We start from the raw sequence: 53,347 nt of genomic DNA on the forward strand, positions 1-53,347 counted from the left end.
CGGCACGTTCTCAGCCCCGGTGACCTTGTAGTCGATGCCCAGGATCACCCGGGTCAGGAACACCGCGCAGCGGCACCAGTACACGTTGATGAACCGGTAGCGCTTGGGGAACGGCAGGAACGGCGCAACGAAGAAGCTCAGCGAGCACCACAGCAGCGAACTGGTGCCCAACAGCAGGTAAAAAAGAGCGATTCTGATCGCCTGCAGGATCGACATAGTGGCATGTACCGTCGCGGGGGGCGCCCGCCCTTGGGAAAAAGTGCGCCAAAGGGCGCACTAACGAATAAGTTCTCCGGCGATAGCCGCCAGGTCATCGAAAATCAATGTATTTTCCGGGACACCTTTCTCCAGGGTCCTCTCACCCTTGCCGGTTTTCACCAACACGGGTTGTGCACCGACGGCCAGGGCGGCCTCCAGGTCACCTTTACTATCGCCGACAAACCACACACCCGCCAGGCTGGCCTGGTAGTGCGCGGCAATCGCCAGCAGCATGCCGGGCTTGGGCTTGCGGCAGTCGCAGCCGTCGTCCGGGCCATGCGGGCAATGCACGATGTAGCCGACTTCACCGCCCTGCTCGGCGACCAGCACGCGCAGGCGCGCGTGCATGGCTTCGAGGGTTTCCAGTGGGTAGTAGCCACGGGCGATGCCGGACTGGTTGGTGGCCACCGCCACCGTCCAGCCCGCCTTGCTCAACTGCGCGATGGCCTCGATCGAGCCAGGAATGGGCAGCCATTCGTCCAGCGACTTGATGTAGGCGTCGGAGTCGTAGTTGATCACCCCGTCTCGATCGAGAATCAGCAGTTTCAAGGCTTACCCCAGCAGCGAGATGTCGGCCACGCCCAGGAACAGGCCGCGCAGGCGGCTGAGCAGGGCATAACGGTTGGCGCGCACCTTGGCGTCCTCGGCGTTGACCATCACCGCCTCGAAGAAGGCGTCGACCGGGTCGCGCAGGGCGGCCAGGCGGGCCAGCGACTCGCTGTACTGACGCGCGGCGGCCATCGGCTGCACGGCCTGGTCGGCCTGCTGGATCGCCGAGTACAAGGAGAACTCGTTGGCGTTGTCGAAGTACTTCGGCTCGACCTGCTCGGCGATGGCGCCTTCGGCCTTGCCCAGCAGGTTCGACACACGCTTGTTCACCGCGGCCAGGGCCTCGGCTTCCGGCAGCTTGCGGAAGGCCTGCACGGCCTGCACGCGCTGGTCGAAGTCCAGGGCCGAGGATGGTTTCAGGGCACGCACCGACAGGTAGGTGGCGACGTCCACGCCTTCGTCTTCGTAACGCGCGCGCAGGCGGTCGAAGACGAACTCCAGCACCTGGTCGGCCAGGCCTGCGGCCTTGACCTTGGCGCCGTACTGCTTGACGGCGAACTCGACCGCGGCGGTCAGGTCCAGGTCCAGCTGCTTCTCGATCAGGATGCGCAGCACGCCCAGGGCGGCACGGCGCAGGGCGTACGGGTCCTTGCTGCCGGTGGGCAGCATGCCGATGCCGAAGATGCCGACCAGGGTGTCGAGCTTGTCGGCCACGGCCACGGCGGCACCGGTCAGGGTTTCCGGCAGTTCGGCACCGGCGCCGCGCGGCATGTACTGCTCGTTCAGCGCCAGGGCGACGTCCTGCGGCTCGCCGTCGTTGATTGCGTAGTAGTAGCCGGCGATGCCTTGCATCTCAGGGAACTCGCCGACCATCTCGGTGGCCAGGTCGCACTTCGACAGCAGGCCTGCACGGCCCGCCCGCTCGGCGTTGCCGCCGATGTGCGGGGCGATGAACGAGGCCAGTTTGGAGACGCGCTCGGCCTTGTCGTAGACGGTGCCCAGCTGGGCCTGGAAGACCACGTTCTTCAGGCGCTCGTTGAAGGTCTCGAGCGGCTGCTTCTTGTCTTGCTTGAAGAAGAACTCGGCGTCGGTCAGGCGCGGGCGCACGACCTTCTCGTTGCCCTGCACGATCTGCTTCGGGTCGCGGCTCTCGACGTTGGCCACGGTGATGAAGCGCGGCAGCAGCTTGCCTTCGCTGTCCAGCAGGCAGAAGTACTTCTGGTTGTCCTGCATGGTGGTGATCAGCGCTTCCTGCGGCACGTCGAGGAAACGCTCCTCGAACGAGCACACCAGCGGCACCGGCCACTCGACCAGCGCGGTCACTTCGTCCAGCAGCGCCGGCGGCACGATGGCCGAGCCTTCCTGCTGCATGGCCAGTTCCGCGGTACGCTTGGCGATCAGCTCGCGGCGCTCGGCGAAGTCGGCCAGCACGTAGGCCTTGCGCAGGTCTTCGACGTAGTTGGCCGGGGTGGTGATCAGCACGTTGTCCGGGTGGTGGAAGCGGTGGCCACGGGATTCGCGGCCGGCCTTCTGCGAGAGCAGGGTGCAGTCGACGACCTGGTCGCCGAGCAGCATCACCAGCCATTGGGTCGGGCGCACGAACTCCTCACGGCTGGCCGCCCAGCGCATGCGCTTGGGGATCGGCAGGTCGTTGAGCGAGTCTTCCACAATGGTCGGCAGCAGGCTGGTCGTGGCCTTGCCCGGGATGTGCTGGGAGAAGCGCAGCTTGGCGCCGCTCTGGTCGATGTCCGACAGCTCCACGCCGCACTTCTTGGCGAAGCCCAGGGCGGCCTGGGTGGGGTTGCCGTCGGCGTCGAAGGCGGCCTGGCGGGGCGGGCCGTCGATGTTGATGCTGCGGTCCGGCTGCTGCACGTCGAGCTGGCGGATCAGCACGGCCAGGCGACGCGGCGCGGCGTACACCGACTTGCCGGTGTAGTTCAGGCCCGCGGCCTGCAGGCCTTTCTCGATGCCGGCCAGGAAGGCGTCGCCGAGGCTGGCGAGGGCTTTCGGTGGCAGCTCTTCGGTGCCCAGTTCAACCAGGAAATCTTGAGCACTCATTGTGCAGCCTCCAGCTTGGCCAGTACTTCGTCACGCAGTTCAGGGGTGGCCATCGGGAAGCCCAGGCGTGCGCGGGCTTGCAGATAGCTTTGCGCGACATCCCGGGCCAGGGTGCGCACGCGCAGGATGTAGCGCTGGCGCTCGGTCACCGAGATGGCGCGGCGGGCGTCGAGCAGGTTGAAGGTGTGGGACGCCTTCAGGACCATTTCGTAGGTCGGCAGCGGCAGGTCCAGCTTGATCAGGCGGTTGGCTTCGCTTTCGTAGAAGTCGAACAGCTCGAACAGCTTGTCGACGTTGGCGTGCTCGAAGTTGTAGGTCGACTGCTCGACCTCGTTCTGGTGGAACACGTCGCCGTAGCTGACCTTGCCGAACGGGCCGTCGGCCCAGACCAGGTCGTACACCGAATCCACACCCTGGAGGTACATGGCCAGGCGCTCCAGGCCGTAGGTGATTTCACCGGTGACCGGGTAGCACTCGATGCCGCCGACCTGCTGGAAGTAGGTGAACTGGGTCACCTCCATGCCGTTGAGCCAGATTTCCCAGCCCAGGCCCCAGGCGCCGAGGGTCGGCGATTCCCAGTTGTCTTCGACGAAGCGGATGTCGTGGACCAGCGGATCCAGGCCGATGGCCTTCAGCGAGCCGAGGTACAGCTCCTGGAAGTTGGCCGGGTTCGGCTTGAGCACCACCTGGAACTGGTAGTAGTGCTGCAGGCGGTTGGGGTTCTCGCCATACCGCCCGTCGGCCGGGCGACGGCTGGGCTGCACGTAGGCGGCGTTCCAGGTCTCTGGGCCCACGGCGCGCAGGAAGGTGGCGGTATGGAAAGTGCCGGCGCCTACTTCCATATCGTAGGGCTGAAGCACCACACAACCTTGCTCGGCCCAGTACTGCTGCAGGGCGAGGATCAGGTCTTGGAAGGTACGCACGGCTGGCGTAGGCTGGCTCACGAAATTCACCTGTATCTGGGGATGCGGATGTAAAGAGCGGGAGTATAACCCGATTCGCCTCGCCCTCTACTCATTGGAGCCTTATGCCACGCTGCTTTTGGTGTACCGACGATCCGTTGTACCAGGCCTACCACGACCAGGAGTGGGGAACGCCACAGCGTGACCCGGCGTTGCTCTTCGAGATGCTTTTGCTCGAAGGGTTCCAGGCGGGGCTGTCGTGGATCACCGTGCTGCGCAAACGCGAGCACTACCGCAAGGTGATGTTCGGCTTCGACCCCCACCTATTGGCGCAGATGAGCGACGAACGGATCGAGGCGCTGATGCTCGACCCCGGCATCATCCGCAACCGCCTGAAGATCAATGCCGCCCGGCGCAACGCACGGGCCTGGCTGGCCCTGGACAACCCCGCCGAGTGGCTGTGGTCGTTCGTCGGCGGTGAGCCGAAGATCAATCATTTCAAGGGGCGCGAAGAGATGCAGTCGGTCACCGACGAGGCCAAGGCGATGAGCAAGGCCTTGCAGAAGAAGGGCTTCACCTTCGTCGGCCCGACCATCTGCTACGCCTTCATGCAGGCCACCGGCATGGTCATGGACCACACCACCGATTGCGATCGCTACGCCGCGCTGGCGCGCTGAGGCGTTACAATGCGCGCCTTGCAGAAATAAGGAATTCGCCTGTGGAAAAGTTCAAGGGCGCCCTGATGGTCGGGGTGCTGCGGTTGTTCGCCAAGCTGCCCTGGGGTGCCGTGCAGCGGGTCGGCGCCGGTATCGGCTGGCTGATGTGGAAGGTGCCGAACGGCTCGCGCAACGTGGTGCGCATCAACCTGGCCAAGTGCTTCCCGGAGATGGACCCGGCCGAACGTGAACAACTGGCGGGCCGCGCGCTGAAGGACATCGGCAAGTCGTTCGTGGAAAGCGCCTGCGCGTGGATCTGGCCGCCGCAGCGCTCGCTCGACCTGGTCAAGGAAGTGCACGGCCTGGAAGTGCTGGAGCAGGCCCTGGCCTCGGGCAAGGGCGTGGTCGGCATCACCAGCCACCTGGGCAACTGGGAGGTGCTCAACCACTTCTATTGCAACCAGTGCAAGCCGATCATCTTCTACCGCCCGCCGAAGCTGAAGGCGGTCGATGAGCTGCTGCGCGAGCAGCGGGTGCAGATGGGCAACCGCGTGGCGCCGTCGACCAAGGAAGGCATCCTCAGCGTGATCAAGGAAGTGCGCCGGGGCGGGCAGGTGGGCATTCCCGCCGACCCCGAGCCGGCGGAATCCGCCGGGGTGTTCGTGCCGTTCCTCGGCACCCAGGCGCTGACCAGCAAGTTCGTGCCGAACATGCTGGCGGGCGGCAAGGCGGTGGGGGTGTTCCTGCACGCCCTGCGGCTGCCGGACGGGTCGGGGTTCAAGGTGTTCCTGGAGGCGGCGCCAGAGGCGATGTACAGCACCGACGTGACCGAGTCGGCGGCGGCCATGAGCAAGGTGGTCGAGCGCTATGTGCGCGAGTACCCGAGCCAGTACATGTGGAGCATGAAGCGCTTCAAGAAGCGCCCGGCCGGCGAGCCGCGCTGGTACTGACACCCCTGGCCTGCTGAGGCCTCTGCCCCTTTAGGCGCGGGCTTGCCCCGTGCCTAAAGGGGCAGCGTTGCGCTCAGGCCTTGTTCAGCTTCTTCAGGAACACCGCCATCTCCTTCTCGGCCTGCTTGTCGCCATGCGCCTGGGCCGCCACGATGCCCTCCTCCCATGCCTTGCGCGCCGCCGCCGTGTCGCCTTGCAGCTGATACGCCTTGCCCAGCAACTTCCACGCCGCCGAATACTTCGGGTCCTGCTCCACGCAGCGCGCCAGGTGCACGGCTGCTTCGGCGCCGTTGCCTTCGTCCAGCCAGGCCTTGCCCAGGCCGAAACGCAGCAGGGCGTTATCCACACCCTTGGCCAGCATCTTTTCCAGCGACTCGCGCATGCCGTCTCTCCCTTAGAAGAAGCTCAAACCCACGTGGAACAGCTTTTCCACGTCGCGAATATGCTTTTTATCCACAACGAAGAGGATCACATGGTCCCCCGCCTCGATCACCGTGTCGTCGTGGGCGATCAGCACTTGCTCGTCGCGGATGATCGCGCCGATGGTGGTGCCCGGCGGCAGGGCGATGTCCTCGATGGCCTTGCCGATCACCTTGCTCGACTTCGAATCGCCATGCGCCACCGCCTCGATCGCCTCGGCCGCGCCACGGCGCAGGGAGTGCACGCTGACGATATCGCCACGGCGCACGTGGGCCAGCAGGGTGCCGATGGTCGCCAGCTGCGGGCTGATGGCGATGTCGATGTCGCCACCCTGCACCAGGTCGACGTAGGCGGGGTTGTTGATCAGCGTCATCACCTTGCGCGCGCCCAGGCGCTTGGCCAGCAGCGACGACATGATGTTGGCCTCGTCGTCGTTGGTCAGGGCCAGGAAGATATCGGCCTCGGCGATGTTCTCCTCGAGCATCAGGTCCTTGTCCGAGGCGCTGCCTTGCAGCACCACGGTGCTTTCCAGGGTGTCCGAAAGGTAGCGGCAGCGTGCCGGGTTCATCTCGATGATCTTCACCTGGTAGCGGCTCTCGATGGCCTCGGCCAGGCGCTCGCCGATCTGTCCGCCGCCGGCGATGACCACGCGCTTGTTGCTCTCGTCGATGCGCCGCAGCTCGCCCATCACCGCGCGGATGTCCTTCTTCGCGGCGATGAAGAACACCTCGTCGTCGGCCTCGATCACCGTGTCGCCATGCGGCTTGATCGGCCGGTCGCGGCGGAAGATCGCCGCCACGCGGGTGTCGACGTTGGGCATGTGCGCGCGGATCTGGCGCAGTTGCTGGCCCACCAGCGGGCCACCGTAGTAGGCCTTGACCGCCACCAGCTGGGCCTTGCCCTCGGCGAAGTCGATCACCTGCAGGGCACCGGGGTGTTCGATCAGGCGCTTGATGTAGTTGGTCACCACCTGCTCGGGGCTGATCAGCACGTCCACCGGGATGTGGTCGTTGTGGAACAGCTCTTCGCGGGTGAGGTACGCCGATTCGCGCACCCGGGCGATCTTGGTCGGGGTGTGGAACAGCGAATAGGCCACCTGGCAGGCGACCATGTTGGTTTCGTCGCTGTTGGTCACCGCGACCAGCATGTCGGCGTCGTCGGCGCCGGCCTGGCGCAGTACCGTCGGCAGCGAGCCCCGGCCCTGCACCGTGCGGATGTCCAGGCGGTCGCCGAGGTCGCGCAGGCGCTCGCCATCGGTGTCGACCACGGTGATGTCGTTGGCTTCGCTGGCCAGGTGCTCGGCCAGCGTGCCGCCGACCTGCCCCGCACCCAGGATGATGATCTTCATCCGCTACTCCCTACCCTTCTTGTTCTTATCCGCGCGTGGCGGCGATCTTGATCAGCTTGGCATAGTAGAACCCGTCGTGGCCGCCTTCCTGGGCCAGCAACTGGCGGCCGTGGGGCTGGCGCAGGCCGGCTTCGGTGGCCAGGTCCAGCTCACGGGCGCCCGGGGTGCGGGCGAGGAACGCGTCGATCACCTCGGTGTTCTCGGTCGGCAAACTGGAGCAGGTGGCGTAGAGCAGCATGCCGCCCACTTCCAGGGTCGGCCACAGGGCATCGAGCAGCTCGCCTTGCAGCGCGGCCAGGGCCGGGATGTCGTCGGCCTGGCGGGTCAACTTGATGTCCGGGTGGCGGCGGATCACGCCAGTGGCCGAGCATGGCGCGTCGAGCAGGATGCGCTGGAATGGCTTGCCATCCCACCAGCTGGCGGTGTCGCGGGCGTCGCAGGCGATCAATTGGGCGTCGAGCTTGAGGCGGTCGAGGTTCTCGCGCACCCGCGCCAGGCGCTTGGCTTCCAGGTCGATGGCCACCACCTCGCCCAGGCCCTGCTCGGCTTCGAGCAGGTGGCAGGTCTTGCCGCCAGGGGCGCAGCAGGCGTCGAGCACGCGTTGGCCGGGGGCCAGTTCGAGCAGGTCGGCGGCCAGTTGCGCGGCTTCGTCCTGCACGCTGACCCAGCCGTCTGCGAAGCCCGGCAGGCCGCGCACGTCGCAGGCTGCATCCAGCACGATGGCGTCGCGGCTGTAGCGGCACGGGCTGGCGCCGATGCCCGCCTCGGCCAGCAGCGCCAGGTAGGCGTCGCGGCTGTGGTGGCGGCGGTTGACCCGCAGGATCATCGGCGGGTGCGCGTTGTTGGCAGCGCAAATCGCTTCCCACTGGTCGGGCCAGAAGGCTTTCAGCGCCTTCTGCAACCAGCGTGGGTGGGCGGTGCGCACCACCGGGTCGCGCTCCATCTCGGCGAGCAGCGCCTCGCCTTCGCGCTGGGCGCGGCGCAGCACGGCGTTGAGCAGGCCCTTGGCCCAGGGCTTTTTCAGCTTGTCGGCGCAGCCGACGGTCTCGCCGAGGGCGGCGTGGGCCGGGATGCGCGTGTAGAACAGCTGGTACAGGCCGACCAGCAGCAGCGCCTGCACGTCGGCGTCGGCGGCCTTGAAGGGCTTTTGCAGCAGTTGCGCGGCTAGCAGTTCGAGGCGCGGTTGCCAGCGGGCGGTGCCGAAGGCCAGGTCCTGGACCAGGCCACGGTCGCGCTCCTCGACCTTGTCCAGTTGCGCCGGCAACGAGCTGTTCAGCGAGGCCTTGCCGCTGAGCACGGCGGCCAGGGCGCGGGCGGCGGCCAGGCGTGGGTTCATTGGCCGAGCACCTTGTGGCTTGCGAACTGCTCGCGGCGGCTGTTGAACAGGTCGCTGAAGGCCAGGGCCTTGCCGCCGGGCAGTTGCAGGCGGGTCAGGCTCAGGGCCTGGTCACCGCAGGCGACCACCAGGCCGTCCTTGCTCGCCGAGAGGATCTCGCCGGGGGCGCCATGGCCTGTGGATAACGTCGCCGCGAGCACTTTCACGCTTTCGCCGTCGAGTGTGCTGTGGCACACCGGCCAGGGGTTGAAGGCGCGGATCAGGCGCTCCAGCTCGACAGCCGGGCGGCTCCAGTCGAGGCGGGCTTCGTCCTTGTTCAGCTTGTGCGCGTAGGTGGCCAGGGCGTCGTCCTGCACCTCGCCGTGCAGGCTGCCGTCGGCCAGGCCGGCGATGGCTTGCACCACCGCGCCCGGGCCCAGTTCGGCGAGGCGGTCGTGCAGGGTGCCGCCGGTGTCGTCGGACCTGATCGGGGTGGTGACTTTGAGCAGCATCGGGCCGGTGTCCAGGCCCGCTTCCATGCGCATCACGGTCACGCCGCTCTCGGCGTCGCCCGCTTGCACGGCGCGCTGGATCGGCGCCGCGCCGCGCCAGCGCGGCAGCAGCGAGGCGTGACTGTTGATGCAGCCCAGGCGCGGGATGTCCAGCACCGCCTGCGGCAGAATCAGGCCGTAGGCGACCACCACCATCAGGTCAGGCGCGAGGGCGGCGAGCTCGGCCTGGGCTTCGGCGTTGCGCAGGGTCGGCGGCTGCAGCACGGGGATGTCGTGGGCCAGCGCCAGCTGCTTGACCGGGCTGGGCATGAGCTTCTGGCCACGGCCGGCCGGGCGGTCGGGCTGGGTGTAGACGGCCACGATCTCGTAAGGGCTGTCGAGCAGGGCCTTGAGGTGTTCGGCGGCAAACTCTGGGGTGCCTGCGAAGACGATGCGCATGGAGTTCTCGCTTCAAAAAAGAAAAAGGCTTGCCGGAGCAAGCCTTTGGAAGGTGGGGATCAGGCTTGCTGGCGGTGCTGCTTTTCCAGCTTCTTCTTGATCCGGTCGCGTTTGAGTTGGGACAGGTAGTCGACGAACAGCTTGCCGTTGAGGTGGTCGAACTCGTGCTGCACGCACACCGCCAACAGGCCTTCGGCTTCCAGCTCGTAGGGCTTGCCGTCGCGGTCCTGGGCCTTCACCCGCACGCGCAGTGGGCGGTCGACGTTCTCGTAGAAGCCGGGCACCGACAGGCAGCCTTCCTGGTACTGGCCCATGTCGTGGGTCAGCTCTTCGACGCTGGGGTTGATGAAGACCCGCGGCTCGCTGCGGTCTTCGCTCAGGTCCATCACCACGACCTGCTTGTGCACGTTGACCTGCGTGGCGGCCAGGCCAATGCCGGGCGCTTCGTACATGGTTTCGAACATGTCGTCGATCAGCTGGCGCAGGGCGTCGTCGAACTCGGTTACCGGTTTGGCGATCGTGCGCAGGCGTGGGTCGGGGAATTCGAGGATGTTCAGAATGGCCATAGGGGTCAGGCAGTCACTGTGCGTTTGGTTGAAAACTGAGCACACATAATAAAGGGTATTGGCGCATTCGGCACCTGGGATTGCTCGGCTAGGGTTTGAGGGGGTGGCCCCTCGCGGGGCGAGCCCGTTCCCACAGGTACAGCGCCGTCCTCGAGGACGCCGCCGTACCTGTAGGCGCGGGCTTGCCCCGTGATGAGGCACGAACCGCCCCTTAATGGACAGCTTGTCAAAGTATTATCAACAAAGTTATCCACAGCTTGTGCCACGTGGATGACCCCACGCCGATCAAGGATGATCCGCCATGCCTGCGCCTCTTTCCGCCCAATGCCCGCCCGCCGAACTGGAAGCGCGATTGCGTCTGCATCGCCTTCCCGAGGTCGGCCCGCAGCGCTTTCGCACCCTGATCAAGGCCTTCGCCAGCGCCTCGTCGGCCCTCGCCGCACCGGCCAGCGCCTGGCGTGCCTTGGGCTTGCCGCCGGTCAGCGCCGAGGCTCGCCGCAGCGCTGAGATACGCGATGCGGCCAGCGCCGCGATGGCCTGGCTAGAGCGCTCCGGCCAGCATTTGCTGATGTGGGACAGCCCCGGCTACCCCGCCCTGCTGGGCGAAATCGACGACCCGCCACCGCTGCTGTTCGTCGCCGGAAACCCTGGTTTGCTCGAGCGCCCGCAGTTGGCGATCGTCGGCAGCCGCCGCGCCTCGCCCCCTGCGCTCGACACCGCCGCCGCCTTCGCCCGCTGTCTTTCCCAGGCCGGTTTCACCATCACCAGCGGCCTCGCCCTGGGCATCGACGGTGCCGCTCATCGGGCCACATTGGCGGCCGGCGGGGGCACCATAGGCGTGCTGGGTACCGGGCTAGAAAAATTTTATCCACAGCGCCACCGCAACCTGGCGCAAGCGATGATCGACAGCGGTAGCGCGGTGGTTTCCGAGTTTCCATTGGATGCCGATCCGCAACCCGCCAACTTCCCCCGGCGCAACCGGATCATCAGCGGGCTGTCGCTGGGCGTGCTGGTGGTGGAGGCGAGCCTGGCCAGCGGTTCGCTGATCACCGCGCGCCTGGCGGCCGAGCAGGGGCGCGAGGTGTACGCCATTCCCGGGTCGATTCATCACCCCGGTGCGAAGGGCTGCCACCAGTTGATCCGCGAGGGTGCGTTGCTGGTGGAAAGCGTCGAGCAGATCCTCGACAGCCTGCGCGGCTGGCAGAACCTGCCGCCGGCGCTTGCGGAAACCCCCGCCCACCCCTTGCTCGCGCTGCTGGTGGTCGCGCCACAGACCACCGAAGCCCTCGCCCACAACAGCGGCCAGCCGCTGGCGCAGGTGCTGGCCAGCCTGACCGAGCTGGAGCTGGAGGGGCGCGTCAGCCGTGAAGCCGGGCGTTGGTTTGCCCGGCCGGGCTAAGTAAACTGCGCATCAGCCTTTATGCGGAGAGACAGCAATGGTGAGCAGTTGGCGTGTGCAGCAAGCCGCGCGTGAGATTCGGGCCGGTGCGGTGATCGCTTACCCGACGGAAGCGGTCTGGGGCCTGGGCTGCGACCCGTGGAACGAGGACGCGGTGTACCGCCTGCTGGCGCTGAAATCGCGGCCTGTGGATAAAGGCTTGATCCTGATCGCCGACAACATCCACCAGTTCGACTTCCTGTTCGAGGATTTCCCCCAGGACTGGATCGACCGCATGGGCGCCACCTGGCCGGGGCCGAACACCTGGCTGGTGCCGCACCAGGACCTGCTGCCCGAATGGGTGACCGGCCAGCACGACACCGTGGCGCTGCGGGTCAGCGACCACCCGCTGGTGCGCGAGCTGTGCGCGTTGGTAGGGCCGTTGATTTCCACCTCGTGCAACCCCGGCGGCCGGCCAGCGGCCAAGACCCGCTTGCGGGTGGAGCAGTATTTCCGCGGGCAGCTGGACCTGGTGCTGGGCGGGGCGTTGGGTGGGCGCAAGAACCCGAGCGTGATTCGTGACCTGGCGACCGGCGAAGTCGTGCGCCCCGGCTGAAAACGCCGCCGCCCCCCTGTAGGAGTGGCGTCGATTCAGGGTTTTCTGATGGGGTGCGAGGAATTAGGGAAATATCCTACGCACCCTGTCGACCGTCATCACCTTCTCCGTGGGAACTCGTACCTCTAGGCTCCAGAGCGTCGCCGAACAACTTGGCGATCGGGTGTGGTAACCCGGTGTTTCTGGGGCAGCGCCGCTTATGGCGGCTGTGCGCGGGAGGCTTTTGCCTGCCGGGAATGCCTCCAGTCCGGTTTACCACCCCGCGTACAGCTGCCACCCAATCGTGTGGTAACGAATGGGTGTCAGCTCCATCACTGGAGCAATCATGAACAAGATAGTCCCTGACCCACCCCTCCCCGACACCACCACCCACCCCTTCGGCCGCTGCGATGCCGGCCACCCGCCGCTGTTCACCGTAAACCCAGACATTGAAGCCCACGACGCCCTGGTGCACGTGGCGCTCTACCTGCGCTGCGCCTACGACACCGGCATGAAGGCGCTCGACTACCTGCGCGATGAAGGCCGCGGCATGTACTGGGCGAGCCTGCATTCGGTCGAGATGGCGGAAGGGTTGGTGGAGGCGATGCTCGAGGGCATCGAGTCCTCGGCATTGGCGAAAAGGCCTGTTGGCTGAACGGGCCCCATCGCGGGGCAAGCCCGCTCCTACAGGTAACCGCTGATTCTGAATTCAGCGCGGTACCTGTAGGAGCGGGCGTGCCCGCGATGGGGCCGCAGAGCGGCCCCGGCAATCAGGGCAGCAGCACCGTCGACCCCACCGTGCGCCGCGCCGACAACTCGGCCTGCGCCTTCGCTGCCTCGGCCAACGGATAGCGCTGCTGGATATCCACTACCAACCGCCCGCTGCCGATCATGCCGAACAGGTCGTCGGCCATCGCCTGGGTGTTCTCGGCGTTGTTGGCATACGACCCCAGCGTCGGCCGGGTGACATACAGCGAACCCTTCTGCGACAGGATCCCCAGGTTCACCCCACTCACCGCCCCCGAGGCATTGCCGAAGCTCACCATCAACCCGCGCGGCTTCAGGCAGTCCAGCGAGGTCAGCCAGGTGTCGGCGCCGACACCGTCGTACACCACCGGGCACTTCTGCCCGTCGGTCAGCTCCAGCACGCGCTTGGCCACGTCCTCGTGGCTGTAGTCGATGGTCGCCCACGCGCCCAGGGCCTTGGCGCGCTCAGCCTTCTCGGCGGAACTGACCGTGCCGATCAGCTTGGCGCCCAGCGCCTTGGCCCATTGGCACGCCAGCGAGCCCACGCCGCCAGCAGCGGCGTGGAACAGGATCACGTCGCCCGGCTGCACCGCGTAGGTCTGCTTGAGCAGGTACTGCACCGTCAGGCCCTTGAGCATCACCGCCGCCGCCTGCTCGAAACTGATGTCGCCGGGCAGCTTCACCAGGTTGGCTTCGGGCAGCGTGTGCACCTCGCTGTACGCGCCCAGCGGGCCACCGGCGTAGGCCACGCGGTCGCCAACCTTGAGCCGGGTGACGCCTTCGCCCACCGCCTCGACCAGCCCGGCGCCTTCGGTGCCCAGGCCCGAAGGCAGCGAGGGTGGGGCGTACAGCCCGCTGCGGAAATAGGTGTCGATGAAGTTCAGGCCGATGGCCTGGTTGCGCACGCGCACCTGCTGCGGGCCGGGCGGCGCAGGGTCGAATTCGACCAGTTGCAGGACTTCCGGGCCGCCATGCTGGCTGAACTGGATTCGCTTGGCCATCACACACTCCTGTCGTCGGGGTCGCAAAGCCTTCTATCGGACGCCTTTGCCTGATCGGCGTCAACTGCGGCGCGCGCCTGGCCGGTGGTATGCTACGCGGCGACTTTCCCCCTGCCTTTCCAGGTGATCCGATGACCAGCCGTACCGAGGCCGTGAAGGCCTACCTGCTCGACCTGCAAGACCGCATCTGCACTGCCATCGAGAACGAAGACGGCGGCGCGCGCTTCGTCGAGGATGCCTGGGTGCGCGAGGCCGGCGGCGGTGGCCGCACGCGGGTGATCGGCGCGGGCAAGGTGGTCGAGAAAGGCGGGGTCAACTTCTCCCATGTGTTCGGCGCCGGCCTGCCGCCGTCGGCCAGTGCGCACCGCCCGGAGCTCGCGGGCCGTGGCTTCGAGGCGCTGGGCGTGTCGCTGGTGATCCACCCGCACAACCCGTACGTGCCGACCTCCCACGCCAACGTGCGCTTCTTCATCGCCGAGAAGGAAGGCGAGGAAGCGGTGTGGTGGTTCGGCGGCGGCTTCGACCTGACCCCGTACTACGGCAACGAGGAAGACTGCATCCATTGGCACCGCGTCGCCGAGCAGGCCTGCGCGCCGTTCGGCGCCGACGTCTACCCGCGCTACAAAGCCTGGTGCGACCGCTACTTCCACCTCAAGCACCGCGGCGAGCCGCGCGGTATCGGCGGGTTGTTCTTCGACGACCTCAACGAGTGGGGCTTCGACACCTGCTTCGCGTTCATCCGCGCCATCGGCGACGCCTACGTCGAGGCCTACCTGCCGATCGTCCAGCGCCGCAAGCACACCCCCTACACCGCGCAGCAGCGTGAATTCCAGGAGTACCGCCGTGGGCGCTACGTGGAGTTCAACCTGGTGTACGACCGTGGCACGCTGTTCGGCCTGCAATCGGGCGGGCGCACCGAGTCGATCCTCATGTCGCTGCCGCCGCAGGTGCGCTGGGGCTACGACTGGAAGGCCGCGCCGGGCAGCGAGGAAGCGCGCCTGACCGAGTACTTCCTCACCGACCGCGATTGGCTCGGCCAGTGAGCCCTGTGGTTAACCAAGGAGCCCCCATGGACCAGTACGTCGTTTTCGGCAACCCCATCGGCCACAGCAAGTCGCCGTTGATCCACCGCCTGTTCGCCGACCAGACCGGCCAGGCCCTTGAATACAGCACCCTGCTGGCGCCGCTGGACGATTTCAGCGACTGCGCCCGGGGCTTCTTCAAGCAGGGCAGCGGCGCCAACGTCACCGTGCCGTTCAAGGAAGAGGCCTTCCGCCTGTGCGACAGCCTCACCGAACGCGCCCAGCGCGCGGGGGCGGTGAATACCTTGGTGAAACTGCCCGATGGCACGTTGCGTGGCGACAACACCGACGGCGCCGGCCTGGTGCGCGACCTGACGGTGAATGCCGGCGTCGAGCTGGCCGGCAAGCGCATTCTCATCCTCGGTGCCGGCGGCGCGGTGCGTGGCGTGCTGGCGCCGATCCTGGCGCACAAGCCGCAGTCGCTGGTGATCGCCAACCGCACGGTGGAAAAGGCCGAGCAACTGGCGCGTGAGTTCGATGCGCTGGGGCCGGTGGTGGCCAGCGGGTTTGCCTGGTTGCAGGAGCCGGTGGACGTGATCATCAACGCCACCTCGGCGAGCCTGTCGGGCGAGCTGCCGCCGATTGCCGAGAGCCTGGTCGAGGCGGGGCGCACGGTGTGCTACGACATGATGTACGGCAAGGAGCCGACGCCGTTCTGCCAGTGGGCCAGCCGCCTGGGCGCGGCGAAGGTGCTGGATGGCTTGGGGATGCTGGCTGAGCAGGCGGCCGAGGCGTTCTATGTGTGGCGTGGCGTCAGGCCTGAGACCGGGCCGGTGTTGGATGAGCTGCGGCGGCAGCTGGCGCGGGGGTAAGGTGGCGGCCTCATCGCGGGCTTGCCCCGCGATCGGGCCGCACAGCGGCCCCTGGCCCTAGTCCTCGAAGCGGATTGGGCACGACGCGGCCCCCTCCAGCTTCTGCAACTCCTCGATCACCTGCGGGCGTGCGCGCTGCAGGGTCAAACTCCCCCCGCCGCGCCTCAGCCGCCGCGCCTCGCGGTGCAGCATGTCCACCCCCGAGTAATCGATGAAGTTCACCTGCCGCGCATCGATCACCACCTGCGGCCCCTGGCAGCGTTGCAGGCGCACCTGCAGGTAATGCGCGGCGCCGAAGAAGATCGACCCACCCACCCGCAGCACGTCCGCCTCGCCTTCCCTGCTTTGTTGCACCCGTGGCCGTGAGGTGCGCTTGAGGTAGAAGAACAGCGACGCCAGCACCCCGGCGTAGATCGCCGTCTGCAATTCCAGCAACAAGGTGGCGGCGGCGGTCAGGGCCATGACCAGGAACTCCGAACGGCTGACCCGGAACAGCGCGCGGATGCCGCGATGGTCCACCAGCCCCCAGCAGATCAACAGGATGCTGCCGGCCATCGCCGGGATCGGCAGGTGCGCGATCAGCCCGGCGCCGGCCACCGCGAACGCCGCCACCCACAGCGCCGAGAACACCCCGGCCATGGGCGAGCGGGCGCCGGCATCGAAGCTCAGGCCCGAGCGGGTGAACGAGCCGGCCGACAGGTAGCCGGAAAAGAACGCGCCGATCACGTTGGAAAAGCCCTGGGCACGGATCTCCTGGTCGGCGTCGATCAACTGCTCGGAGCGCGCCGACAGCGAGCGGGCGATCGACAGGCTGGTGACCAGCCCAAGCATGCCCACCGCCACGGCGCTGGGCAGCAGGCGCAGGATCAGCTCCAGGTCCAGCAGCGGCAGCGGGCTCAGCGGCGGCAACTGGCCGCTGAAGGCCGGCACGCGCGGCACATGGCCGAAGTGAGCGGGCAGCAGCCAGGCCGCCAGCGACACCAGCAGCAGGCTGATCAACAAGCTCGGCCAGCGCGGACGCCAGAGCTTGAGCGCCACGCCGATCAGTACGGTGGCCAGGCCCAGGGCCAGTGATGCCAAGTCAACTTCGCCGGCGTGGCTGAACAGCGCCTGGACGGTCTTCAGCGCGGTGGCCTGGCTGGGCAGGTCCAGGCCCAGCAGGTTCGGCAGTTGGCCCAGGGCGATCACCACCGCCGCGCCGAGGGTGAAGCCGAGCACCACCGAATGCGACACGAAATTCACCAGCGCCCCGAAGCGCAGCAGCCCCAACAGCAGTTGGAATACCCCGGCGAGAAAGGTCAGCAGCAGTATCAGGGTGATGTAGTCGCCGCTGCCGGCCACCGCCAAGGGGCTGACGCTGGCATAGAGGACGATGGAAATGGCGGCGGTCGGGCCGCAGATCAGGTGCCAGGACGAACCCCACAGGCAGGCCACCAGCACCGGCACGATGGCGGCGTACAGGCCGTATTCGGCGGGCAGGCCGGCGATCAGGGCGTAGGCGATGGATTGCGGCAGGGCGAGGATCGCGCCGCCCAGGCCCACCAGCAGGCCCTGGCGCAGGCTGCGGCGCGATTGCCGGGGCAGCCAGGTGAGGAACGGGAGCAGGTGGGTCATGGCATGTCCTTGACGTTACTGGCCCCTTGCAGGTGCGGGGCAAGCCCGCGCCTACAAGGAGGCGCGTCGTTACAGCTTGGTTTTCACGGCATCGTGGGCATCACCGCCGGCCTTGGTGGTCACCCCCGCCAGCCAGCCCTCCAGCAGCTGCGGGTGCGCCTTCACCCAGGCCTTCGCCGCCGCGTCGAAACTTACCTTCTTATCCACAACCTCGGCCATGATCGCGTTCTCCATCTCCAGCGAGAACGTCAGGTTGCTCAGCAGCTTCGTCGCATTCGGGCAGGCTTGTGGATAACCATTGCGCACCAGGGTATACACCTCGCCCTTGCTGCCGAACCACTGCTCGCCGCCCGTGAGGTAATGCATCTTCAGCTTCACGTTCATCGGGTGCGGGGTCCAGCCCAGGAAGGTGATGAACTGCTGTTTCTTCACCGCGCGATCCACCTGGGCGAGCATCGCCTGTTCGCTGGACTCGACCAGTTTCCACTGCCCGAGTTGGAAGTCGTTCTTGTCGATGATCGCCTTGAGCGACAGGTTGGCCGGCGCGCCGGAGCCAATGCCGTAGAGCTTCCTGTCGAATTGGTCTGCGTGCTTTTGCAGGTCGGCGAAGTCCTTCACGCCGGCGTTCCATACGTAGTCCGGCACTGCGAGGGTGAATTCGGTGCCTTCCAGATTGCGGGCCAGTCGTTTCACTTCGCCACTGGCGATGAACTTGTCATGGAATCCCTGCTGGGCCGGCATCCAGTTGCCGAGGAAGGCGTCGACGCGCCCGTCCTTGAGGCCGCCGTAGATGATCGGCACGGCCAGGCTGTCGATCTTCACCTGGTAACCCAGGCTTTCCAGGAGCAGGCGGGCCACGGCGTTGGTGGAGGCGATATCGCTCCAGCCGGGGTCGGCCATCTTCACGGTGCTGCATTGCGCGTCGCTGTCGGCGGCGTGGGCCGTGACGGTACCCAGGCCCAGGGCCAGGGCGAGCACGGCGGTGGAGAACGTCTTCATTGCGGCCTCTCTACTCAAATCAATCCAGGGGGGCGGGCTGTGGATAACGTGCCTTGCGCTCGAGGTCGTCGAGGTCGATGTGGTTGCGCATGTACTGTTGGCTGGCGTCCACCAGGGGTTGGTGGTCCCAGCTGTTCAGCGTGCCGATGGAAAGCGCCTCGGCCACCAGGCGGCGGCGCCGTTGGCTGGCCAGCACCTGCTCGCGCAGGGCGGGCATGTCCCAGCGTTGGCGGGCTTCATCGACGAATGCCTGCAGCAGCGCCTGGTGGTCCGGGCTGCCGGTGAGGTTCTCCCGCTCGTGCGGGTCGCGGCTCAGGTCATAGAGTAGGCATGGGTCCTCTGCGCTGTACACGAACTTGTAGGGGCCGCGGCGGATCATCATCAGCGGGCCGACGGTGCCTTCGGCCATGTACTCGCCGATCACCTCGTCATGCCCGCCCTGCCCTTGCAGGTGGCCGAGCAGCGAGCGGCCATCGAGGGGCAGGTGCGCTTCCACGCGGCCACCGGCAAGCTCGACCAGGGTCGGCAGCAGGTCGCAGGTCGATACGCTGGCCGCCACGCGCGCCGGGGCGAAGCGCTTGGGCGCGTGAATGAGCAGCGGCACCCGCGCCGACATCTCGAACCAGTGCATCTTGTACCAGAGCCCGCGCTCGCCAAGCATGTCGCCGTGGTCGCCGGAGAACACGATCAGCGTGTCGTCGGCCAGGTCGCAGTCCTCCAGCGTCTGCAGCAACTGGCCGATGTTGTCGTCGATGTAGCTGCACGCGCCGAAGTAGGCGCGGCGGGCGTCGCGGACTTTATCCACAGGCAGCGGCTTGCCCCACAGGTCGTAGACCTTGAGCAGGCGCTGGGCGTGCGGATCCTGTTGGTGGTCGGCGAACTCGGCGCGCGGCAGCGGGATATCCACACCCTCGTAGCGATCCCAGTAACGCTTGGGGATGGTGTACGGGTCGTGGGGGTGGGTCATGGAGACGGTCAGGCAGAACGGCCGGCCATCGTTGTCGCGCACGTGGTCGTAAAGGTACTGGCGCGCCTTGAACACCACCTCTTCGTCGAAATCCAGCTGGTTGGTGCGCACGCAGGGCCCGGCCTGCAACACCGAGGACATGTTGTGGTACCAGCTCGGGCGCGCGTCGGGCGCGTCCCAGTTCACCGCCCAGCCGTAGTCGGCGGGGTAGATGTCGCTGGTCAGGCGTTCCTCGTAGCCGTGCAGCTGGTCAGGGCCGCAGAAGTGCATCTTGCCCGACAGCGCGGTGCGGTAGCCGAGGCGGCGCAGGTAGTGGGCGTAGGTGGGCACGTCGGCGGGGAAGTCGGCGGCGTTGTCGTAGGCCCCGATACGGCTGGGCAACTGGCCGCTGACCAGGGTGAAGCGCGACGGCGCGCACAGCGGGCTGTTGCAGTAGGCGGCGTCGAACACCACGGCCTGCTCGGCGAGCTTGGCCAGGTGCGGCATCTTGATCGGCGAGGGGGCGTAGATCGGCAGCAAGGGGGCGGCCATCTGATCGGCCATGATGAACAGGATGTTGGGGCGTTTCATAGCTGCCTTCCATCGTCGAGGATTATGGGAATCGCTTGCGAACGAGGATGCGGCTGTGGATAACATGGGTAAAGCCCACGACGGGCAATGACTGGGATTAGCCACGCTTATGTTCGAGCACCTTGCCGACCTGTCGCTGGACACCTTGCGCGTGTTCGAGGCCGCCGCCCGCCTGCGCGGTTTCACTGCGGCGGCGCTGGAACTGGGCACCACCCAGCCGGCGGTGAGCCAGCAGGTCAAGCGCCTGGAGGCGCAGCTGGGCACGCGGTTGTTCGACCGCATCTACCGGGGCATCGCATTGACCGAGGCGGGCCAGGTGTTGTTCGAACAGGTGCACCAAGGGTTGCAGGCCATGGACGAGGGCATCGCCGAGGCGAGCGGCCGGGGCCAGCGCGAGGTGTTGCAGGTGGCCACCGACTTCGCCTTCGCGGCGTTCTGGTTGATGCCTCGGCTGCAGCGTTTTCATGAGGCTTATCCACAGGTGGACGTGAGCCTGGTGACCGGTGAGCGCAGCCAGGGCATGTTGCGACCGGACATCGATGTGGCGGTGCTGTTCGGCGATGGTCGCTTTCACCAGGGCGAGAGCCGGTGGTTGTTCGACGAAGAGGTGTTCCCTGTGTGCAGCCCGCGCCTGGTGGCGGGCCAGGCGATGCCGGCGGAGGCCTTGCAGCAGTTGCCGTTGCTGCACCTGCGCGGCGAGCAGGCCAGCCGTTGGTTCGACTGGGCAGGGGTGTTCAAGGGGCTGGGGCTTTCCAGCCCACCGGCGGCGGGGCAGTTGCGGTTCGACAACTACACGCTGCTGATCCAGGCTGCGATTGCCGGCCAGGGGGTGGCGATCGGCTGGGCGCACCTGGTCGATGGGTTGGTGGAGCAAGGGTTGCTGTGCCGGCCGTGGGTGGGCAGCTTGCGTTCGGCGCGGGGGTATTACATGGTGCTGCCGCCGCGCAAGCGGCGCGGGGCGTTGATCGAGCGGTTCGTCGATTGGCTGGAGCGGGAACGGGGTATCCCATGACGCCATCGCGGGGCAAGCCCGCCCTGCAGGTACGGCGTCGTCCATGAGAACGGCGTGGTACCTGTGGGGGCGGGCTTGCCCCGCGATGAGGCCGTACCGGCGTATAGTCACACCCCGCCACACCGCATTTCAGGAGCTACCGTGCAAAGGATCAAGGGCTACCACGCCCACGTGTACTACGACGCCTCTACCCAGGAGCAAGCCCGGCAACTGTGCGAAGAAGCCGCGCGACTGTTCCCCGTGACCATGGGCCGCATGCACCAAAACCCCGTTGGGCCGCACCCGGACTGGAGCTGCCAACTGGCCTTCGGGCCGGAGGTGGTGGGCGTGGTGCTGCCGTGGTTGGCGCTGTTTCGGAAGGGGTTGGTGGTGTTCCTGCATCCGCTGACCGGGGATGACCTGGTGGACCACCGCGATCATGCGATCTGGATGGGGGCGGTCAGGCCGCTGAAACTGTCTATTTTCGAATGATCACAGGCTGTTCTTCGCGGGCGAGCCCGCGAAGAAAGCCACGCGCAATCAGCGACGGGCGCCGCGCACGCCTTCGGCCAGCGCCGAGCACAGGCTCAGCACATCATTCACCGCCTGCTCGGCATCCTTGGCCTGGGCGATCTTGTCGACCAGCGCCGAACCGACCACCACGCCCTCGGACAGCTTGGCGATGGCCGCCGCCTGCTCCGGCGTGCGGATACCGAAACCGACGCTGATCGGCAGGTCGGTATGCCGGCGCAGGCGGCTGATGGCCTCCTTCACGTGCTCGGTGGTCGCCGAGCCCGCGCCGGTCACGCCGGCCACCGACACGTAGTAGACGAACCCGGAACTGCGCTCCAGCACGCGCGGCAGGCGCACGTCGTCGGTGGTCGGGGTGGTCAGGCGGATGAAGTCGATGCCGGCGGCCTGGGCCGGAGTGGCCAGCTCGGCGTCGTGCTCCGGCGGCAGGTCGACGATGATCAGGCCATCGACGCCTGCGCTTTTGGCGTCGGCGACGAACTTTTCCACGCCGAAGCGGTGGATCGGGTTGTAGTAGCCCATCAGCACGATCGGCGTGGTCTGGTTGCCGACGCGGAATTCACGGACCATCTGCAGGGTTTTCGCCAGGGTCTGCCCGGCTTCCAGGGCGCGCAGGGTGGCGAGCTGGATCGCCACGCCGTCGGCCATCGGGTCGGTGAACGGCATGCCCAGCTCGATCACGTCGGCGCCGGCTTCGGGCAGGCCCTTGAGGATCGCCAGCGAGGCATCGTAGCCAGGGTCGCCGGCGGTGATGAAGGTGACCAGCGCCGAGCGGCCTTCGGCCTTCAGGTCGGCGAAACGTTGTTCAAGACGGCTCATGCCTGTTTCTCCTGGGCGGCCATGTGGTTCATCACGGTTTGCATGTCCTTGTCGCCACGGCCGGACAGGCACACCACCATGAGGTGGTCCTTGGGCAGGGTCGGCGCGCGCTTGAGCGCCTCGGCCAGGGCGTGCGAGCTCTCCAGCGCCGGAATGATGCCTTCGAGGCGGCAGGTGGCGTGGAAGGCGTCGAGGGCCTCGTCATCGGTGATGCTCACGTATTCCACGCGCTTCACTTCATGCAGGTAGGCGTGCTCCGGGCCGATGCCGGGGTAGTCCAGGCCGGCGGAGATCGAGTGGGCGTCGGTGATCTGGCCGTCGTCGTCCTGCAGCAGGTAGGTGCGGTTGCCGTGCAGCACGCCGGGTACGCCGCCGTTGAGGCTGGCGGCGTGCTTGTCGGTGTGCACGCCGTGGCCGCCGGCTTCGACGCCGACGATCTTCACGCTTTCGTCCTCGAGGAAATCATGGAACAGGCCCATGGCGTTGGAGCCGCCGCCGACGCAGGCGATCAGGCTGTCCGGCAGGCGGCCTTCCTTCTCGTGCAGCTGGGCGCGGGTTTCCTTGCCGATGATCGACTGGAAGTCGCGGACCATCGCCGGGTACGGGTGCGGGCCGGCGACGGTGCCGATCAGGTAGAAGGTGTCTTCGACGTTGGTGACCCAGTCGCGCAGGGCCTCGTTCATGGCGTCTTTCAGGGTGCCGGTGCCGGCGGTGACCGGCACGATCTCCGCGCCCAGCAGCTTCATGCGGAACACGTTGGCCTGCTGGCGCTCGATGTCGGTGGCGCCCATGTAGATCACGCAGGGCAGGCCGAAGCGCGCGGCGACGGTGGCGGTGGCCACGCCGTGCATGCCGGCGCCGGTCTCGGCGATCAGGCGTTTCTTGCCCATGCGCTTGGCCAGCAGCACCTGGCCGATGCAGTTGTTCACCTTGTGCGCGCCGGTGTGGTTCAGTTCTTCACGCTTGAAGAAGATCTTCGCGCCGCCGCAGTGCTCGGTCAGGCGCTCGGCGAAGTACAGCGGGTTCGGGCGGCCGATGTAGTCGCGCTGGAAGTAGGCCAGTTCTTCGAGGAACTTGGGGTCGGCCTTGGCCGCTTCGTATTCGCGGGCCAGGTCCAGGACCAGGGGCATCAGGGTTTCGGCCACGTAGCGGCCGCCGAACGAGCCGAACAGGCCGTTGGCGTCGGGGCCGGGGCGGTATTGGGACTGGGACATGGGGCGCTCCAGGGGCGTAGGGATGGGGTGGGGTGGTGGCCTTATCGCGGGGCACCACTGATCGATGGGCCTACTCTACCCAGCGCAACGCCCCCTGAAAACCGATAAGATTGCGCAAACACGTCAGGAAAACTCACATATTCCATGCGCCAGGACCTCCCTCCCCTCAACGCCCTGCGGGCCTTCGAGGCCACCGCCCGGCTGAATAGCGTCAGCCAGGCCGCCGAGCAGCTGAACGTGACCCACGGTGCGGTGAGCCGGCAGATCAAGGTGCTCGAGGAGCACCTGGGCGTGGCCCTGTTCGTCAAGGATGGGCGCGGCGTCAAACTCACAGATGCTGGCATCCGCCTGCGCGACGCCAGCGTCGACGCCTTCGACCGCCTGCGTGGGGTGTGCGCCGAGTTGAGCCGCGACGTCAGCGAGGCGCCGTTCGTCCTCGGCTGCTCCGGCAGCCTGCTGGCGCGCTGGTTCATCCCGCGCCTGGGGCGTTTGAAAGCCGACCTGCCGGAGCTGCGCCTGCACCTGTCCGCTGGCGAGGGCGACCTCGACCCGCGCCGGCCTGGGTTGGATGCCTTGCTGGTGTACGCCGAGCCGCCGTGGCCGGCTGACATGCAGGTGCATGTGCTGGCCGAGGAGCGTATCGGCCCGGTGCTCAGCCCGCACTTTCCCGGCTTCGAGCGTCTGCGCCAGGCGCCCGCCCAGGCCTTGCTCGGCGAGACGCTGTTGCACACCACCTCGCGCCCGCAGGCCTGGCCGACATGGGCCGAGCAGCACGGGCTGGCGCCTGGCGAACTGGTGTTCGGCCAGGCGTTCGAGCACTTGTATTATCTGTTGGAGGCCGCCGTGGCCGGGCTGGGGGTGGCCATCGCCCCGCAACCGCTGGTGGCCGACGACCTGCGCGCCGGGCGGCTGGCAGCGCCCTGGGGGTTCTCGCCGACCCCGGCGGCTCTGGCGCTATGGGTGCCGCGGCGCGCCGCCGACGGGCGCGCCGAGCCATTGGCGCAATGGCTGCGCCATGAGCTAGGCGCCCAAGTCGGTTAGTTGCGTCGGCACAGCAGCCAGGCGGCTAGCAGCCCGACGGCGCCGACGGCGACGCCTGCGGTGGTCCAGGGGTGTTCCTGGGCATAGTCGCGGGTGGCGAGGCCGGTTTCGCGGGTGCGGGTCTTCACTTCCTCGTAGGCGTCGGTGAGCAGGCTGCGCGAGTGCTTGAGGGCGTTCTGGGCGTTGCCGCGCAGGGCCTTCATCGTCTTTTGCGACTCTTCCGAGGCATCGTGCTTGAGGTCTTCGAGGGTCTTGAGCAGGCTCTCGATCTCGGCTTCCATGCTTTCCAGTGAGGTTTTGCGCAACGCATTGCGGGCCATGTGGACTCTCCTTCGCTGAGTAGGTGTACAGGTTGCGACCGGCGGGCGCGGCAAAAGTGCGATCGAACTTTCGCCGGTAAACCGGGGTGGCGCTGCTAGGCTCAATCCAGCACGTCACTCAAGGAGAACAGTCATGTCCGATCACCACACCTACAAGAAGATCGAACTGGTCGGCTCGTCGACCACCAGTATCGAGGAGGCGATCAACAACGCCCTGGCCGAGGCCGGCAAGAGCATCAAGCACCTGGAATGGTTCGAGGTGGTCGATACCCGGGGGCATATCCAGGGCAACAAGGCGGCGCACTTCCAGGTGACCCTGAAGGTCGGCTTCCGCATCGCCAATAGCTGAAACAGCGCCGGGATAGCGCTGTTCGCGCGGGATGGGGTACATAGAGATCAAGGGTGCTGGCGTGATGCTGGCGCCCTTTGCGGCTTTTTTGATCTGAACAAGGAATGCGAGCGATGAAGAAAGTGTTGGTGGCAGTGGGCTTGATGATGTTGGCCGGCGGTGCGCTGGCGGCGGGCAAGCCGTGTGAGGAGCTCAAGGCGGAGATCGCGGCGAAGCTCGATGCCAAGGGGGTCAAGGGCTATACGTTGGAGGTCGTCAACAAGGGTGAGCCGGCGGGCAAGGTGATTGGCACCTGTGAGGCGGGCACCAAGGAAATCGTTTATCGCCGCGGTTAAGCGGCGCATCCAAGCGCGGGGCAGCCCGCCCCCACAGGCACGGCGTCGTCCATGAGAACCGCGCCGTGCCTGTGGGGGCGGGCTTGCCCCGCGATGGCGTTTACTGGCCTTTCAATGCCTGCGCCAACAGCTCGTACGAGCGCAACCGGTCCTCATGCTCATACAGGTCGCAGGTGAAGATCAGCTCATCCGCCCCGGTCTGCTCCAGCAGCACCTCCACTTTGGCCCGCACCTTCTGCGGGCTGCCGATCATCGCCAGGCCCAGGAAGCTACCCACCGCGTCGCGCTCGTGCGGCAGCCACAGGCCGTCCATGCTCGGCACCGGCTTGCGCTGCATCAGGCTCTGGCCGCGGATCAGCGCGAGGATGCGCTGGTACACCGAGGTGGCGAGGAACTCGGCCTTGTCGTCGGTCTCGGCCACCACCATCGGCACCCCGAGCATCACGTAGGGCTTGTCCAGCACTGTCGAGGGCTGGAAATGGTCGCGGTAGATGCGAATCGCCTCGTGCATGTAGCGCGGCGCGAAGTGCGAGGCGAAGGCATACGGCAGGCCGCGCATGCCGGCCAGTTGGGCGCTGAACAGGCTGGAGCCGAGTAGCCACAGCGGCACCTCGGTGTCGTGGCCGGGCACGGCGATCACTTTCTGGTCAGGGGTGCGCGGGCCGAGGTAGCGCGACAGCTCCTCGACGTCGTCGGGGAAGTCGTCGGCGCTGCCTGAGCGCTCGCGGCGCAGGGCGCGGGCCGTCATTTGGTCGGAGCCGGGGGCGCGGCCCAGGCCCAGGTCGATGCGTCCGGGGTAGAGGCTGGCCAGGGTGCCGAACTGCTCGGCGATCACCAGCGGCGCATGGTTGGGCAGCATCACCCCGCCGGAACCGACGCGGATGCGCGAGGTGCCGCCGGCCAGGTAGCCGATCAGCACGGCGGTGGCCGAGCTGGCGATGCCGTCCATGTTGTGGTGTTCGGCCACCCAGAAGCGGTGGTAGCCGAAGCGCTCGACGTGCTGGGCCAGATCCAGCGAGTTGCGCAGCGACTGCGCCGGGCCGCCGTCGGCGCGCACCGGCACCAGGTCGAGGGTGGAAATCTTCAGGTCACGCAGCAGCGTCATCGCAGCCTCCGTAAGGTGGTTGGCCCAAGGCCTTTTGGTCTCTGTATGGGCGCATTCGGCGGATTCAATGGCTGGGCCTGGATTGATCTGAACTTGCTGTGCGAAGCGCGCCTCTGAACCTAAGGCACACACAACAATGTCCAGGAGGCATCATGAAAAAGACAGCATCGGCGATCTGGCAAGGTGGCTTGAAGGACGGCAAGGGCCTGCTGTCCACCGAAAGCGGCGCACTCAAGCAGAACCCCTACGGCTTCAACACGCGCTTCGAAGGCATGCCCGGCACCAACCCGGAGGAGCTGATCGGCGCGGCGCACGCGGGGTGTTTCTCGATGGCGCTGTCGATGATGCTGGGTGAGGCGAACCTGACGCCTGAGCGCATCGACACCATTGCCGAGGTCAGCCTCGACAAGCAGCCCGACGGTTTCGCCATCACCGCCGTGCACCTGACGCTCAAGGCCAAGGTGCCTGGCGCCAGCGAGGCGCAGTTCCTGGAGATCGCCAACAAGGCCAAGGCGGGCTGCCCGGTGTCCAAGGTGCTGAATGCGAAGATCAGCCTCGACGCGACCTTGCTGAGCTGACACGGCAACGGGAAGGGTTTGCTGTAGTCTAACGGGCATCGGCAGCGTGGCTGCCCATTCAGGAGCCCTTCCATGATTCGCGTAGCAACCGCCGTACTGGCTTCCCTGTTGGCGTCCTCCGCGCTGGCGGCGGTCAAGCCCTGTGAGGAGCTCAAGGCCGAGATCGAGGCGAAGATCCAGGCTGCGGGGGTGGCGTCCTATACGCTGGAGATCGTGCCCAATGCCGAGGTGACCGACCAGAACATGGTCGTGGGTAGCTGTGACGCGGGGACGAAGAAGATCATTTACCAGAAGAATGATCGGTAGGTTTCGCTGGCCCGATCGCGGAGCGAGCCCGCTGCTTCAGGCGCACTGCCGTTTTCATGGGTAGCGGCGGCCTGTCGGCGCGGGCTTGCCTCGCGAGCGGGCCGCTGCGCGCTCAAGGAATGCAGAATATGTTGCTTGGCTCGTCCACCAGCACCTTGCGGCTGGCGTCGTACAGGAACACCTGCGGCTGCATCGCTGGCGCACGCGCCTCCAGGCGGTATCGTTCACCGGCCTTGAACTGGTCGTAGCGCACCGTCAGGTAGCAGGTGCGCTCGGTCGGATCGGTGGAGAAACCGCCGGCATAAATCTCGTAGTCGAAACGCACCACCAGCTCATGCCGCCCCGGCGTGAGCTGGAAGAAACGCCCGTCATTCAGGCGCTTGCCATCAAGCTTGTCGGCCATGATCGTGCGGCCGGGGGTGATGGTGTAGAGGTCGACCCAGGCCTGTTCCGGGTCTTTGGGCGGCAAGGGGCTGGCGCAGGCCCCCAGCGCACTGAGGGCGATCAGCATCATGGGCTGGCGCATGGTGAAACTCCGCTTGCGGTTCACAAGGTACAAGCATAGCGCCGATCAGGTGCGCTGGCAGCCCGCCGGCTCGCCGCGGCCCACCAGTTTTTGCTGTTCGTCGTACAGTTTCACCCAAGGGTTGAAGCCGATGCTGCCCGCTTGCAAGCGATAGCGCTGGCCGGCGCCGAAATCCTTGAAGGTGAGGTTCAGCTGGCAATCGCGCCACAGCGGCTCGGCGACCGGGCCGATGTTGCTCGGCGCCACCGGGAACTGGTAGCGCACGGTCAATTCGTGGCGGCCAGGCTGCACCTCGAAGTAGCGCGTGTCGGCCCAGTCGCGTTCGTCGACTTGCAGGGCATGCAGCGAGGTGTCGTCGTGGGGCGCGAGGTCGACCCAGGCCTGGTTCGGGTCCGGGTCTGGCAGGCTGGCGCAGCCGGACAACAGCACGAGCGTGCCAATGGCAAACAGTGTACGCATGGCGAAACTCCCCTTGGGCAAGATAGTCTTGAACGCACTGGCCATGAGCGAGATAGACAGCCTGCGATGTTTCGACTTTTTCTTTTCCGACGCTCACGCCCTGGGGCACTCGACCGCGTTCGCCGCGGGTTGGTTCCCGGGTTGGCCGCCTTCCTGCTGAGCGGTTGTGGCAGCGTCGGCTACTACGGCCAGCTGGCCGAGGGGCAATGGCAACTGCTGCGTGCCCGCCAGCCGGTCGAGCGCCTGCTGCAGGACCCCGCCACCGACCCCACCCTGCGCCAGCGCCTGCTGCAGGCCGAGCAGGCGCGGGTGTTCGCCAGCGAGCAGCTGAAGCTGCCGGATAACCGCAGCTACCGCGTCTATGCCGACCTGGGCCGGCCCTACGTGGTGTGGAACGTGTTCGCCACGCCGGAGCTGTCGTTGCAGCCCGTCACCCATTGCTTCCCCATCGCCGGTTGCGTGGCCTACCGCGGCTACTACCGCCAGGGGGCGGCACGGGGCGCGGCGGCGTTGCTGCGCGAGCAGGGGCTGGATGTCTACCTGGGTGGGGTGGAGGCCTATTCGACGCTGGGCTGGTTCGACGACCCGATCCTCTCGTCGATGGTCGGTTGGGGGGATGAGCGGCTGGCGTCGTTGATCTTCCACGAGCTGGCGCACCAGCGGTTCTATGTGCAGGACGACACGGCGTTCAACGAGTCCTTCGCCACCTTCGTCGAGCAGGAAGGCTCGCGGCAATGGCGCGTGGCGCGTGGGCTGCCAGCGGTTCATGAGACGGGCGCGCGGCAGCGTGAGCAATTCACCCAGCTGGTGCTGGCCACGCGGGAGCGGTTGCAGGCGGTGTACGCGGGGCCACTGGACGATGCCGGCAAGCGCGCGGCCAAGCAGGCGCAGTTCGAGCGGTTGCGGCAGGCGTACAAGGCGCTGCGCGATGGCCAGTGGGGCGGTGATCGGCGTTTCGATGCCTGGGTGTACGGGCCGATGAGCAATGCCAAGCTGCTGCCGTTCGGGCTGTATGACCAATGGGTGCCGGCGTTTGCGGCGTTGTTCCGGGAAGTGGGTGGGGATTGGACGCGGTTCTATGCGCGGGTCGAGGCGCTGGGGCGGTTGCCGGCGGATCGGCGCAAGGCCGAGCTGGCGAGGTTGGCTGGGCGACCGTAGGGGCCGCGTTGCGGCCCAAGAAGCCACCGCTCAAGCCCTGAGGAACGCCTCATGCAATTCGGCCAGGGTCTGGAAATGGAACGCCGGCGCCTCGGCCACCAGCTCCTCCCGGCTGCCGAACCCATACCCCACCGCCACCGCCTGCAGGCCATTGCTGCGCGCGCCGATCAGGTCATGCTTGCGGTCGCCGATCATCAGCGTCCGCGCCGGGTCCAGCCCTTCTTCGTCGAGCAGGTGGCGGATCAGCTCGACCTTGTTGGTGCGGGTGCCGTCCAGTTCGCTGCCATAGATCACCTTGAAGTGCCGGTCGAAGGCGAAGTGCCGGGCGATTTCACGGGCGAACTCCCAGGGCTTGGAGGTGGCGACGTACAGGGTGCGGCCCTGGGCGTTGAGGGCTTCGAGCAGTTCTGGCACACCGTCGAACACCTGGTTCTCGTACAGGCCGGTGACGCGGAAGCGCTCGCGGTAGAAGTTCACCGCTTCCCAGGCCTTGGCCTCGTCGAAGCCGTAGAACTGCATGAAGGCCTGGAGCAGGGGTGGGCCGATGAAGTGCTCGAGCCGGGTCAGGTCCGGCTCGTCGATGCCCAGCTTGGCCAGGGCGTACTGGATCGAACGGGTGATGCCCAGGCGTGGGTCGGTCAGGGTGCCGTCCAGGTCGAAGAGGATGTTCTGCTGGTGCATGCTGTTCTCACTGTGCAAAAAAGCGGCGCGCGCCGCCTGTGCGGGGCGGCGGCGTTGTCATTGGTCGTAGCCTTCGGCCAGGTGCTGGTCCTTGAGCTTCACGTAGTTGGCCGCGCTGTAGGGGAAGAACGCGCGCTCCTTGTCGGTCAACGCCCGCGCCTGCTTCACCGGGCTGCCCACGTACAGGTAGCCGCTTTCCAGGCGCTTGCCCGGCGGCACCAGGCTGCCGGCGCCGATGATCACCTCGTCCTCGACCACCGCGCCATCCATGATCGTGCTGCCCATGCCCACCAGGATACGGTTGCCCAAGGTGCAGCCGTGCAGCATGACCTTGTGGCCGATGGTCACCTCGTCGCCGATGATCAGCGGGAAACCGTCCGGGTTGAACGGCCCGGCGTGGGTGATGTGCAGCACGCTGCCATCCTGCACGCTGGTGCGCGCGCCGATGCGGATGCGGTGCATGTCGCCGCGGATCACCGTCAGCGGCCAGACCGAGCTGTCCTCGCCGATTTCCACGTCGCCCAATACCACCGCCGAACGGTCGACAAAGGCCCGTGGCCCAAGGCTGGGCGTGTGTTGCTGGAAGGTTCGGATGGCCATGATAGCGCCCCTCTTGAATGCCGATAGGCGGGCTGCCTGCTGCGGTCGGCGTCGATTGTAATTAAGATGGGCCTGTGTTTCCTCCTGCCAAGGTACCCAAACCGTGAGTGCGAACAATCCGCTTCTGCAGCCCTACGATCTGCCGCCGTTCTCGGCGATCCGTGCCGAACACGTGCTGCCGGCGATCGAGCAGATCCTGGCCGACAACCGCAAGGCCATCGCCGACCTCCTCGCGCAGCAGGGCAAAACCCCCTCCTGGGCCGGCCTGGTGCTGGCCATGGACGAACTCAACGACCGCCTGGGCGCCGCCTGGAGCCCGGTCAGCCACCTCAATGCGGTGTGCAACAGCAAAGAGCTGCGCGAAGCCTACGAGGCCTGCCTGCCAGCGCTGAGCGCCTACTCCACCGAACTGGGGCAGAACCGCGCGCTGTTCGAGGCCTACGAGGCGCTGGCCGCCAGCCCCGAAGCCGCGAGCTTCGACGTGGCCCAGAAAACCATCATCGACCATGCCCTGCGCGACTTCCGCCTGTCGGGCATCGACCTGCCGGCCGAGCAGCAGCAGCGCTACGCCGAGGTGCAGAGCCGCCTGAGCGAGCTGGGCAGCCGCTTCTCCAACCAGTTGCTCGACGCCACCCAGGCCTGGACCAAGCACGTCACCGACGAGGCTGCGCTGGATGGCCTGACCGACTCGGCCAAGGCGCAGATGGCCGCCGCCGCCCAGGCCAAGGGCCTCGATGGCTGGCTGATCACCCTGGAATTCCCCAGCTACTACGCGGTGATGACCTACGCCAACGACCGCGCCCTGCGCGAGGAGCTGTACGCCGCCTACTGCACCCGCGCCTCCGACCAGGGGCCGAATGCCGGCCAGTTCGACAACGGCCCGGTGATGCAGGAAATCCTCGACCTGCGCCAGGAACTGGCCGGCCTGCTGGGCTACGCCAACTACGCCGAGCTGAGCCTGGCGACCAAGATGGCCGAGTCCAGCGACCAGGTGCTGAGCTTCCTGCGCGACCTGGCCAAGCGCTCCAAGCCGTTCGCCGCCCAGGACCTCGCCCAGCTCAAGGCCTACGCCGCCGAGCAGGGCACTCCTGAGCTGGCCAGCTGGGACGCCGGCTACTTCGGCGAGAAGCTGCGCGAGCAGCGCTACAGCGTGTCGCAGGAAACCCTGCGCGCCTACTTCCCGATCGACAAGGTACTGTCGGGCCTGTTCACCATCGTCCAGCGCCTGTACGGCATCGAAATCGCCGAGCTCAAGGGCTTCGACGCCTGGCACCCGGACGTGCGCCTGTTCGAGATCAAGGAGAACGGCCAGCATGTCGGGCGCTTCTTCTTCGACCTCTACGCCCGCGCCAACAAGCGCGGCGGTGCCTGGATGGACGGCGCCCGCGACCGTCGCCGCACCGCCGCCGGCAGCCTGCAGAGCCCGGTGGCCAACCTGGTGTGCAACTTCACTCCAGCCGTGTCCGGCAAGCCGGCGCTGCTGACCCACGATGAAGTCACCACGCTGTTCCACGAGTTCGGCCACGGCCTGCACCACCTGCTGACGCGCATCGAGCATGCCGGCGTGTCGGGCATCAACGGCGTGGCCTGGGACGCGGTCGAGCTGCCCAGCCAATTCATGGAGAACTGGTGCTGGGAGCCCGAGGGCCTGGCGCTGATCTCTGGCCACTACGAAAGCGGCGAGCCGCTGCCCCAGGACCTGCTGGACAAGATGCTGGCGGCGAAGAATTTCCAGTCGGGCATGATGATGGTGCGCCAGCTGGAGTTCTCGCTGTTCGACTTCGAGCTGCACGCCACCCACGGCGACGGCCGCAGCGTGCTGCAGGTGCTCGAAGGCGTGCGCGACGAGGTGACGGTGATGCGCCCACCGGCGTACAACCGCTTCCCCAACAGCTTCGCGCACATCTTCGCCGGTGGTTACGCGGCGGGCTACTACAGCTACAAGTGGGCCGAGGTGCTGTCGGCCGACGCCTTCTCGCGTTTCGAGGAAGAGGGCGTGCTCAATGCCGAGACCGGCCGCGCCTTCCGCGAAGCCATTCTGGCGCGTGGCGGTTCGCGCGAGCCGATGGTGCTGTTCGTCGACTTCCGCGGCCGTGCGCCTTCCATCGACGCGCTGTTGCGCCATAGTGGCCTGAGTGAGGATGCGGCGGCATGAGCGAGGGCGTCGTGATCAAGACCAAGAAACGCTTCATCGCCGGGGCGGTGTGCCCGGCGTGCAGCGAGCCGGACAAGCTGATGATGTGGAACGAGGACGGCGTGCCGCACCGCGAGTGCGTGGCCTGCGGCTTCACCGATACCCTCAACGAACAGGGGCTGTCGGTGCCGAAGGAGCTGGGCACGCGGGTCAACCAACTGGCGCCGAAGGCGGCGCCGGCCAAGGTGCAGGCGGTGCAGTTCTTTCCCAATCCGAAGCTGAAGAAGCCGGAGTGAGGCATTTGGGGCGCGCAACGGCCCTATAAACCGCCCACCGGCACTGGCCTAAACGAGAAACCCGGATTACTGTATATAAATACAGTCATTCGGGTTTTTTCATCATGACGCCAACGCCTATTCGCGGCCGTGGCACCGCCACCAACCCGCACAACCGCTTCGCCCCGCGCCAATCGGTGGCCGAGGACGACGGCTGGCACCAGGAAGTCCCGCTCACCCAGGGCACCGAGGTGCGCATCGAGACGGCCAAGAGCATCATCAGCCGCAACGACTCCCCCGACCTGCCCTTCGACCGCGCCATCAACCCCTACCGCGGCTGCGAGCACGGCTGCATCTACTGCTATGCCCGCCCCAGCCACGCCTATTGGGACCTCTCCCCCGGCCTGGATTTCGAAACCAAGCTGATCGCCAAGACCAACGCCGCCGAGGTGCTCGAACAGCAGTTGAGCAAGCCGGGCTACACCTGCGCGCCGATCAACCTCGGTTCCAACACCGACCCGTACCAACCCATCGAACGCGAACAGCGACTGACCCGGCGCCTGCTCGAAGTGCTGCTGCGCTACCGTCACCCGGTGACCCTCGTCACCAAGGGCTCGTTGGTGCTGCGCGACCTCGACCTGCTGGCCGAGCTGGCGCGGCACAACCTGGCGCGGGTGATGATCAGCCTGACCACGCTGGATGACGAGCTCAAGCGCACCCTCGAACCCCGCGCGGCGGCACCCAGGGCGCGCTTGCGGGCGATCCGCGTGCTGCGTGAGGCCGGGGTGCCGGTGGGTGTGCTGTGTTCGCCGATGATCCCGATGATCAACGACAGCGAGCTGGAGCATTTGCTGGGGGCGGCGAAGGAGGCTGGGGCGCAGAGCGCGGCGTACATGCTGCTGCGCCTGCCACGCGAGGTGGCGCCGTTGTTCGAGCAGTGGCTGCACGACCATTACCCGCAGCGCGCGGCCCACGTGCTGAGCCTGATCCGCCAGAGCCGGGGTGGCGAGCTGTACGACAGCCGTTTCGGTGCGCGGATGCGTGGCGAGGGGGTGTTCGCCGAGTTGCTGGCGCAGCGTTTCGCCAAGGCGACGCGGCGCCTGGGGTTCGAAGGACGTGAGGCGTTGGCGCTGGATTGCACGGCGTTTTGCCCGCCGGGAAGGCAGATGGGGCTGTTCTGAGCACCAAGGCCGATACCGACACCTCAATCACACTCATGAAAGCCACGAATTTCATTCTGGGCTATTGGCGGTTGATGCTTTTTTGCTATTATCGAATTCCCGCCCAGATGACCTGGAACGCCCGTTCTAGAGCCTCCGAATTCAGTTTCAGTTAAGTTTTCCCCGGTAGCGTAGGAAATCAGTCAGCAGCGACTGTGATTAATGGCCTGTGCGTGTCATCTAATTCTCCGCATAGCCAGAATCTTTCCCCGGTAATATGGAACTTACCTACAAACCGTCAAGAGGATGAATCATGCCCGTCAAGGACCCATCCAAGCCCGTTCCGGCTGCTCCCGCCGAGAGCGCCGATGCCGCCCTGAAGCACATCGTCGACGGCTTCCTGAAGTTTCACCATGACGTCTTCCCCGAACAGCAGGAGCTGTTCAAGAAGCTCGCCACCGCGCAAAAGCCGCGCGCCATGTTCATCACCTGCGCCGACTCGCGCATCGTCCCCGAACTGATCACCCAGAGCTCCCCGGGCGACCTGTTCGTGACCCGTAACGTCGGCAACGTCGTGCCGCCCTACGGCCAGATGAACGGCGGCGTGTCCAGTGCCATCGAGTACGCCGTGCTGGCACTGGGTGTTCACCACATCATCGTTTGTGGTCACTCTGACTGCGGCGCGATGCGTGCGGTGCTCAACCCGCAGTCGCTGACCAAGATGCCGACCGTCTCCGCCTGGCTGCGCCACGCCGAAGTGGCCCGCACCGTGGTCGAGAACAACTGTACCTGCGCCAGCGAGCACGAAAGCATGCAGGTGCTGACCAAGGAAAACGTCATCGCCCAGCTGCACCACCTGCGCACCCACCCCTCGGTGGCCTCGCGCCTGGCGGCTGGCCAGCTGTACATTCACGGTTGGGTCTACGACATCGAAAGCAGCCGCATCGAAGCCTATGATGCCGCCAGCGACAGCTTCCTGCCCCTGGCCGCGGGCGAGCCCGTGCCCTGCGCTACCCCGAGAGGCCGCTACTAAGCGACCCGTCCACCCGAAGAAACCTTGAATAGCCGGCTGCGCCCCTGAGGCGCGGCACGGTCTTCGGCTGCCTTGAAATCCCCTGCCCACCCTGCCGGCGCACGCCGCTGGCGGCCCGCGCCTGCGCGCAATCCAGGGGGCCCCCGTGCTTTCGGCCAGAGGAATGGCCTTGAAACAGAAAAGGAGCGTTATGGTGAACAAGACACAGATCAAAGCGGCCCTGCCGCGTGAGTTGCTGGCATCGGTTGTGGTCTTCCTGGTCGCCTTGCCGTTGTGCATGGGCATTGCGATCGCCTCGGGCATGCCGCCGGCCAAGGGCCTGATCACCGGGATCATCGGTGGCATCGTGGTGGGCTTCCTGGCGGGTTCGCCGCTGCAGGTCAGCGGCCCGGCGGCGGGCTTGGCGGTGCTGGTGTTCGAGCTGGTGCGCCAGCACGGCATGGCCATGCTCGGGCCGATCCTGTTGCTGGCCGGGGTGCTGCAACTGCTGGCCGGGCGCTTGCGCCTGGGGTGCTGGTTCCGCGTCACCGCACCAGCGGTGGTGTACGGCATGCTCGCCGGTATCGGCGTGCTGATCGTGCTTTCGCAGGTGCACGTGATGTTCGACAGCGCGCCGCAGCCGTCGGGCGTCGACAACCTGCTAGGTTTCCCCGCCACCCTGCTCTCGGCGCTGCCGCTGGAAAGCGCCGGCAGTGGCTGGCAGGCTGGCGCCCTGGGCCTGGGTACCATCGCGGTGATGTGGGGCTGGGAGCGCTTCAAGCCGCAACGCCTGCGCTTCGTGCCGGGTGCGTTGCTGGGCGTCGCGGCGATGACCGCGCTGAGCCTGTGGCTGGCGCTGCCGGTGAACCGCGTGCAGGTGCCGGCAGACCTGTCCGAGGCCATCGATTGGCTGCGCCCGGACGACCTGCTCAAGCTGGCCGACCCGACCCTGCTGGTGGCCGCCTTCGCCCTGGCCTTCATCGCCAGTGCCGAGACCCTGCTGTCGGCCGCGGCGGTCGACCGCATGCACAGCGGCCAGCGTTCGGACTTCGACCGCGAGCTGTCGGCGCAAGGGGTCGGCAACATGCTGTGTGGCGTGCTGGGTGCATTGCCGATGACCGGCGTGATCGTGCGCAGCTCGGCGAACGTCCAGGCCGGTGCGCAAACGCGCTACTCGGCGATCTTCCACGGCCTGTGGCTGCTTGCCTTCGTGGTCGCCTTGAGCAGCGTGCTGCAGCAGATTCCGGTAGCCAGCCTGGCCGGGGTGCTGGTGTACACCGGGGTCAAGCTGGTCGACCTCAAGGCCCTGCGCAGCCTCGGCCGCTACGGGCGCATGCCGATGCTCACCTACGCGGCGACCGCGCTGGCGATCATCTTCACCGACCTGCTCACCGGTGTGCTGCTGGGCTTTGCCCTGACCTTGCTGAAGCTGGCATTCAAGGCGGCGCGCTTGAAGATCAACCTGGTCGACCTGCCCAAGCCGGGGCACATGGAGCTGCGCCTGAGCGGTGCGGCGACCTTCCTCAAGGTACCGGCGCTGACCCAAGTGCTGGAAAGCGTGCCAGCGGGCACTCACCTGCACGTCCCCTTGGCGAACCTCAGTTACATCGACCACTCGGTGCTGGAGTTGCTCGAGGACTGGGGGCGTGCAGGCCGGGCGGCTGGCTCGCGGTTGTCCATCGAGCAACGAGGGCTCAAGCGTCGGATCGAAGGCCGCCTGCGCAAGGCCGTACAGGTCTGAGGCCTGGCAGCCCGCGTCTCAGGCAGACTTGGGCACCAGCTTGCGGCAGCCCTCCTTGCGGCTCGGGTACTGCTCGCATTTGCGCAACACCTGCTGCACCTGGTCAGTGGCCTCGAGTTGACGGTTGGCCAGGAGCTTTTCAGTGATGAACAGCTCCTCCGACCCGAGGTTGCGCTCGGCCTTGTCGATCATGGCCAGTGCGGCCTGTGGGTCACGATTCCTGAGGTGGTGGCCAATGATCAGGTCGTAGATCGACGGGCTGGCCAGTGACCAATCCTGAATCGCCTGCAGGTCGGCCAGTGCGGCGCGGTTATTGCCCTGGGCCATGTGCAGGGCGAATGCTGCGCGACGGATGCCGGGCTGGTTGCCGACCGGAGAGGCCAGGGCTCGGCTGACAAAGGCTTCGGCTTCCCGGGGCTTTTTCTGGTCCAGGGCGCTGGTGGCCGCGTAGGCGTCGCGGTAACCCTGGAGTGCGCGTTGCACCGAGGCCGAGTCACGCACCTGCGGCCAGCTACGGCGGTTCACGCGCGCTTGTGTCTGTGGCTTGTACTCACGTTGCAGGTACTGGCGCAGTTCCTCATCGCGCTCGAGCGGCGACATGTGCGAGCGCGTCAGGTACTGGCCGGTGGAGGTGATGGCCGTCCCCAGCCCCTGATTGAGCAAGGTCTGCAGCTCCTGGGTGGTGCGCTTGAGGTCGAGCTTGTTCAGCGACTCCTTCATGGCGACCTGGCGCTCCTGCAGGAAGCCCGCCAGCAGAGGTTTTTGCTTGCCCTGGAAGTCGTTCAGCCGCTGCAGGCTGACACTCGATGCGCGGGGGGCGTAACCGGCACTGATCATCAGGTCGGCGCCGAGCAGGTCGGCCTGGTCCTCCTGGGTACGGCCCCAGGCGGTGCTCCAGACGTTATCCGAGAAGCTGTTGGCCAGGGAGGTGTAGAGCACCGTGTTACCGATGCTTTTCTGGGTGCCGGCGGGGTCCTTGCTGAAGAATCTGCCGGTGTCCTTGTTGAGCCCCGTATTCTTGGCCACGGTGGCGATCACTACCGTGGTGGTGATGTTGTTCAGCAGTTGCTTCTGTTCCTGGAACGCTGCCCGACGATCATGATGGCGCAGTAGCACATGGCTCATTTCGTGGCCGAGCATGGCCGCGATCTCGTCCTCGCTCTCGACGTTGTCGAGCATGCCGAGCGGCACGAACAGGGTGCCGTAGGGGTCGGCGGAAGGGCCGAAGGCGTAGCTGTCGACGATACGCACCTGCAGGTTTGGCGCCTGCCCTGGCCAGCCCTTGGCCAGGCGGGTGACGATGGCTTGCAGGTAGGCCTCGAGCTCCGGGATCTGCACCAGGTTTTGCTGACGGATTTCGTCTGCCGGCAGGGCCCGGCCATCGAAGCTCAGGCGCAGCTTCCCGGCGCGCTGCGGGTCCAGGCGGTAGTACTGGCGCACGTCGGCCTGCTCGAGATAGCGGCCATCCAGGCGTGACTGGGTGGACGGGCCCACCAGGTTCATCAGCGCGGCATTGGCGCCGTTGACCGTCTGGCAGCCGCTGAGCAAGAGCGAGGCCGCGACCGGCAACGCCGCGATGAGGCCTTTCACAGCGACCCCGTTCACTTCTTGCACCCGGAGCCGAAGCCGATGGTGGCGTTGTTCTGGTGATCGTCCGGCAGGCTGCCTGGCAGCTTCTGGCACGGCAGCTTAACCACGTTCAGCGGTGGGTTCACGCGCACATCCATGGTATCCAGCCAGACCTTCTGGCCGGCCAGTTCGACCTGGATCAGGTCCAGTTCCTTGTTGTAGTCGAGCACCGGCAACGCCTGTTGCGGCAAGCTGCTGCGGGCCACGTCGCGTTGTGTCTTGCCCTGGTCGTCCAGCACCGCCACCGGGTCGGCGAGAAACGCCTCCACCATGGGTGCGGCCAGCAGGCTGTGGCTGAACAGTGCCGATAGCAGGAAAACGGAAGTCTTGCGCATCTCTGGGCTCCTTGAGTCGAAATTCCGTAGGGTTCAGGTCCTGTTGGCGAACAAGGCCTGAAAGCGTGTGCTGAACAATGTGAGGGAAAGCAGCGACAGGCCGAACACGTTGGCGGGTGTGTAGTTCTTCAGCCACAGGGCTGTGGTGAGGACCACCAACAGGCCGAACACCAGCGCCCAGGCGGCCAACGGCGCGATGCGTGGTCGGCGCGGTTGGCCCATGAACGAGCGGTTGAACAGAGGGGCGTCGAGCGTACCCTTGAGGTGGGCGATGAGTGCGAGTAGCAACAACTCGATCACGTCCAGCACATCCAGCTTGGCAATACCGAACTCGGCCAGGTCGGGCGTCGAGCGGTAGTAGTCCATGCCCCAGTTGACCAGGTTGTCCAAGGCCATCGCATGCACGTACACCCCCGCGAGCTTGCCGTGCAGCGGTGACAGCGTGACATCGCCGGTGCCGGCGATACGTGCGCCGACCAGCACCAGCTTGCCTTGCAGCAGCTGCCTGAGCAGTGCCTGGTCATCGCTGTCGGTGGCTTCCAAGGCGCTGGCCGACACCGTCAGGGTGTAGGTGCAGTTGGCTTGGGCGTTGTTGCCGAGCTTCCAGAACACCGCCTGCAGGAACTGATCGGCCAAGCCTGGCAGGGTGCAGTCGCCGAGATCGAAGGCCTGGCCTTGCAAGGGAGACGGGCGAAGGCCCCATTGCACCGCGATGTCCGGGCGCTGCGCGGCGGCTGTGGCATCGCTCGGCAGCGAGGCGCAGTCATGCCGGCGGCAGTACTCGCGGTAAAGCTTGAGCGCTGGCGTTTCCATCGGCCCCAGCCCGGTTTGCACGGCCAGGGGGTACTGATTGCCGTGGTCGCTCCAACTGACCAGCGCAGGGGTGCTGACTTCGGCGAAACGCGGCAGGGTGTTGATGGCGTCTTCGGCGTCCGGTGGCGTGCCATTGTTGGCGAGAAACAGCGCAATGCCCTGGCGTTGGTAGCGTTCGAACACGTTGGCCAGCAACTGGCTCTCCATGCCTGGCGCTTGGCCGGGCACGGCGCGGGAGTGATCATGGGTGTACAGCAAGTCGACGAACACCGCCCCCGGCTTGTAGGCGAGCAGGCGCTTGAACAGCTTGCTCTGTTCGCTGTAGGGCAGTGGCCAGAAGGTCTGGTTGCGTAGCAGGTAGGCATCGTCGATCAACACCACCACCACCTGCTGTTGGCCCTTGTCGGAATAACCGCTGGCGAGCAGGCGGTTCAGCCAACTGGCGGAAGCCTCGTCGGTGGAGGTGGAGATCCCGAACGGGTCCAGCAGGGCGACCAGGGCGACCGCGAAGGTGAACAGGATTTGGCGCAGCGAGAATCGCGAGAGCTTGAGCATCCATGCCTCAGGTCTATGACTAGAGGCATTTTGACATCATTCCTGAAGGGCCGAAAGGGCCATACGCGGCCCTGTCGGTGTCCGATGATGGCGCGACTACGCCAACGTTTGCGGCAGGGCGAGATCGACACTCAGCTGTCGCGACAGGCACGGCCAGCGTTTCCACGCCATACCGGTCGCAGGGCTGCTCAAGGCCTCGCGATAGGCTTCCACCGATTCCACGGCAAAGCTTTCGTCGTCGAGCATCTCCTCCACCGAGTGGTGCACCACTTCATCCAACTGGTTGGCGAATGCCTCGCCGATCAATTGGTGGGCGATCAGGTTGGCCACGGTGGTGTCCACCGGGATCAACGGTTGCTGGAAATGGCGGATGTACAGGTCGTTGACCTCCTCGACCAGACGGTGCGCCAGGTAGGCCTCGTCCAGCAGGCCATCGAGGCCCTCGTGGCCTTCCATGACGCTCGGTGGATGCAGGAAATAGGCTTCGGCGATCTTCAGCACGGGTTTGATCTGCGACTCGATACCCGCCTCGCGGGCGACCGTGTTGGCAGCCTCCAGCAGTTCCGGAACCTGGTCGATGTAGGCGGCGACGAAGCGTGTCAGGGTACCCTGGGCGTCCTGCTGGGGCAGTTGGATCGAGCGGTGCAGGTGCGGCAATTGTTGCTCGAGGCGATGTTTCAGTTGGCCTGTGCGGCGCTCATGTTGATGGGCAAGGACGATCAACTCGCGTACAGCAGCGATGTTCATGACAACTCCAGGGACAAGGCGTTACAAACGGAAGACACTAAGTTAGCTCGCTTCCTGAAACGCTTAAGACGCATTTGTTATAACCCGGAGGCACTTGTTCCTTCGGGTTATATCAAAGTGCCATCATTATGCCAAAACCGCTCAAGCTCAATCCTTTCAGCGATTATCCGGGTTTTCGTGAAGTTGATTTCATGGGCGTCATTGCGTGCCATTGGTCGGTGTCTATACTCGGGTTGAAACGTGATTCGTTGATGAGGCCCGACTGCCTGTGCAGGGGGCTCGGTCGTCGAAGCCAGGCAGTCTTGGCCACCGTTCCCAACCTAACGTCGTAAGGTCGTCCACGCCTCCGGGACAACAAGAACGATAAGGGGAACCCGCAATGATGCGACATCCACATGTCTGGATGGGCCTCCTGCTGTGGTCGATGTTTGGTCAGGCGAATGCCGCCTGGACCGTGAACATGTCACCGGGGGCGACGGACGTCTCCCACGCCGTGTTCGACCTGCACATGACCATCTTCTGGATCTGCGTGGTCATCGGCATCGTGGTGTTCGGCGCGATGTTCTGGTCGATGGTCATCCACCGCCGCTCCACCGGCCAGGAACCGGCGCACTTCCACGAGCACACCTGGGTGGAAATCCTCTGGACGGTCGTGCCCTTCCTGATCCTCGTGGCCATGGCCATCCCAGCCACCAAGACCCTGATCGACATCTACGACGCCAGCGAATCGGACATCGACATCCAGGTCACCGGCTACCAGTGGAAGTGGCACTACAAGTACCTGGGCCAGGACGTGGAGTTCTTCAGCAACCTGGCCACCCCCGCCGAACAGGTGCGCAACCAGGCGCCCAAGGACGAGCACTACCTGCTCGAGGTCGACCAGCCGCTGGTGCTGCCGGTCGGCGCCAAGGTGCGCTTCCTGGTCACTGCCGCCGACGTCATCCACTCCTGGTGGGTGCCGGCCTTCGCGGTCAAGCGTGACGCCATCCCCGGCTTCGTCAACGAGGCCTGGACGCGCGTCGAGAAGCCCGGCATCTACCGCGGCCAGTGCACCGAGCTGTGCGGCAAGGACCACGGCTTCATGCCGGTGGTGGTCGAGGTCAAGTCCAAGGCCGACTACGACACCTGGCTCGGCGAGCGCAAGGCCGAGGCGGCCAAGCTCAAGGAACTGACCAGCAAGGAGTGGACGCTCGAGGAACTGGTCGAGCGTGGCGACAAGGTCTACCACACCACCTGCGTGGCCTGTCACCAGGCCGAAGGCCAGGGCCTGCCGCCGATGTTCCCGGCGCTCAAGGGCTCGAAGATCGCCATCGGGCCCAAGGAGGACCACCTGGGCATCGTCTACCACGGCAAGCCCGGCACGGCGATGGCCGCGTTCGGCAAGCAGCTCTCGGAAGTCGACATCGCCGCAGTGGTCACCTACGAACGCAACGCCTGGGGCAACAACAAGGGTGACATGGTCACGCCCAAGGACGTGTTGGCGCTCAAGCAGGCGGAAAGCAAATGAACCGGTGCCCGCGTGACATCCCGCAACGTGCAGGAGACAGGACATGAGTGCAGTGATCGACGACCACGCCCACGGCCATGACCACGCTCACGGCCCGGCCAAAGGCCTGATGCGCTGGGTGCTGACCACCAACCACAAGGACATCGGCACGATGTACCTGTGGTTCAGCTTCGCCATGTTCCTGCTCGGCGGCTCGTTCGCCATGGTGATTCGCGCCGAGCTGTTCCAGCCCGGGTTGCAGATCGTCGAGCCGGCGTTCTTCAACCAGATGACCACCATGCACGGGCTGATCATGGTGTTCGGCGCGGTGATGCCGGCCTTCGTCGGCCTGGCCAACTGGATGATCCCGCTGATGATCGGCGCGCCCGACATGGCCCTGCCACGGATGAACAACTTCAGCTTCTGGCTGCTGCCGGCGGCCTTCCTGCTGCTGGTCTCGACCCTGTTCAGCCCCGGCGGCGGGCCGAACTTCGGCTGGACCTTCTACGCCCCGCTGTCGACCACCTACGCGCCGGCCAGCGTGACCTTCTTCATCTTCGCCATCCACCTGATGGGCATCAGCTCGATCATGGGCGCGATCAACGTGATCGCCACCATCCTCAACCTGCGCGCCCCGGGCATGACCCTGATGAAGATGCCGCTGTTCGTCTGGACCTGGCTGATCACCGCGTTCCTGCTGATCGCGGTGATGCCGGTGCTGGCCGGCGTGGTGACCATGATGCTGATGGACATCCACTTCGGCACCAGCTTCTTCAGCGCCGCCGGCGGTGGCGACCCGGTGCTGTTCCAGCACGTGTTCTGGTTCTTCGGCCACCCCGAGGTGTACATCATGATCCTGCCGGCGTTCGGCGCGGTCAGCTCGATCATCCCGGCGTTCTCGCGCAAGCCGCTGTTCGGCTACACCTCGATGGTCTACGCCACCGGGGCGATCGCCTTCCTGTCGTTCATCGTCTGGGCGCACCACATGTTCGTGGTCGGCATCCCGGTGGTGGGCGAGCTGTTCTTCATGTACGCCACCATGCTGATCGCCGTGCCCACCGGGGTGAAGGTGTTCAACTGGGTGAGCACCATGTGGCAGGGCGCGATGACCTTCGAGGCGCCGATGCTGTTCGCCATCGCCTTCGTCATCCTGTTCACCATCGGCGGCTTCTCCGGGTTGATGCTGGCCATCGCCCCGGCGGACTTCCAGTACCACGACACTTACTTCGTGGTCGCCCACTTCCACTACGTGCTGGTGCCGGGGGCGATCTTCGGGATCTTCGCCTCGGCCTACTACTGGCTGCCGAAATGGACCGGGCACATGTACGACGAAACCCTCGGCAAGCTGCACTTCTGGCTGTCGTTCGTGGGCATGAACCTGGCCTTCTTCCCCATGCACTTCGTCGGGTTGGCCGGCATGCCGCGGCGCATTCCCGACTACAACCTGCAATTCGCCGACTTCAACATGGTCTCGTCGATCGGGGCGTTCACCTTCGGCGCCACGCAGATCCTGTTCCTGTTCATCGTCATCAAGTGCATCCGTGGCGGCGCGCCGGCCCCGGCCAAGCCCTGGGATGGCGCCGACGGGCTGGAATGGTCGGTGCCTTCGCCGGCGCCGTACCACACCTTCCAGACCCCGCCGGACGTGAAGTAGGGAGGCCGCCGACATGGAAGGCGTGTCGCTCAAGCGCCTGGTGCGGCGCCTGCTGCTGCTGACGGTGGTGATGTTCGCCTTCGGCTTCGCCCTGGTGCCGATCTACGACGTGATGTGCCGGGCGTTCGGCATCAACGGCAAGACCGGCGGGCAGTACGAGGGCAGCCAGGTGATGGACCCGTCGCGCACGGTGCGTGTGCAGTTCATGTCGACCAACGCCAGCGACATGGTCTGGGACTTCTACTCCAGCGCCGACCAACTGGAAGTGAACCCCGGCGCGGTGAACCAGATGATCTTCATCGCCCACAACCCGACCGACCGGCCCATGAGCGCCCAGGCGATACCCAGCATCACCCCGGCCGAGGCCGCGGCGTACTTCCACAAGACCGAGTGCTTCTGCTTCACCCAGCAGATCTTGCAGCCCGGTGAACGCATCGAGATGCCGGTGCGCTTCATCGTCGACCGCGACCTGCCGGCCACGGTGAAGCACCTGACACTGGCCTACACCTTGTTCGACATCACCGCTCGCCACCCGCCGGTCGCGCACGTCGCGGCCCAGGACGTCCAGGGCGCCCGTTAAGGGAAGGAGAACAGCAATGGCAAGTCACGAGCACTACTACGTCCCGGCGCAGAGCAAATGGCCGATCATCGCCACCATCGGCCTGTTCATCACGGTGTTCGGGCTGGGCACCTGGTTCAACGACCTCAAGGCCGGCCACCCGGAATCCCACGGGCCGCTGATCTTCTTCGTCGGCGCGCTGTTCCTGGCGTACATGCTGTTCGGCTGGTTCGGCGCGGTGGTCAAGGAGAGCCATGCGGGCTTGTACAGCGCGCAGATGGACCGCTCGTTCCGTTGGGGCATGAGCTGGTTCATCTTCTCCGAGGTGATGTTCTTCCTGGCCTTCTTCGGCGCGCTGTTCTACGTGCGGGTGCTGGCCGGGCCTTGGCTGGGCGGCGAGGGCGACAAGGGCGTGGCGCACATGCTGTGGCCGAACTTCGAGTTCGTCTGGCCGCTGCTGCACACCCCCGACCCGAAGCTGTTCCCGCCGCCGAAGGAAATCATCAACCCGTGGCACCTGCCGCTGATCAACACCATCCTGCTGGTCAGCTCCAGCGTGACCATCACCATCGCCCACCACGGCCTGCGCAACAACCACCGAGGGCAGCTCAAGCTGTGGCTGGGGCTGACCATCCTGCTCGGGCTGTCGTTCCTCGCGTTGCAGGCCTACGAGTATTACGAGGCCTACGTGCACCTGGGGCTGACGTTGGGGTCGGGGATCTACGGCGCGACGTTCTTCATGCTCACCGGCTTCCACGGGGCGCACGTGACCCTGGGGACCTTGATCCTGATCGTGATGTTCGTGCGCGTGCTGCGCGGGCATTTCAACCCGGACAAGCATTTTGGCTTCGAGGCGGCCAGTTGGTATTGGCACTTCGTGGATGTGGTGTGGGTGGGGTTGTTCATCTTCGTGTACGTGCTCTGACCACCCCACAAAACCTGTAGGAACGGGCTTGGTGGTGTGAGCTAGAACGGCGCGTGCGAAACCAGCTGCCCGCTGATGAAGCCCCAGGCCACCAGCCCGACCGTCAGGGCCGCCAGGGTGACGCGCACGGTCAGGGCCTTGAGCAAGCGGGTCGACTGGTCGTCGTCCTTGACCAGGAACACCAGCCCACTGAACAGGCTGGCGATGGTAGCCAACAGCATCAGGACGATCGCGGCCTTGAGCATGGCGAAACTCCGGGGGGATGCGGTGATGAGTTCCAGTATAGCGCTCGACCTTGCGAGGCCCCGGTGAAGCCGTTTCGCCCGGGCCTGGCACCGACCCTGGTGGTGCTTGCGCTGCTGCCCGGGCTGATCGCGCTCGGCTGCTGGCAACTGCGCCGGGCCGACGAGAAACGGCAGTTGCTCGACAGCTACGCCGAACGCCGCATCGAGGCGCCGGTGGCGGTCGCGCAACTGCAGCAACTGCCCGACCCGGCCTTCCAGCGCGTGCAACTGCACGGGCGCTTCGACGGCGAGCACAGCCTGCTGCTGGACAACCGCCTGCGCGACGGCCAGGTCGGCGTTGAGCTGCTGCAACCCTTCCACGACCAGGCCAGCGGCCTGTGGCTACTGGTCAACCGCGGCTGGCTGCCGTGGCCCGACCGCCGCGTGCCGGTGCGCTTCGACACCCCGGCGCAGCCCTTGGCCCTCGAGGCGTCGGTGTACGTGGCGCCCGGCAGCACCTTCCAGTTGCACCCCGACCCGGTCGGCGGCCAGTGGCCGCACTTGCTGACCGCCATCGACCCCGCCCCGCTGTGGCAGCAGTTGGGCCGCGAAGGCTTCGCCCATGAGCTGCGCCTGGCACCCGGCCAGGCCAGCTACCGGCTGGACTGGCCGGTGGTCGCCATGGGCCCGGAGAAGCACCTGGGCTACGCCGTGCAGTGGTTCGCCCTGGCGACCGCGCTGGTGCTGCTTTACCTCTATTTCGGTTGGCACAACAACAAGGAGAGCCGCCATGGCCACCGCCACGCATCCAACGGACGTGCCTGAACGCCCGCGCTCCCGCGCGCGCGGGCGCTTGCAACTGATCGTCATCCTGCTGGTGGCGTTGGGGCCGATGATCCTCGCCACCAGCATGTACAAGCTCAAGTTCTGGGTGCCGGACGGGCGCAGCTACCACGGCGTGATGATCGGCAACGGCCAGACCCGCGCCGACCTCGGCATCAGCGCGCCGGACGACGGCTGGCAGTTGCTGGTCAGCGCCCCGCAGGCCTGCGCCGCCGACTGCCAGCAGTTGGTGTACCTGGCCCGGCAGATCCAGGTCGGCCTGGGCCGCGACGCCAGCCGCGCCAGCCACGCGCTGGCCGCCGCGCAGCCGCTGGCGGGCGACTACCAGGCGCTGCTGGAGCGCGAGTACCCGCAGTTGCAGCGCTACCCGCTGGACGCCCAGCGCTACGGCCAGCACGTCAGCGAGCCCGGCTCGCAGCTGTGGATCGTCGACCCGCACGGCAACCTGGTGCTGCGCTACGACGCCAAGGTCAAGGGCAAGCAGGTGCTCGACGACCTCCGCCACCTGCTCAAGCTGTCCAACATCGGCTAGGAGCCCCTCATGGCCAGACCCGGATACCGCCTCGCCGTGTTCGCCACCTTGCTGGCACTGCTGGTCGTGCTGCTCGGTGCCTATACCCGCCTGACCCACGCCGGCCTCGGTTGCCCCGACTGGCCTGGCTGCTACGGCTTCATCAGCGTGCCCAAGACCGACGCGCAGCTGGCGCATGCCGAGCTGCACTTCCCCGAGCACCCGGTGGAAGAGGCCAAGGGTTGGGCGGAGATGGTCCACCGCTACTTCGCCGGCACCCTGGCGTTGGTGATCGCCTGGCTGGCGTTGCAGGCCGTGCGCCGGCATGCCCGCGATGGCGCGCCTTACCGCCTGCCGGTGCTGCTGCTCGGCGTGGTGCTGGCGCAGGCGGCCTTCGGCATGTGGACGGTCACCCTCAAGCTGTGGCCACAGGTGGTCACCGCGCACCTGCTGGGCGGGTTCACCACCCTGAGCCTGCTGTTCCTGCTATCGCTGCGTCTATCCCGGGCCTTTGCGCCGTTGCCGAAGCTGCCGCTGAGCGTGCGCCGGGTGGCGGCGCTGGCCTTGCTGGTGGTGATCGGGCAGGTCGCCCTGGGCGGTTGGGTCAGCGCCAACTACGCGGCGGTGGCCTGCATCGACCTGCCTACTTGCCACGGCCAGTGGTGGCCAGCGGCGGACTTCAGCAACGGCTTCCACCTCACCCAGCACGTCGGCCCCAACTACCTGGGCGGGCAGCTGGACAGCGACGCGCGCACGGCCATCCACATGAGCCACCGGCTCGGCGCGCTGATGGTGATGGGCGTGCTCCTGCTGCTCAGCTGGAAGCTGCACCGCAACGGCCTCACTGGTCTGGCCCGGCTGGTGCTTTTGGCGCTGGCCGTGCAGGTGAGCCTGGGCATCAGCAACGTGCTGTTCCACCTGCCGCTGGGCGTGGCCGTGGCGCATAACGCCGGCGGCGCCCTGTTGCTGCTGAGCATGGTGCTGGTGAACTACCGCATCCGCGTGGTCGACAAGGTGCGTGTCGGCCAGGGCTGGCGCCTGCGGCCGGTGGCCAGCGTGGGCATTTCCCATCACATGAGGAACGACTCGTGGCGACGCTTCTAAGTGCGCGCCGGCAACGGGCCGGCTGGCGCGACTACCTGGAGCTGACCAAGCCCAAGGTGGTGGTGCTGATGTTGATCACCTCGCTGGTGGGCATGTTCCTCGCCACTCGCGCGGGTGTGCCATGGGGCGTGCTGCTGTTCGGCAACGCCGGCATCGGCCTGTGCGCCGGCGGCGCGGCGGTGGTCAACCATGTGGTCGACCGGCGCATCGACGCGCTGATGGCCCGCACCCACAAGCGCCCGCTGGCCGAAGGCCGGGTGGCGCCGTTGCCGGCGCTGCTGTTCGCCCTGGCGCTGGCGCTGGCGGGCATGGCCCTGCTGCTGGCGTTCACCAACGCCCTCACCGCCTGGCTGACGCTGGCCTCGTTGCTCGGCTACGCGGTGCTCTACACCGGCTTTCTCAAGCGCGCCACGCCGCAGAACATCGTGATCGGCGGCCTGGCCGGGGCGGCGCCGCCGCTGTTGGGCTGGGTGGCGGTCAGCGGGCACGTGAGTGCCGAGCCGTTGCTGCTGGTGCTGATCATCTTCGCCTGGACGCCGCCGCACTTCTGGGCCCTGGCCATCCACCGCAAGGAGGAATACGCCAAGGCCGACATCCCGATGCTGCCGGTGACCCATGGCGAGCGCTACACCAAGCTGCACATCCTGCTGTACACCCTGGTGCTGCTGGCGGTGAGCCTGCTGCCGTATGCCATCCACATGAGCGGGCCGCTCTACCTGGCCTGCGCCCTGGCCCTGGGCCTGCGCTTCCTGCAATGGGCCTGGGTGTTGTACCGTGGCACTCGGCCGCACGCCGCGATCGGCACCTTCAAGTACTCTATCGGCTACTTGTTCCTGCTGTTCATCGCGCTGCTCGTTGACCACTACTTGTTGTTGAACCTATGACCCGAACCCAGAAAACCGTCTTCATCCTCGTCGCCCTGGTCGCGTTGATCCTGGGCCTGACCGTCAACAAGGTGCTCAGTGGCCGCGGCCAGGCCAACCCGGCCGAGCTGATCGACGCCGGCATCATCCTCCTGCCCCAGAGCCGCACCGTGCCCGAGGTGAAGATGACCAACCAGGACGGCCAGCCGGTCGCGCTGGACCAGCTCAAGGGCAAGTGGTCGCTGTTGTTCTTCGGCTATACCTACTGCCCGGACATCTGCCCGACCACCCTCGCCCAGCTGCGCCAGGTGAAGAGCGAGCTGCCCAAGGAGGCGCTGGCGCATTTGCAGGTGGTGCTGGTGAGCGTGGACCCGAACCGTGACACGCCGAACCAGCTCAAGCAGTACCTGGGCTATTTCGACAAGGATTTCGTCGGGCTGGCGGGCTCGATCGAGGACACCCAGAAGCTGGCCAATGCCTTGAGCATTCCGTTCATTCCGGCCGATACCAGCAAGCCGGGGTACACCGTGGACCACAGTGGCAATCTGGCCATCGTCGGGCCGGATGGGCGCCAGCGTGGCTTCATTCGGGCGCCGTTCAACAACCAGAAACTGGTGGCGCAGTTGCCGGGGCTGGTCGGCCGCGACTGACCCCGAAAGCATCGCGGGGCAAGCCCGCCCCTACCGGTACGGCACTGATTCTGAATGCAGTGCCGTACCGGTAGGGGCGGGCTTGCCCCGCGATTGGGCCGCATAGCGGCCCCGTCGATACCGGCTTAGAACGCCGGGATCACCGCACCCTTGTACTTCTCTTCGATGAACTTCTTCACCTCGGGCGAGTGCAGCGCCGCGGCCAGCTTCTGCAGGTCGGCGGAGTCCTTGTTGTCTGGGCGCGCGACCAGGATGTTCACGTAAGGCGAGTCGCTGCCTTCGATCACCAGGGCGTCTTTTTCCGGGTTCAGCTTGGCTTCCAGCGCATAGTTGGTGTTGATCAGCGCCAGGTCCACCTGGGTCAGCACGCGCGGGATGGTGGCCGCTTCCAGCTCACGGAACTTCAGGCCTTTCGGGTTCTCGGCGACATCCTTCACGGTCGACAGGATGTTCTTGTTGTCCTTGAGCTTGATCACGCCGGCCTTGTCGAGCAGCAGCAGGGCACGGCCGCCGTTGGTGGCGTCGTTGGGGATCACCACGGTGGCGCCCGAGCCCAGCTCGTCGAGCTTCTTGATCTTGGCCGAGTAGGCGCCCAGCGGTTCCAGGTGCACGCCGGCGACGCTCACCAGTTGGGTGCCCTTGGCCTTGTTGAACTCATCCAGGTACGGCTGGTGCTGGAAGAAGTTGGCGTCCAGGCGCTTCTCGGCCACTTGCACGTTCGGCTGGATGTAGTCGGTGAATTCCTTGACCTTCAGCTCCACGCCTTCCTTCGCCAACTGCGGTTTGACGAAGTTGAGGATCTCGGCGTGCGGCACCGGGGTGGCGGCGACGGTCAGGGTGTCGGCGTTGGCCGAGAAGGCCGCGACGGCGGCGGCGATGGCGAGCAGCTTCTTCATGGATCACTCCTTGTGAGGGCCGCGGGGCCCCCGAACGGGTCGGCCCAGCGACCCGGTTGGGCTTACTTACGGGAAAAATGCACGACCAGCTTGTCGCCGACGCTCTGCAGGATCTGCACGAGCACCAGCAGCAGGATCACCGTGACGATCATCACGTCGGTCTGGAAGCGTTGGTAGCCGAAGCGGATGGCCAGGTCGCCCAGGCCGCCCGCGCCCACCACGCCGGCCATCGCGGTGTATGACACCAGGGTGATGGCGGTGACGGTGATCGCCGCGAAGATGCCCGGCCGGGCCTCCGGCAGCAGGGCGTTGGTGATGATCTGGCGGGTGGTGGCACCCATCGACTGGGTCGCCTCGATGATGCCGCGGTCGACCTCGCGCAGGGCGGTTTCCACCAGACGCGCGAAGAACGGCGTGGCGCCCACCACCAGCGGCGGGATGGCACCGGCCACGCCCAGCGAGGTGCCGGTGATCAGCACGGTGACCGGGATCATCACGATCAGCAGGATGATGAACGGCAGCGAGCGCAGGATGTTGACGACCAGCGACAGCAGCGCGTACACGCCCTTCTGCTCGAACATCTGCCGCGGCCCGCAGAGGAACAGCAGCACGCCCAGCGGCAGGCCCAGCAGCACGGTGAACAACAGCGAGCCGAACAGCATGATCAGGGTATCGCCGGTGGCCAGCCAGATTTCGGCCCAGTCGACGTTGGCGAAGAAATTCAGGGCGTCCATCAACGCAGTACCTCCATATGCACGTCCGCGGCCTTGAAGCGCTCGAACGCCGCATCGATGTTGCCGCCGGTGACGGCCAGGGTCAGTTGCCCGTAGGGCACGTCCTTGATGCGGTCGATGCGCCCGGCGAGGATGCTGTAGTCCACGCCGGTCTCGCGGGCGACGGTGCCCAGCAGCGGCGCGTAGGTGGCGTCGCCCTGGAAGGTCAGGCGCACGATGCGGCCCGGCACGTGGGCGAAGTCGTCGCGCTGCTCGCGTTCGTCGACCTGCTCGTCTTCCTGGACGAAGCGCTTGGTGGTCGGGTGCTGTGGGTGCAGGAACACCTCGGCCACCGGGCCTTGCTCGACGATCTGCCCGGCGTCCATCACCGCCACGCGGTCGCAGACCCGGCGGATCACGTCCATCTCGTGGGTGATCAGCACGATGGTCAGCTTCAGCTCGCGGTTGATCTCGGCCAGCAGTTGCAGCACCGAGGCGGTGGTTTGCGGGTCGAGGGCGCTGGTGGCCTCGTCGCACAGCAGGATCTTCGGCTGGGTCGACAGCGCCCGGGCGATGCCCACGCGCTGCTTCTGCCCGCCGGACAGCTGGGCCGGGTACTTCTTCGCGTGGTCCGACAGGCCCACGCGGGCCAGCAGCTCGGTGACGCGCTGGTCGATTTCGCTGCGCGACAGCTCGCCGGCCAGGGTCAGCGGCAGGGCGACGTTGTCGGCGACGGTCTTGGAGGCGAGCAGGTTGAAGTGCTGGAAGATCATCCCGACCTGCTGGCGGAAGCGCCGCAGTTGGTTGGCGTCGAAGGCGGTGACGTCTTCGCCGTCGACGATGATCTTGCCGCCGCTCGGGGCCTCGAGGCGGTTGATCAGGCGCAGCAAGGTACTCTTGCCGGCGCCGGAGTGGCCGATCAGGCCGAACACCTGGCCATTGTCGATGGTCAGGCTGGTCGGGTTGAGGGCCGGGATATCCCTACCCGCGACGCGGTAGGTCTTGTGGACGTGTTGGAACTCGATCACTGAGCGAACCTTGTGGGGCGCATGGAAGTTGGGTCAGCGGTTAGCCGGGCGCGCATTTTAGCCTTTTCCCATAGCGGTTCTTAGCATTTATTTCGTAACGGGCCCAACGATCCGGCATAACGCGACAACCGGTAATCCCGATTGAACGCCTGCCAGAGCGCTCCAGTCACTACAGGAACAAGCCCTGAACGGGCAGCCTGAAGAGATGAGGAGAGCCGACCATGCCCAGCAAGAAGCCCGAGCCCCCCAAGACCACCCCGCTCGCCGGCACCGACACCCCGGACAAGGCCAACACCAATGCCAAGTTGCAGAGCCTGGAGGCGTTCCGTAGCGACGCCACCGGCCAGGCCCTGCGCACCAACCAGGGGGTCAAGGTCGCCGACAACCAGAACTCGCTCAAGGCCGGCGCGCGCGGCCCTTCGCTGCTCGAAGACTTCATCATGCGCGAGAAGATCACCCACTTCGACCACGAGCGGATCCCCGAGCGCATCGTGCATGCCCGTGGCACCGGCGCCCACGGTTACTTCCAGAGCTACGCCGACCACGGTGAGCTGACCAAGGCGGGTTTCCTGCGTGACCCGGAAAAGACCACCCCGGTATTCGTGCGCTTTTCCACGGTGCAGGGCCCGCGCGGCTCCGGCGACACCGTGCGCGATGTGCGTGGTTTCGCGGTGAAGTTCTACACCGACGAGGGCAACTTCGACCTGGTGGGCAACAACATGCCGGTGTTCTTCATCCAG

Annotated in this window: 59 protein-coding genes (2 of these 59 cut by a window edge); 30 read left to right on the forward strand and 29 right to left on the reverse strand. The window is 66.3% G+C overall.

The features are described 5' to 3' along the window. The 4 genes in view from P0Y43_RS22495 to glyQ are tightly spaced (at most 60 nt apart) and all read right to left on the reverse strand, a layout consistent with a single transcriptional unit that may run on beyond the window. A protein-coding gene (locus tag P0Y43_RS22495; RefSeq protein WP_275639464.1) for a lysophospholipid acyltransferase family protein crosses the window boundary here: on the reverse strand, positions 1–216 show its 5' portion. 555 nt of this gene lie to the left of the window's left edge; only the first 216 of its 771 coding nucleotides appear in the window; it begins with the start codon at positions 214–216; the stop codon falls past the left edge of the window. A 60-nt stretch (positions 217–276) separates the two neighbouring features. Then, on the reverse strand, positions 277–807 hold the full coding sequence (gene gmhB / locus P0Y43_RS22500; protein WP_275639465.1) for a D-glycero-beta-D-manno-heptose 1,7-bisphosphate 7-phosphatase: 531 nt from the start codon (positions 805–807) through the stop codon (positions 277–279). 3 nt (positions 808–810) lie between these two features. Then, entirely contained in the window at positions 811–2,865 is a 2,055-nt protein-coding gene (glyS, locus tag P0Y43_RS22505; RefSeq protein ID WP_275639466.1) for a glycine--tRNA ligase subunit beta, read from the reverse strand. Further along, entirely contained in the window at positions 2,862–3,809 is a 948-nt protein-coding gene (glyQ, locus tag P0Y43_RS22510; protein ID WP_275639467.1) for a glycine--tRNA ligase subunit alpha, read from the reverse strand. The genes glyS and glyQ overlap by 4 nt, the downstream gene beginning before the upstream one ends. A gap of 83 nt (positions 3,810–3,892) precedes the next feature. Between glyQ and P0Y43_RS22515 the strand changes: the two genes are divergently transcribed. After that, positions 3,893–4,444: a DNA-3-methyladenine glycosylase I gene (locus P0Y43_RS22515; RefSeq protein ID WP_275639468.1), complete on the forward strand. Its 552-nt coding sequence runs from the start codon at positions 3,893–3,895 to the stop codon at positions 4,442–4,444. Positions 4,445–4,485: 41 nt separating this feature from the next. Beyond that, positions 4,486–5,373 carry a lysophospholipid acyltransferase gene (locus tag P0Y43_RS22520; RefSeq protein ID WP_275639469.1) on the forward strand — a complete coding sequence of 296 codons (888 nt, stop codon included), beginning with the start codon at positions 4,486–4,488 and terminating at the stop codon, positions 5,371–5,373. A 73-nt stretch (positions 5,374–5,446) separates the two neighbouring features. On the opposite strand, the gene P0Y43_RS22525 is transcribed toward P0Y43_RS22520, so the two are convergent. From P0Y43_RS22525 to def, 5 genes are read right to left on the reverse strand one after another with little or no spacing between them, the layout of a single operon-like run. Then, entirely contained in the window at positions 5,447–5,755 is a 309-nt protein-coding gene (locus P0Y43_RS22525; RefSeq protein WP_275639470.1) for a tetratricopeptide repeat protein, read from the reverse strand. A 12-nt stretch (positions 5,756–5,767) separates the two neighbouring features. After that, on the reverse strand, positions 5,768–7,141 hold the full coding sequence (trkA, locus tag P0Y43_RS22530; RefSeq protein ID WP_275639471.1) for a Trk system potassium transporter TrkA: 1,374 nt from the start codon (positions 7,139–7,141) through the stop codon (positions 5,768–5,770). Positions 7,142–7,166: 25 nt separating this feature from the next. Beyond that, positions 7,167–8,477 (reverse strand): 16S rRNA (cytosine(967)-C(5))-methyltransferase RsmB, encoded by a 1,311-nt coding sequence (gene rsmB / locus P0Y43_RS22535; protein ID WP_275639472.1) that lies wholly within the window; start codon positions 8,475–8,477, stop codon positions 7,167–7,169. After that, complete coding sequence (gene fmt / locus P0Y43_RS22540) at positions 8,474–9,406, reverse strand: methionyl-tRNA formyltransferase (RefSeq protein ID WP_275639473.1); 933 nt, start codon at positions 9,404–9,406, stop codon at positions 8,474–8,476. Before fmt ends, rsmB begins: the two co-directional genes overlap by 4 nt. Positions 9,407–9,465: 59 nt before the next feature. Beyond that, the gene (gene def, locus P0Y43_RS22545) at positions 9,466–9,972 is read right to left on the reverse strand and encodes a peptide deformylase (protein WP_166890575.1); all 507 of its coding nucleotides are present in this window, start codon (positions 9,970–9,972) and stop codon (positions 9,466–9,468) included. 301 nt (positions 9,973–10,273) lie between these two features. Here def and dprA point away from each other — a divergent pair, with 301 nt between their 5' ends. From dprA to P0Y43_RS22560, 3 genes are all read left to right on the forward strand, one after another. Further along, the gene (dprA, locus tag P0Y43_RS22550; RefSeq protein ID WP_275639474.1) at positions 10,274–11,371 is read left to right on the forward strand and encodes a DNA-processing protein DprA; all 1,098 of its coding nucleotides are present in this window, start codon (positions 10,274–10,276) and stop codon (positions 11,369–11,371) included. A 37-nt stretch (positions 11,372–11,408) separates the two neighbouring features. Then, on the forward strand, positions 11,409–11,966 hold the full coding sequence (locus P0Y43_RS22555) for an L-threonylcarbamoyladenylate synthase (RefSeq protein WP_275639475.1): 558 nt from the start codon (positions 11,409–11,411) through the stop codon (positions 11,964–11,966). Between the two features lie 325 nt (positions 11,967–12,291). Next, on the forward strand, positions 12,292–12,600 hold the full coding sequence (locus P0Y43_RS22560) for a DUF3077 domain-containing protein (RefSeq protein ID WP_275639476.1): 309 nt from the start codon (positions 12,292–12,294) through the stop codon (positions 12,598–12,600). Between the two features lie 115 nt (positions 12,601–12,715). On the opposite strand, the gene P0Y43_RS22565 is transcribed toward P0Y43_RS22560, so the two are convergent. Beyond that, positions 12,716–13,693, reverse strand: a complete 978-nt coding sequence (locus P0Y43_RS22565; protein WP_275639477.1) for an NADPH:quinone reductase — start codon at positions 13,691–13,693, stop codon at positions 12,716–12,718. A 131-nt stretch (positions 13,694–13,824) separates the two neighbouring features. Here P0Y43_RS22565 and hemF point away from each other — a divergent pair, with 131 nt between their 5' ends. Continuing rightward, on the forward strand, positions 13,825–14,736 hold the full coding sequence (gene hemF, locus P0Y43_RS22570; protein ID WP_275639478.1) for an oxygen-dependent coproporphyrinogen oxidase: 912 nt from the start codon (positions 13,825–13,827) through the stop codon (positions 14,734–14,736). 26 nt (positions 14,737–14,762) lie between these two features. Next, entirely contained in the window at positions 14,763–15,587 is an 825-nt protein-coding gene (gene aroE / locus P0Y43_RS22575; protein WP_275639479.1) for a shikimate dehydrogenase, read from the forward strand. Positions 15,588–15,644: 57 nt separating this feature from the next. On the opposite strand, the gene P0Y43_RS22580 is transcribed toward aroE, so the two are convergent. The 3 genes from P0Y43_RS22580 to betC all read right to left on the reverse strand — a co-directional run bounded on the left by P0Y43_RS22580 (position 15,645) and on the right by betC (position 19,737). Beyond that, on the reverse strand, positions 15,645–17,201 hold the full coding sequence (locus P0Y43_RS22580; RefSeq protein WP_275639480.1) for a SulP family inorganic anion transporter: 1,557 nt from the start codon (positions 17,199–17,201) through the stop codon (positions 15,645–15,647). A gap of 69 nt (positions 17,202–17,270) precedes the next feature. Next, positions 17,271–18,200 carry a choline ABC transporter substrate-binding protein gene (choX, locus tag P0Y43_RS22585; RefSeq protein WP_275639481.1) on the reverse strand — a complete coding sequence of 310 codons (930 nt, stop codon included), beginning with the start codon at positions 18,198–18,200 and terminating at the stop codon, positions 17,271–17,273. Between the two features lie 19 nt (positions 18,201–18,219). Beyond that, complete coding sequence (gene betC, locus P0Y43_RS22590) at positions 18,220–19,737, reverse strand: choline-sulfatase (protein WP_275639482.1); 1,518 nt, start codon at positions 19,735–19,737, stop codon at positions 18,220–18,222. A gap of 109 nt (positions 19,738–19,846) precedes the next feature. Here betC and P0Y43_RS22595 point away from each other — a divergent pair, with 109 nt between their 5' ends. Continuing rightward, positions 19,847–20,749 carry a choline sulfate utilization transcriptional regulator gene (locus P0Y43_RS22595; RefSeq protein WP_275639483.1) on the forward strand — a complete coding sequence of 301 codons (903 nt, stop codon included), beginning with the start codon at positions 19,847–19,849 and terminating at the stop codon, positions 20,747–20,749. 141 nt (positions 20,750–20,890) lie between these two features. Then, a complete protein-coding gene (locus tag P0Y43_RS22600) occupies positions 20,891–21,220 on the forward strand; it encodes a DOPA 4,5-dioxygenase family protein (protein WP_275639484.1) in 330 nt (109 codons plus the stop codon). 48 nt (positions 21,221–21,268) lie between these two features. Here the strand turns inward: P0Y43_RS22600 and trpA are convergent, their stop codons facing one another. Together trpA and trpB are read right to left on the reverse strand one after the other, a co-directional pair. Continuing rightward, positions 21,269–22,078: a tryptophan synthase subunit alpha gene (gene trpA, locus P0Y43_RS22605; RefSeq protein WP_275639485.1), complete on the reverse strand. Its 810-nt coding sequence runs from the start codon at positions 22,076–22,078 to the stop codon at positions 21,269–21,271. Next, entirely contained in the window at positions 22,075–23,292 is a 1,218-nt protein-coding gene (trpB, locus tag P0Y43_RS22610) for a tryptophan synthase subunit beta (RefSeq protein ID WP_275639486.1), read from the reverse strand. Before trpB ends, trpA begins: the two co-directional genes overlap by 4 nt. Positions 23,293–23,436: 144 nt before the next feature. Here trpB and P0Y43_RS22615 point away from each other — a divergent pair, with 144 nt between their 5' ends. After that, the gene (locus P0Y43_RS22615; protein ID WP_275639487.1) at positions 23,437–24,333 is read left to right on the forward strand and encodes a LysR family transcriptional regulator; all 897 of its coding nucleotides are present in this window, start codon (positions 23,437–23,439) and stop codon (positions 24,331–24,333) included. On the opposite strand, the gene P0Y43_RS22620 is transcribed toward P0Y43_RS22615, so the two are convergent. Further along, complete coding sequence (locus P0Y43_RS22620) at positions 24,330–24,653, reverse strand: DUF883 family protein (protein WP_275639488.1); 324 nt, start codon at positions 24,651–24,653, stop codon at positions 24,330–24,332. The genes P0Y43_RS22615 and P0Y43_RS22620 overlap by 4 nt on opposite strands. 133 nt (positions 24,654–24,786) lie before the next feature. On the opposite strand from P0Y43_RS22620, the gene P0Y43_RS22625 reads away from it, so the two are divergent. Both P0Y43_RS22625 and P0Y43_RS22630 read left to right on the forward strand, forming a co-directional pair. Next, a complete protein-coding gene (locus P0Y43_RS22625; protein ID WP_275639489.1) occupies positions 24,787–25,002 on the forward strand; it encodes a dodecin in 216 nt (71 codons plus the stop codon). A 113-nt stretch (positions 25,003–25,115) separates the two neighbouring features. After that, entirely contained in the window at positions 25,116–25,337 is a 222-nt protein-coding gene (locus P0Y43_RS22630; protein ID WP_275639490.1) for a DUF1161 domain-containing protein, read from the forward strand. Between the two features lie 100 nt (positions 25,338–25,437). Here the strand turns inward: P0Y43_RS22630 and P0Y43_RS22635 are convergent, their stop codons facing one another. Then, positions 25,438–26,442, reverse strand: a complete 1,005-nt coding sequence (locus P0Y43_RS22635) for an LLM class flavin-dependent oxidoreductase (RefSeq protein WP_275639491.1) — start codon at positions 26,440–26,442, stop codon at positions 25,438–25,440. Between the two features lie 152 nt (positions 26,443–26,594). Here P0Y43_RS22635 and P0Y43_RS22640 point away from each other — a divergent pair, with 152 nt between their 5' ends. Beyond that, complete coding sequence (locus tag P0Y43_RS22640; RefSeq protein WP_275639492.1) at positions 26,595–27,020, forward strand: OsmC family protein; 426 nt, start codon at positions 26,595–26,597, stop codon at positions 27,018–27,020. A gap of 72 nt (positions 27,021–27,092) precedes the next feature. Beyond that, positions 27,093–27,326, forward strand: coding sequence for a DUF1161 domain-containing protein (locus P0Y43_RS22645; RefSeq protein ID WP_275639493.1), 234 nt, complete (start codon positions 27,093–27,095; stop codon positions 27,324–27,326). A gap of 112 nt (positions 27,327–27,438) precedes the next feature. Here the strand turns inward: P0Y43_RS22645 and P0Y43_RS22650 are convergent, their stop codons facing one another. Next, positions 27,439–27,852, reverse strand: a complete 414-nt coding sequence (locus tag P0Y43_RS22650) for a hypothetical protein (RefSeq protein ID WP_275639494.1) — start codon at positions 27,850–27,852, stop codon at positions 27,439–27,441. A 45-nt stretch (positions 27,853–27,897) separates the two neighbouring features. Next, a complete protein-coding gene (locus P0Y43_RS22655; RefSeq protein ID WP_275639495.1) occupies positions 27,898–28,311 on the reverse strand; it encodes a hypothetical protein in 414 nt (137 codons plus the stop codon). Between the two features lie 66 nt (positions 28,312–28,377). Here P0Y43_RS22655 and P0Y43_RS22660 point away from each other — a divergent pair, with 66 nt between their 5' ends. Continuing rightward, positions 28,378–29,469 (forward strand): aminopeptidase, encoded by a 1,092-nt coding sequence (locus tag P0Y43_RS22660; protein WP_275639496.1) that lies wholly within the window; start codon positions 28,378–28,380, stop codon positions 29,467–29,469. 30 nt (positions 29,470–29,499) lie between these two features. On the opposite strand, the gene P0Y43_RS22665 is transcribed toward P0Y43_RS22660, so the two are convergent. Further along, the gene (locus tag P0Y43_RS22665) at positions 29,500–30,150 is read right to left on the reverse strand and encodes an HAD family hydrolase (protein WP_275639497.1); all 651 of its coding nucleotides are present in this window, start codon (positions 30,148–30,150) and stop codon (positions 29,500–29,502) included. A gap of 57 nt (positions 30,151–30,207) precedes the next feature. After that, on the reverse strand, positions 30,208–30,750 hold the full coding sequence (locus tag P0Y43_RS22670; protein ID WP_275639498.1) for a gamma carbonic anhydrase family protein: 543 nt from the start codon (positions 30,748–30,750) through the stop codon (positions 30,208–30,210). Between the two features lie 103 nt (positions 30,751–30,853). Between P0Y43_RS22670 and prlC the strand changes: the two genes are divergently transcribed. From prlC to P0Y43_RS22695, 5 genes are all read left to right on the forward strand, one after another. Continuing rightward, positions 30,854–32,905 (forward strand): oligopeptidase A, encoded by a 2,052-nt coding sequence (gene prlC / locus P0Y43_RS22675; RefSeq protein WP_275639499.1) that lies wholly within the window; start codon positions 30,854–30,856, stop codon positions 32,903–32,905. Continuing rightward, positions 32,902–33,180: a YheV family putative zinc ribbon protein gene (locus P0Y43_RS22680; RefSeq protein ID WP_275639500.1), complete on the forward strand. Its 279-nt coding sequence runs from the start codon at positions 32,902–32,904 to the stop codon at positions 33,178–33,180. The genes prlC and P0Y43_RS22680 overlap by 4 nt, the downstream gene beginning before the upstream one ends. Positions 33,181–33,284: 104 nt before the next feature. Further along, positions 33,285–34,340, forward strand: a complete 1,056-nt coding sequence (locus P0Y43_RS22685; protein WP_430540271.1) for a PA0069 family radical SAM protein — start codon at positions 33,285–33,287, stop codon at positions 34,338–34,340. Positions 34,341–34,632: 292 nt separating this feature from the next. Continuing rightward, complete coding sequence (locus P0Y43_RS22690) at positions 34,633–35,352, forward strand: carbonic anhydrase (RefSeq protein ID WP_275639501.1); 720 nt, start codon at positions 34,633–34,635, stop codon at positions 35,350–35,352. A 190-nt stretch (positions 35,353–35,542) separates the two neighbouring features. Further along, positions 35,543–37,072: a SulP family inorganic anion transporter gene (locus P0Y43_RS22695; protein ID WP_275639502.1), complete on the forward strand. Its 1,530-nt coding sequence runs from the start codon at positions 35,543–35,545 to the stop codon at positions 37,070–37,072. Between the two features lie 18 nt (positions 37,073–37,090). Here the strand turns inward: P0Y43_RS22695 and P0Y43_RS22700 are convergent, their stop codons facing one another. The 4 genes from P0Y43_RS22700 to P0Y43_RS22715 form a co-directional block, all read right to left on the reverse strand. Beyond that, positions 37,091–38,662: a M48 family metallopeptidase gene (locus tag P0Y43_RS22700; protein WP_275639503.1), complete on the reverse strand. Its 1,572-nt coding sequence runs from the start codon at positions 38,660–38,662 to the stop codon at positions 37,091–37,093. Positions 38,663–38,673: 11 nt separating this feature from the next. Further along, positions 38,674–39,036 carry a hypothetical protein gene (locus P0Y43_RS22705; protein WP_275639504.1) on the reverse strand — a complete coding sequence of 121 codons (363 nt, stop codon included), beginning with the start codon at positions 39,034–39,036 and terminating at the stop codon, positions 38,674–38,676. 33 nt (positions 39,037–39,069) lie between these two features. Beyond that, on the reverse strand, positions 39,070–40,404 hold the full coding sequence (locus P0Y43_RS22710) for a CHASE2 domain-containing protein (RefSeq protein ID WP_275639505.1): 1,335 nt from the start codon (positions 40,402–40,404) through the stop codon (positions 39,070–39,072). A 96-nt stretch (positions 40,405–40,500) separates the two neighbouring features. After that, positions 40,501–41,151: a hypothetical protein gene (locus tag P0Y43_RS22715; RefSeq protein WP_275639506.1), complete on the reverse strand. Its 651-nt coding sequence runs from the start codon at positions 41,149–41,151 to the stop codon at positions 40,501–40,503. A 379-nt stretch (positions 41,152–41,530) separates the two neighbouring features. On the opposite strand from P0Y43_RS22715, the gene coxB reads away from it, so the two are divergent. From coxB to P0Y43_RS22735, 4 genes are read left to right on the forward strand one after another with little or no spacing between them, the layout of a single operon-like run. Continuing rightward, complete coding sequence (gene coxB, locus P0Y43_RS22720) at positions 41,531–42,658, forward strand: cytochrome c oxidase subunit II (RefSeq protein ID WP_275639507.1); 1,128 nt, start codon at positions 41,531–41,533, stop codon at positions 42,656–42,658. A 43-nt stretch (positions 42,659–42,701) separates the two neighbouring features. Beyond that, positions 42,702–44,291 carry a cytochrome c oxidase subunit I gene (gene ctaD / locus P0Y43_RS22725; protein ID WP_275639508.1) on the forward strand — a complete coding sequence of 530 codons (1,590 nt, stop codon included), beginning with the start codon at positions 42,702–42,704 and terminating at the stop codon, positions 44,289–44,291. 13 nt (positions 44,292–44,304) lie between these two features. Beyond that, the gene (locus P0Y43_RS22730; protein ID WP_275639509.1) at positions 44,305–44,871 is read left to right on the forward strand and encodes a cytochrome c oxidase assembly protein; all 567 of its coding nucleotides are present in this window, start codon (positions 44,305–44,307) and stop codon (positions 44,869–44,871) included. 16 nt (positions 44,872–44,887) lie between these two features. Further along, positions 44,888–45,775: a cytochrome c oxidase subunit 3 gene (locus P0Y43_RS22735; RefSeq protein WP_275639510.1), complete on the forward strand. Its 888-nt coding sequence runs from the start codon at positions 44,888–44,890 to the stop codon at positions 45,773–45,775. Positions 45,776–45,816: 41 nt separating this feature from the next. Here the strand turns inward: P0Y43_RS22735 and P0Y43_RS22740 are convergent, their stop codons facing one another. Next, positions 45,817–46,020 carry a twin transmembrane helix small protein gene (locus P0Y43_RS22740; protein ID WP_275639511.1) on the reverse strand — a complete coding sequence of 68 codons (204 nt, stop codon included), beginning with the start codon at positions 46,018–46,020 and terminating at the stop codon, positions 45,817–45,819. A 63-nt stretch (positions 46,021–46,083) separates the two neighbouring features. Between P0Y43_RS22740 and P0Y43_RS22745 the strand changes: the two genes are divergently transcribed. The 5 genes from P0Y43_RS22745 to P0Y43_RS22765 are packed head-to-tail and all read left to right on the forward strand — an operon-like array spanning position 46,084 to position 49,970. Then, positions 46,084–46,824 carry an SURF1 family protein gene (locus tag P0Y43_RS22745; protein WP_275639512.1) on the forward strand — a complete coding sequence of 247 codons (741 nt, stop codon included), beginning with the start codon at positions 46,084–46,086 and terminating at the stop codon, positions 46,822–46,824. Continuing rightward, positions 46,790–47,374, forward strand: a complete 585-nt coding sequence (locus P0Y43_RS22750) for a hypothetical protein (protein WP_275639513.1) — start codon at positions 46,790–46,792, stop codon at positions 47,372–47,374. Before P0Y43_RS22745 ends, P0Y43_RS22750 begins: the two co-directional genes overlap by 35 nt. A gap of 9 nt (positions 47,375–47,383) precedes the next feature. Beyond that, entirely contained in the window at positions 47,384–48,457 is a 1,074-nt protein-coding gene (locus tag P0Y43_RS22755) for a COX15/CtaA family protein (RefSeq protein ID WP_275639514.1), read from the forward strand. Further along, complete coding sequence (cyoE, locus tag P0Y43_RS22760; RefSeq protein WP_275639515.1) at positions 48,442–49,341, forward strand: heme o synthase; 900 nt, start codon at positions 48,442–48,444, stop codon at positions 49,339–49,341. Before P0Y43_RS22755 ends, cyoE begins: the two co-directional genes overlap by 16 nt. Further along, positions 49,338–49,970 carry an SCO family protein gene (locus P0Y43_RS22765; RefSeq protein WP_275639516.1) on the forward strand — a complete coding sequence of 211 codons (633 nt, stop codon included), beginning with the start codon at positions 49,338–49,340 and terminating at the stop codon, positions 49,968–49,970. Before cyoE ends, P0Y43_RS22765 begins: the two co-directional genes overlap by 4 nt. A 125-nt stretch (positions 49,971–50,095) precedes the next feature. Here P0Y43_RS22765 and P0Y43_RS22770 read toward each other — a convergent pair whose 3' ends face one another. From P0Y43_RS22770 to P0Y43_RS22780, 3 genes are all read right to left on the reverse strand, one after another. Beyond that, the gene (locus tag P0Y43_RS22770) at positions 50,096–50,866 is read right to left on the reverse strand and encodes a MetQ/NlpA family ABC transporter substrate-binding protein (RefSeq protein WP_275639517.1); all 771 of its coding nucleotides are present in this window, start codon (positions 50,864–50,866) and stop codon (positions 50,096–50,098) included. 62 nt (positions 50,867–50,928) lie between these two features. Continuing rightward, complete coding sequence (locus P0Y43_RS22775) at positions 50,929–51,600, reverse strand: methionine ABC transporter permease (protein ID WP_275639518.1); 672 nt, start codon at positions 51,598–51,600, stop codon at positions 50,929–50,931. Continuing rightward, positions 51,600–52,607 (reverse strand): methionine ABC transporter ATP-binding protein, encoded by a 1,008-nt coding sequence (locus tag P0Y43_RS22780; protein ID WP_275639519.1) that lies wholly within the window; start codon positions 52,605–52,607, stop codon positions 51,600–51,602. The genes P0Y43_RS22775 and P0Y43_RS22780 overlap by 1 nt, the downstream gene beginning before the upstream one ends. Before the next feature lie 221 nt (positions 52,608–52,828). Between P0Y43_RS22780 and katE the strand changes: the two genes are divergently transcribed. After that, on the forward strand, positions 52,829–53,347 hold the start of the coding sequence (gene katE / locus P0Y43_RS22785) for a catalase HPII (protein ID WP_275639520.1). 1,617 nt of this gene lie beyond the right edge of the window; only the first 519 of its 2,136 coding nucleotides appear in the window; it begins with the start codon at positions 52,829–52,831; its stop codon lies off the right edge, out of view.

The sequence above is a fragment of the Pseudomonas entomophila genome (genome assembly GCF_029193575.1).
Classification (GTDB): Bacteria; Pseudomonadota; Gammaproteobacteria; order Pseudomonadales; family Pseudomonadaceae; genus Aquipseudomonas; species Aquipseudomonas entomophila_G.

Excerpts from the sequence above, each read along its gene's own strand:
- glyS (WP_275639466.1), bottom strand. The coding sequence starts at position 2,865 with ATGAGTGCTCAAGATTTCCTGGTTGAACTGGGCACCGAAGAGCTGCCA.
- P0Y43_RS22515 (WP_275639468.1), top strand. The coding sequence starts at position 3,893 with ATGCCACGCTGCTTTTGGTGTACCGACGATCCGTTGTACCAGGCCTAC.
- P0Y43_RS22525 (WP_275639470.1), bottom strand. The coding sequence starts at position 5,755 with ATGCGCGAGTCGCTGGAAAAGATGCTGGCCAAGGGTGTGGATAACGCC.
- trkA (WP_275639471.1), bottom strand. The coding sequence starts at position 7,141 with ATGAAGATCATCATCCTGGGTGCGGGGCAGGTCGGCGGCACGCTGGCC.
- rsmB (WP_275639472.1), bottom strand. The coding sequence starts at position 8,477 with ATGAACCCACGCCTGGCCGCCGCCCGCGCCCTGGCCGCCGTGCTCAGC.
- fmt (WP_275639473.1), bottom strand. The coding sequence starts at position 9,406 with ATGCGCATCGTCTTCGCAGGCACCCCAGAGTTTGCCGCCGAACACCTC.
- def (WP_166890575.1), bottom strand. The coding sequence starts at position 9,972 with ATGGCCATTCTGAACATCCTCGAATTCCCCGACCCACGCCTGCGCACG.
- dprA (WP_275639474.1), top strand. The coding sequence starts at position 10,274 with ATGCCTGCGCCTCTTTCCGCCCAATGCCCGCCCGCCGAACTGGAAGCG.
- P0Y43_RS22555 (WP_275639475.1), top strand. The coding sequence starts at position 11,409 with ATGGTGAGCAGTTGGCGTGTGCAGCAAGCCGCGCGTGAGATTCGGGCC.
- P0Y43_RS22560 (WP_275639476.1), top strand. The coding sequence starts at position 12,292 with ATGAACAAGATAGTCCCTGACCCACCCCTCCCCGACACCACCACCCAC.
- P0Y43_RS22565 (WP_275639477.1), bottom strand. The coding sequence starts at position 13,693 with ATGGCCAAGCGAATCCAGTTCAGCCAGCATGGCGGCCCGGAAGTCCTG.
- hemF (WP_275639478.1), top strand. The coding sequence starts at position 13,825 with ATGACCAGCCGTACCGAGGCCGTGAAGGCCTACCTGCTCGACCTGCAA.
- aroE (WP_275639479.1), top strand. The coding sequence starts at position 14,763 with ATGGACCAGTACGTCGTTTTCGGCAACCCCATCGGCCACAGCAAGTCG.
- P0Y43_RS22580 (WP_275639480.1), bottom strand. The coding sequence starts at position 17,201 with ATGACCCACCTGCTCCCGTTCCTCACCTGGCTGCCCCGGCAATCGCGC.
- choX (WP_275639481.1), bottom strand. The coding sequence starts at position 18,200 with ATGAAGACGTTCTCCACCGCCGTGCTCGCCCTGGCCCTGGGCCTGGGT.
- betC (WP_275639482.1), bottom strand. The coding sequence starts at position 19,737 with ATGAAACGCCCCAACATCCTGTTCATCATGGCCGATCAGATGGCCGCC.
- P0Y43_RS22595 (WP_275639483.1), top strand. The coding sequence starts at position 19,847 with ATGTTCGAGCACCTTGCCGACCTGTCGCTGGACACCTTGCGCGTGTTC.
- trpA (WP_275639485.1), bottom strand. The coding sequence starts at position 22,078 with ATGAGCCGTCTTGAACAACGTTTCGCCGACCTGAAGGCCGAAGGCCGC.
- trpB (WP_275639486.1), bottom strand. The coding sequence starts at position 23,292 with ATGTCCCAGTCCCAATACCGCCCCGGCCCCGACGCCAACGGCCTGTTC.
- P0Y43_RS22615 (WP_275639487.1), top strand. The coding sequence starts at position 23,437 with ATGCGCCAGGACCTCCCTCCCCTCAACGCCCTGCGGGCCTTCGAGGCC.
- P0Y43_RS22620 (WP_275639488.1), bottom strand. The coding sequence starts at position 24,653 with ATGGCCCGCAATGCGTTGCGCAAAACCTCACTGGAAAGCATGGAAGCC.
- P0Y43_RS22625 (WP_275639489.1), top strand. The coding sequence starts at position 24,787 with ATGTCCGATCACCACACCTACAAGAAGATCGAACTGGTCGGCTCGTCG.
- P0Y43_RS22630 (WP_275639490.1), top strand. The coding sequence starts at position 25,116 with ATGAAGAAAGTGTTGGTGGCAGTGGGCTTGATGATGTTGGCCGGCGGT.
- P0Y43_RS22635 (WP_275639491.1), bottom strand. The coding sequence starts at position 26,442 with ATGACGCTGCTGCGTGACCTGAAGATTTCCACCCTCGACCTGGTGCCG.
- P0Y43_RS22640 (WP_275639492.1), top strand. The coding sequence starts at position 26,595 with ATGAAAAAGACAGCATCGGCGATCTGGCAAGGTGGCTTGAAGGACGGC.
- P0Y43_RS22645 (WP_275639493.1), top strand. The coding sequence starts at position 27,093 with ATGATTCGCGTAGCAACCGCCGTACTGGCTTCCCTGTTGGCGTCCTCC.
- P0Y43_RS22650 (WP_275639494.1), bottom strand. The coding sequence starts at position 27,852 with ATGCGCCAGCCCATGATGCTGATCGCCCTCAGTGCGCTGGGGGCCTGC.
- P0Y43_RS22655 (WP_275639495.1), bottom strand. The coding sequence starts at position 28,311 with ATGCGTACACTGTTTGCCATTGGCACGCTCGTGCTGTTGTCCGGCTGC.
- P0Y43_RS22660 (WP_275639496.1), top strand. The coding sequence starts at position 28,378 with ATGTTTCGACTTTTTCTTTTCCGACGCTCACGCCCTGGGGCACTCGAC.
- P0Y43_RS22665 (WP_275639497.1), bottom strand. The coding sequence starts at position 30,150 with ATGCACCAGCAGAACATCCTCTTCGACCTGGACGGCACCCTGACCGAC.
- P0Y43_RS22670 (WP_275639498.1), bottom strand. The coding sequence starts at position 30,750 with ATGGCCATCCGAACCTTCCAGCAACACACGCCCAGCCTTGGGCCACGG.
- P0Y43_RS22680 (WP_275639500.1), top strand. The coding sequence starts at position 32,902 with ATGAGCGAGGGCGTCGTGATCAAGACCAAGAAACGCTTCATCGCCGGG.
- P0Y43_RS22685 (WP_430540271.1), top strand. The coding sequence starts at position 33,285 with ATGACGCCAACGCCTATTCGCGGCCGTGGCACCGCCACCAACCCGCAC.
- P0Y43_RS22690 (WP_275639501.1), top strand. The coding sequence starts at position 34,633 with ATGCCCGTCAAGGACCCATCCAAGCCCGTTCCGGCTGCTCCCGCCGAG.
- P0Y43_RS22695 (WP_275639502.1), top strand. The coding sequence starts at position 35,543 with ATGGTGAACAAGACACAGATCAAAGCGGCCCTGCCGCGTGAGTTGCTG.
- P0Y43_RS22705 (WP_275639504.1), bottom strand. The coding sequence starts at position 39,036 with ATGCGCAAGACTTCCGTTTTCCTGCTATCGGCACTGTTCAGCCACAGC.
- P0Y43_RS22710 (WP_275639505.1), bottom strand. The coding sequence starts at position 40,404 with ATGCTCAAGCTCTCGCGATTCTCGCTGCGCCAAATCCTGTTCACCTTC.
- P0Y43_RS22715 (WP_275639506.1), bottom strand. The coding sequence starts at position 41,151 with ATGAACATCGCTGCTGTACGCGAGTTGATCGTCCTTGCCCATCAACAT.
- coxB (WP_275639507.1), top strand. The coding sequence starts at position 41,531 with ATGATGCGACATCCACATGTCTGGATGGGCCTCCTGCTGTGGTCGATG.
- ctaD (WP_275639508.1), top strand. The coding sequence starts at position 42,702 with ATGAGTGCAGTGATCGACGACCACGCCCACGGCCATGACCACGCTCAC.
- P0Y43_RS22730 (WP_275639509.1), top strand. The coding sequence starts at position 44,305 with ATGGAAGGCGTGTCGCTCAAGCGCCTGGTGCGGCGCCTGCTGCTGCTG.
- P0Y43_RS22735 (WP_275639510.1), top strand. The coding sequence starts at position 44,888 with ATGGCAAGTCACGAGCACTACTACGTCCCGGCGCAGAGCAAATGGCCG.
- P0Y43_RS22740 (WP_275639511.1), bottom strand. The coding sequence starts at position 46,020 with ATGCTCAAGGCCGCGATCGTCCTGATGCTGTTGGCTACCATCGCCAGC.
- P0Y43_RS22750 (WP_275639513.1), top strand. The coding sequence starts at position 46,790 with ATGGCCACCGCCACGCATCCAACGGACGTGCCTGAACGCCCGCGCTCC.
- P0Y43_RS22755 (WP_275639514.1), top strand. The coding sequence starts at position 47,384 with ATGGCCAGACCCGGATACCGCCTCGCCGTGTTCGCCACCTTGCTGGCA.
- P0Y43_RS22765 (WP_275639516.1), top strand. The coding sequence starts at position 49,338 with ATGACCCGAACCCAGAAAACCGTCTTCATCCTCGTCGCCCTGGTCGCG.
- P0Y43_RS22770 (WP_275639517.1), bottom strand. The coding sequence starts at position 50,866 with ATGAAGAAGCTGCTCGCCATCGCCGCCGCCGTCGCGGCCTTCTCGGCC.
- P0Y43_RS22775 (WP_275639518.1), bottom strand. The coding sequence starts at position 51,600 with ATGGACGCCCTGAATTTCTTCGCCAACGTCGACTGGGCCGAAATCTGG.